57 protein-coding genes (1 of these 57 running past the window's edge) are annotated in these 55,292 nt (G+C 62.2%); 22 read left to right on the forward strand and 35 right to left on the reverse strand.

The genetic code is table 11. The features are described from left to right. The 6 genes from ABEA12_RS00920 to ABEA12_RS00945 all read right to left on the reverse strand — a co-directional run. The coding region (locus ABEA12_RS00920; protein ID WP_345465836.1) for a hypothetical protein at positions 1 to 271 on the reverse strand (271 nt) is incomplete at its 3' end. A gap of 206 nt (positions 272 to 477) precedes the next feature. Next, entirely contained in the window at positions 478 to 1,059 is a 582-nt protein-coding gene (gene purN, locus ABEA12_RS00925) for a phosphoribosylglycinamide formyltransferase (RefSeq protein ID WP_210101790.1), read from the reverse strand. A gap of 118 nt (positions 1,060 to 1,177) precedes the next feature. Next, complete coding sequence (locus tag ABEA12_RS00930) at positions 1,178 to 1,864, reverse strand: ATP-binding cassette domain-containing protein (protein ID WP_345465842.1); 687 nt, start codon at positions 1,862 to 1,864, stop codon at positions 1,178 to 1,180. Then, positions 1,861 to 2,511 (reverse strand): ABC transporter ATP-binding protein, encoded by a 651-nt coding sequence (locus ABEA12_RS00935; RefSeq protein ID WP_210101791.1) that lies wholly within the window; start codon positions 2,509 to 2,511, stop codon positions 1,861 to 1,863. Before ABEA12_RS00935 ends, ABEA12_RS00930 begins: the two co-directional genes overlap by 4 nt. Beyond that, positions 2,427 to 2,840, reverse strand: coding sequence for an ABC transporter permease family protein (locus tag ABEA12_RS00940; protein WP_210101792.1), 414 nt, complete (start codon positions 2,838 to 2,840; stop codon positions 2,427 to 2,429). The genes ABEA12_RS00935 and ABEA12_RS00940 overlap by 85 nt, the downstream gene beginning before the upstream one ends. Positions 2,841 to 2,976: 136 nt before the next feature. Next, positions 2,977 to 4,503: an ABC transporter substrate-binding protein gene (locus ABEA12_RS00945; RefSeq protein WP_210101793.1), complete on the reverse strand. Its 1,527-nt coding sequence runs from the start codon at positions 4,501 to 4,503 to the stop codon at positions 2,977 to 2,979. A 147-nt stretch (positions 4,504 to 4,650) separates the two neighbouring features. On the opposite strand from ABEA12_RS00945, the gene ABEA12_RS00950 reads away from it, so the two are divergent. Then, positions 4,651 to 5,058, forward strand: coding sequence for a hypothetical protein (locus ABEA12_RS00950; protein WP_210101794.1), 408 nt, complete (start codon positions 4,651 to 4,653; stop codon positions 5,056 to 5,058). Next, a complete protein-coding gene (locus ABEA12_RS00955) occupies positions 5,055 to 5,591 on the forward strand; it encodes a DinB family protein (protein WP_210101795.1) in 537 nt (178 codons plus the stop codon). Before ABEA12_RS00950 ends, ABEA12_RS00955 begins: the two co-directional genes overlap by 4 nt. Here the strand turns inward: ABEA12_RS00955 and ABEA12_RS00960 are convergent. From ABEA12_RS00960 to ABEA12_RS00990, 7 genes are all read right to left on the reverse strand, one after another. After that, entirely contained in the window at positions 5,588 to 6,916 is a 1,329-nt protein-coding gene (locus ABEA12_RS00960; protein WP_210101796.1) for a cell division protein PerM, read from the reverse strand. The two genes, ABEA12_RS00955 and ABEA12_RS00960, sit on opposite strands and share 4 nt — an antisense overlap. A 65-nt stretch (positions 6,917 to 6,981) precedes the next feature. Beyond that, positions 6,982 to 7,728 (reverse strand): TSUP family transporter, encoded by a 747-nt coding sequence (locus ABEA12_RS00965; protein WP_210101797.1) that lies wholly within the window; start codon positions 7,726 to 7,728, stop codon positions 6,982 to 6,984. Between the two features lie 54 nt (positions 7,729 to 7,782). After that, positions 7,783 to 8,598: an aldolase/citrate lyase family protein gene (locus tag ABEA12_RS00970; protein WP_210101798.1), complete on the reverse strand. Its 816-nt coding sequence runs from the start codon at positions 8,596 to 8,598 to the stop codon at positions 7,783 to 7,785. Next, positions 8,583 to 9,368 (reverse strand): 2-oxo-hept-4-ene-1,7-dioate hydratase, encoded by a 786-nt coding sequence (gene hpaH / locus ABEA12_RS00975; RefSeq protein ID WP_210101799.1) that lies wholly within the window; start codon positions 9,366 to 9,368, stop codon positions 8,583 to 8,585. Before hpaH ends, ABEA12_RS00970 begins: the two co-directional genes overlap by 16 nt. 119 nt (positions 9,369 to 9,487) lie before the next feature. Further along, positions 9,488 to 10,252 carry a copper homeostasis protein CutC gene (locus tag ABEA12_RS00980; protein ID WP_210101800.1) on the reverse strand — a complete coding sequence of 255 codons (765 nt, stop codon included), beginning with the start codon at positions 10,250 to 10,252 and terminating at the stop codon, positions 9,488 to 9,490. Between the two features lie 10 nt (positions 10,253 to 10,262). Next, complete coding sequence (locus ABEA12_RS00985; protein WP_210101801.1) at positions 10,263 to 11,795, reverse strand: M81 family metallopeptidase; 1,533 nt, start codon at positions 11,793 to 11,795, stop codon at positions 10,263 to 10,265. 56 nt (positions 11,796 to 11,851) lie between these two features. Continuing rightward, complete coding sequence (locus ABEA12_RS00990; RefSeq protein ID WP_210101802.1) at positions 11,852 to 13,009, reverse strand: ROK family transcriptional regulator; 1,158 nt, start codon at positions 13,007 to 13,009, stop codon at positions 11,852 to 11,854. Positions 13,010 to 13,235: 226 nt separating this feature from the next. Between ABEA12_RS00990 and ABEA12_RS00995 the strand changes: the two genes are divergently transcribed. From ABEA12_RS00995 to ABEA12_RS01015, 5 genes are read left to right on the forward strand one after another with little or no spacing between them, the layout of a single operon-like run. Further along, complete coding sequence (locus tag ABEA12_RS00995) at positions 13,236 to 15,077, forward strand: peptide ABC transporter substrate-binding protein (RefSeq protein WP_210101803.1); 1,842 nt, start codon at positions 13,236 to 13,238, stop codon at positions 15,075 to 15,077. Between the two features lie 38 nt (positions 15,078 to 15,115). Then, positions 15,116 to 16,117 carry an ABC transporter permease gene (locus ABEA12_RS01000; protein WP_210101804.1) on the forward strand — a complete coding sequence of 334 codons (1,002 nt, stop codon included), beginning with the start codon at positions 15,116 to 15,118 and terminating at the stop codon, positions 16,115 to 16,117. After that, positions 16,114 to 16,995, forward strand: a complete 882-nt coding sequence (locus tag ABEA12_RS01005) for an ABC transporter permease (protein WP_210101805.1) — start codon at positions 16,114 to 16,116, stop codon at positions 16,993 to 16,995. The genes ABEA12_RS01000 and ABEA12_RS01005 overlap by 4 nt, the downstream gene beginning before the upstream one ends. Beyond that, entirely contained in the window at positions 16,992 to 18,719 is a 1,728-nt protein-coding gene (locus ABEA12_RS01010; RefSeq protein ID WP_210101806.1) for an ABC transporter ATP-binding protein, read from the forward strand. Before ABEA12_RS01005 ends, ABEA12_RS01010 begins: the two co-directional genes overlap by 4 nt. Positions 18,720 to 18,721: 2 nt before the next feature. Then, complete coding sequence (locus ABEA12_RS01015; RefSeq protein WP_210101807.1) at positions 18,722 to 19,639, forward strand: ROK family protein; 918 nt, start codon at positions 18,722 to 18,724, stop codon at positions 19,637 to 19,639. 18 nt (positions 19,640 to 19,657) lie between these two features. On the opposite strand, the gene ABEA12_RS01020 is transcribed toward ABEA12_RS01015, so the two are convergent. Next, positions 19,658 to 20,158, reverse strand: coding sequence for a DUF6328 family protein (locus ABEA12_RS01020; RefSeq protein ID WP_210101808.1), 501 nt, complete (start codon positions 20,156 to 20,158; stop codon positions 19,658 to 19,660). Between the two features lie 176 nt (positions 20,159 to 20,334). Between ABEA12_RS01020 and ABEA12_RS01025 the strand changes: the two genes are divergently transcribed. Then, a complete protein-coding gene (locus tag ABEA12_RS01025) occupies positions 20,335 to 21,540 on the forward strand; it encodes a MalY/PatB family protein (protein ID WP_210101809.1) in 1,206 nt (401 codons plus the stop codon). An 18-nt stretch (positions 21,541 to 21,558) separates the two neighbouring features. On the opposite strand, the gene ABEA12_RS01030 is transcribed toward ABEA12_RS01025, so the two are convergent. The 8 genes from ABEA12_RS01030 to ABEA12_RS01065 all read right to left on the reverse strand — a co-directional run bounded on the left by ABEA12_RS01030 (position 21,559) and on the right by ABEA12_RS01065 (position 27,440). Beyond that, positions 21,559 to 21,861, reverse strand: coding sequence for an NADPH-dependent FMN reductase family protein (locus ABEA12_RS01030; RefSeq protein ID WP_345465866.1), 303 nt, complete (start codon positions 21,859 to 21,861; stop codon positions 21,559 to 21,561). Positions 21,862 to 21,864: 3 nt separating this feature from the next. Continuing rightward, the gene (locus ABEA12_RS01035; protein ID WP_345465869.1) at positions 21,865 to 22,251 is read right to left on the reverse strand and encodes an NAD(P)H-dependent oxidoreductase; all 387 of its coding nucleotides are present in this window, start codon (positions 22,249 to 22,251) and stop codon (positions 21,865 to 21,867) included. Between the two features lie 62 nt (positions 22,252 to 22,313). After that, a complete protein-coding gene (locus ABEA12_RS01040; RefSeq protein WP_210101810.1) occupies positions 22,314 to 22,532 on the reverse strand; it encodes a hypothetical protein in 219 nt (72 codons plus the stop codon). An 85-nt stretch (positions 22,533 to 22,617) separates the two neighbouring features. After that, positions 22,618 to 23,283, reverse strand: coding sequence for a Pr6Pr family membrane protein (locus tag ABEA12_RS01045; RefSeq protein ID WP_210101811.1), 666 nt, complete (start codon positions 23,281 to 23,283; stop codon positions 22,618 to 22,620). A gap of 225 nt (positions 23,284 to 23,508) precedes the next feature. Continuing rightward, positions 23,509 to 25,068, reverse strand: a complete 1,560-nt coding sequence (locus tag ABEA12_RS01050; RefSeq protein ID WP_210101812.1) for a molybdopterin-dependent oxidoreductase — start codon at positions 25,066 to 25,068, stop codon at positions 23,509 to 23,511. 123 nt (positions 25,069 to 25,191) lie between these two features. Continuing rightward, positions 25,192 to 26,040, reverse strand: a complete 849-nt coding sequence (locus ABEA12_RS01055) for an anti-sigma factor (RefSeq protein ID WP_210101813.1) — start codon at positions 26,038 to 26,040, stop codon at positions 25,192 to 25,194. Beyond that, entirely contained in the window at positions 26,040 to 26,642 is a 603-nt protein-coding gene (sigK, locus tag ABEA12_RS01060) for an ECF RNA polymerase sigma factor SigK (RefSeq protein WP_210101814.1), read from the reverse strand. The genes ABEA12_RS01055 and sigK overlap by 1 nt, the downstream gene beginning before the upstream one ends. A 171-nt stretch (positions 26,643 to 26,813) precedes the next feature. Further along, complete coding sequence (locus ABEA12_RS01065; RefSeq protein WP_345465992.1) at positions 26,814 to 27,440, reverse strand: fasciclin domain-containing protein; 627 nt, start codon at positions 27,438 to 27,440, stop codon at positions 26,814 to 26,816. Between ABEA12_RS01065 and ABEA12_RS01070 the strand changes: the two genes are divergently transcribed. From ABEA12_RS01070 to ABEA12_RS01085, 4 genes are all read left to right on the forward strand, one after another. Beyond that, the gene (locus ABEA12_RS01070) at positions 27,322 to 27,597 is read left to right on the forward strand and encodes a hypothetical protein (RefSeq protein WP_345465995.1); all 276 of its coding nucleotides are present in this window, start codon (positions 27,322 to 27,324) and stop codon (positions 27,595 to 27,597) included. The genes ABEA12_RS01065 and ABEA12_RS01070 overlap by 119 nt on opposite strands. Before the next feature lie 445 nt (positions 27,598 to 28,042). Next, positions 28,043 to 29,182 carry a type III polyketide synthase gene (locus ABEA12_RS01075; protein WP_210101816.1) on the forward strand — a complete coding sequence of 380 codons (1,140 nt, stop codon included), beginning with the start codon at positions 28,043 to 28,045 and terminating at the stop codon, positions 29,180 to 29,182. 9 nt (positions 29,183 to 29,191) lie between these two features. Beyond that, positions 29,192 to 29,902, forward strand: coding sequence for a methyltransferase domain-containing protein (locus ABEA12_RS01080; RefSeq protein ID WP_210101817.1), 711 nt, complete (start codon positions 29,192 to 29,194; stop codon positions 29,900 to 29,902). Beyond that, positions 29,899 to 31,089: an FAD-dependent oxidoreductase gene (locus tag ABEA12_RS01085; RefSeq protein ID WP_210101818.1), complete on the forward strand. Its 1,191-nt coding sequence runs from the start codon at positions 29,899 to 29,901 to the stop codon at positions 31,087 to 31,089. Before ABEA12_RS01080 ends, ABEA12_RS01085 begins: the two co-directional genes overlap by 4 nt. Before the next feature lie 112 nt (positions 31,090 to 31,201). Here the strand turns inward: ABEA12_RS01085 and ABEA12_RS01090 are convergent, their stop codons facing one another. Next, a complete protein-coding gene (locus tag ABEA12_RS01090; protein ID WP_210101819.1) occupies positions 31,202 to 32,194 on the reverse strand; it encodes an HNH endonuclease family protein in 993 nt (330 codons plus the stop codon). 109 nt (positions 32,195 to 32,303) lie between these two features. After that, positions 32,304 to 32,903 carry a sunset domain-containing protein gene (locus ABEA12_RS01095; protein WP_210101820.1) on the reverse strand — a complete coding sequence of 200 codons (600 nt, stop codon included), beginning with the start codon at positions 32,901 to 32,903 and terminating at the stop codon, positions 32,304 to 32,306. Between the two features lie 248 nt (positions 32,904 to 33,151). On the opposite strand from ABEA12_RS01095, the gene kynA reads away from it, so the two are divergent. Both kynA and ABEA12_RS01105 read left to right on the forward strand, forming a co-directional pair. After that, positions 33,152 to 34,021: a tryptophan 2,3-dioxygenase gene (kynA, locus tag ABEA12_RS01100; RefSeq protein ID WP_210101821.1), complete on the forward strand. Its 870-nt coding sequence runs from the start codon at positions 33,152 to 33,154 to the stop codon at positions 34,019 to 34,021. 9 nt (positions 34,022 to 34,030) lie between these two features. Further along, positions 34,031 to 34,864: a PaaX family transcriptional regulator gene (locus ABEA12_RS01105; protein ID WP_345465882.1), complete on the forward strand. Its 834-nt coding sequence runs from the start codon at positions 34,031 to 34,033 to the stop codon at positions 34,862 to 34,864. A 37-nt stretch (positions 34,865 to 34,901) separates the two neighbouring features. Here ABEA12_RS01105 and ABEA12_RS01110 read toward each other — a convergent pair whose 3' ends face one another. The 6 genes from ABEA12_RS01110 to ABEA12_RS01135 form a co-directional block, all read right to left on the reverse strand. Then, complete coding sequence (locus ABEA12_RS01110; protein ID WP_210102657.1) at positions 34,902 to 35,783, reverse strand: formylglycine-generating enzyme family protein; 882 nt, start codon at positions 35,781 to 35,783, stop codon at positions 34,902 to 34,904. A 106-nt stretch (positions 35,784 to 35,889) separates the two neighbouring features. Further along, complete coding sequence (locus ABEA12_RS01115; protein WP_210101822.1) at positions 35,890 to 37,347, reverse strand: sulfatase family protein; 1,458 nt, start codon at positions 37,345 to 37,347, stop codon at positions 35,890 to 35,892. Positions 37,348 to 37,455: 108 nt separating this feature from the next. After that, the gene (locus ABEA12_RS01120; RefSeq protein ID WP_210101823.1) at positions 37,456 to 38,460 is read right to left on the reverse strand and encodes an aliphatic sulfonate ABC transporter substrate-binding protein; all 1,005 of its coding nucleotides are present in this window, start codon (positions 38,458 to 38,460) and stop codon (positions 37,456 to 37,458) included. Between the two features lie 18 nt (positions 38,461 to 38,478). Further along, on the reverse strand, positions 38,479 to 39,306 hold the full coding sequence (locus tag ABEA12_RS01125) for an ABC transporter ATP-binding protein (protein ID WP_210101824.1): 828 nt from the start codon (positions 39,304 to 39,306) through the stop codon (positions 38,479 to 38,481). Beyond that, on the reverse strand, positions 39,303 to 40,109 hold the full coding sequence (locus ABEA12_RS01130; protein WP_345465892.1) for an ABC transporter permease: 807 nt from the start codon (positions 40,107 to 40,109) through the stop codon (positions 39,303 to 39,305). Before ABEA12_RS01130 ends, ABEA12_RS01125 begins: the two co-directional genes overlap by 4 nt. 86 nt (positions 40,110 to 40,195) lie before the next feature. Continuing rightward, on the reverse strand, positions 40,196 to 41,401 hold the full coding sequence (locus tag ABEA12_RS01135) for an ROK family transcriptional regulator (RefSeq protein WP_210101825.1): 1,206 nt from the start codon (positions 41,399 to 41,401) through the stop codon (positions 40,196 to 40,198). 724 nt (positions 41,402 to 42,125) lie between these two features. Between ABEA12_RS01135 and ABEA12_RS01140 the strand changes: the two genes are divergently transcribed. Beyond that, complete coding sequence (locus ABEA12_RS01140; RefSeq protein WP_210101826.1) at positions 42,126 to 43,535, forward strand: NAD(P)-binding domain-containing protein; 1,410 nt, start codon at positions 42,126 to 42,128, stop codon at positions 43,533 to 43,535. A gap of 518 nt (positions 43,536 to 44,053) precedes the next feature. Here the strand turns inward: ABEA12_RS01140 and ABEA12_RS01145 are convergent. The 3 genes from ABEA12_RS01145 to ABEA12_RS01155 form a co-directional block, all read right to left on the reverse strand. Continuing rightward, the gene (locus tag ABEA12_RS01145) at positions 44,054 to 44,809 is read right to left on the reverse strand and encodes a transglycosylase family protein (protein ID WP_210101827.1); all 756 of its coding nucleotides are present in this window, start codon (positions 44,807 to 44,809) and stop codon (positions 44,054 to 44,056) included. Positions 44,810 to 45,128: 319 nt separating this feature from the next. Further along, complete coding sequence (locus ABEA12_RS01150) at positions 45,129 to 45,818, reverse strand: phosphonatase-like hydrolase (protein WP_210101828.1); 690 nt, start codon at positions 45,816 to 45,818, stop codon at positions 45,129 to 45,131. After that, positions 45,811 to 46,632 (reverse strand): GntR family transcriptional regulator, encoded by an 822-nt coding sequence (locus ABEA12_RS01155; protein WP_210101829.1) that lies wholly within the window; start codon positions 46,630 to 46,632, stop codon positions 45,811 to 45,813. Before ABEA12_RS01155 ends, ABEA12_RS01150 begins: the two co-directional genes overlap by 8 nt. Positions 46,633 to 46,786: 154 nt before the next feature. Between ABEA12_RS01155 and ABEA12_RS01160 the strand changes: the two genes are divergently transcribed. The 6 genes from ABEA12_RS01160 to ABEA12_RS01185 all read left to right on the forward strand — a co-directional run bounded on the left by ABEA12_RS01160 (position 46,787) and on the right by ABEA12_RS01185 (position 52,658). After that, positions 46,787 to 47,989: a TIGR03364 family FAD-dependent oxidoreductase gene (locus tag ABEA12_RS01160; protein ID WP_210101830.1), complete on the forward strand. Its 1,203-nt coding sequence runs from the start codon at positions 46,787 to 46,789 to the stop codon at positions 47,987 to 47,989. 14 nt (positions 47,990 to 48,003) lie between these two features. Then, positions 48,004 to 48,912, forward strand: coding sequence for a phosphate/phosphite/phosphonate ABC transporter substrate-binding protein (locus ABEA12_RS01165; protein ID WP_210101831.1), 909 nt, complete (start codon positions 48,004 to 48,006; stop codon positions 48,910 to 48,912). Beyond that, positions 48,912 to 49,721, forward strand: coding sequence for a phosphonate ABC transporter ATP-binding protein (locus tag ABEA12_RS01170; protein ID WP_345465903.1), 810 nt, complete (start codon positions 48,912 to 48,914; stop codon positions 49,719 to 49,721). Before ABEA12_RS01165 ends, ABEA12_RS01170 begins: the two co-directional genes overlap by 1 nt. Beyond that, positions 49,718 to 50,536, forward strand: a complete 819-nt coding sequence (gene phnE / locus ABEA12_RS01175; protein WP_210101832.1) for a phosphonate ABC transporter, permease protein PhnE — start codon at positions 49,718 to 49,720, stop codon at positions 50,534 to 50,536. Before ABEA12_RS01170 ends, phnE begins: the two co-directional genes overlap by 4 nt. A gap of 69 nt (positions 50,537 to 50,605) precedes the next feature. Further along, complete coding sequence (rarD, locus tag ABEA12_RS01180) at positions 50,606 to 51,481, forward strand: EamA family transporter RarD (protein ID WP_210101833.1); 876 nt, start codon at positions 50,606 to 50,608, stop codon at positions 51,479 to 51,481. A 64-nt stretch (positions 51,482 to 51,545) separates the two neighbouring features. After that, on the forward strand, positions 51,546 to 52,658 hold the full coding sequence (locus ABEA12_RS01185; RefSeq protein ID WP_210101834.1) for a YihY/virulence factor BrkB family protein: 1,113 nt from the start codon (positions 51,546 to 51,548) through the stop codon (positions 52,656 to 52,658). Between the two features lie 13 nt (positions 52,659 to 52,671). Here the strand turns inward: ABEA12_RS01185 and ABEA12_RS01190 are convergent, their stop codons facing one another. Beyond that, positions 52,672 to 54,162: a TIGR01777 family oxidoreductase gene (locus tag ABEA12_RS01190; protein WP_210101835.1), complete on the reverse strand. Its 1,491-nt coding sequence runs from the start codon at positions 54,160 to 54,162 to the stop codon at positions 52,672 to 52,674. 174 nt (positions 54,163 to 54,336) lie between these two features. Here ABEA12_RS01190 and ABEA12_RS01195 point away from each other — a divergent pair, with 174 nt between their 5' ends. Further along, a complete protein-coding gene (locus tag ABEA12_RS01195; RefSeq protein WP_210101836.1) occupies positions 54,337 to 54,570 on the forward strand; it encodes a hypothetical protein in 234 nt (77 codons plus the stop codon). Here ABEA12_RS01195 and ABEA12_RS01200 read toward each other — a convergent pair. Beyond that, a protein-coding gene (locus ABEA12_RS01200) for a hypothetical protein (protein WP_210101837.1) crosses the window boundary here: on the reverse strand, positions 54,558 to 55,292 show its end. It continues 1,011 nt past the right edge of the window; the window shows 735 of its 1,746 coding nt (coding positions 1,012–1,746); the start codon falls outside the window, past its right edge; the stop codon is at positions 54,558 to 54,560. The genes ABEA12_RS01195 and ABEA12_RS01200 overlap by 13 nt on opposite strands.

Genomic DNA, 55,292 nt, shown 5'->3' on the forward strand with positions numbered 1-55,292 from the left:
CGAGCATGGTTGCGGACATGACTTGGGCGCCACTGGCGGCGCCCTTGATTTCCTCGGTCAACGCGATCTTCTCGTGGTGTTCCTTGGCGGTGCCGCTCATGTCCAGGGCGGCGAGTCCGTCGCGGACAAATACGAGGAAGGCGAGGTCTTCCGCGTGGTTGGCCCCGGCCACCGGCCACCGCGGGTCCGGAGGCGGCGTGCCGGCTGCGGATCCGACCTCTTCGTCGGAATCTTCACCTAAGTGGGGTTGATTGATGTGTTCATCGAACATATCTCCATTCTACTCTTCGGCACCGTCGAATTGAAGAGCGGAAATTATGCTTGTTCGTACTGTATGGCCATGTCAGATATTGGTTGTGGTTATCCACATGCCGCCCTAGACACCTTGACACAGGAGTGCGCACACGGGCTGTCGCCGACGGTTGTTGGAGTGCAGGTGAAGCAAAAACCACCCAACCAACGAAGAGGGATTCTTTCCTAGAAAAGTCGCTGCTGCTTGGCCGCGAGGTCGGCGAGGGTGTCAATAAGCAGGCGGCGTTCAACGACCTTGATGCGCTCATGCAGCGTTTCCTCGGTGTCATCGTCCTCGATGGCCACTGCTTCCTGGCGCAGGATAGGCCCGGTGTCCACACCGGCATCGGCGATGTGGACGGTGCAGCCGGTGACCTTGACTCCGTAGGCCATCGCGTCACGGACCCCGTGCGCCCCGGGGAAGGAGGGAAGCAGCGCCGGATGGGTATTGATGTAGGTGCCGTCGAACGCGTTGATGAATTCCTCACCGACGATCCGCATGAATCCCGAGGACACCACGAAGTCGGGCTTGTAGGAAAGGCATTTTTCGGTCAAAGCGTGGTTCCAGTCGGAGCGTTCGCCGAAATCCTTGAAGTTCACCACGAAGGCCTCGATGCCGGCGGCGGAGGAACGCTCGATGCCGAAGGTGCCGTGCTTGTCTGCTCCAACCGCCGCGATGTCAACGTTCATGAGCGACCCCTCGGCCACGGCGTCGATGACTGACTGGAGGTTGGACCCGGTGCCGGAGACAAGAACTACGATGCGCATGGGTTCAAGTTTAGAGCGTATCTGGCCCCGGTCGCGCTCCCGGCACGGCCGGGGGCTCTACTGGTTGGAGGCGCGCTGCCGGGCCAGGTCCAGCGAACTGGCAATGAGTTCGGCAGTATCAGGGATGCGCGGGATGGTTGTAGACCTGTTTGGTGTCTCCGGACTCGACGATGCGCTCATCTCTCACCACGATGACCCGGTCGCAGGGATGGCGCACCACCGAAAAGTCGCGGGACACCATCAGCAGCGTCAACGAGTACTCCCGGACCTTCTCCGCAAGCAGGTTCAACACCCGCGCGCGCACCGAGACATCCAGTGCCGAGAGCGGCTCGTCCGCGAGCAGGATGCTCGGACGGTTCACCAAGGCCCATGGGATCGAGACGCGTTGGCGCTGCCCGCCGGAGAACTGGTGCGGATAGCGCCCGGCTGAGTCCGCTTCCATGCCCACCAGGGAGAGCATCGCCTCCACCGCCGCGGCGCGTTCGCGCGCACCCATGCCTGGGCTCGGCACCGGCATGAGTTCGGCGACGATATCGTCGCCGATGTCGGCGATCTTCATCCTCGGATCCAGAGAACCCATCGGGTCCTGGAAAACGATCTGCAGGTCCCTGCGCAGGGAAACCAGGTCCGCCGCCTTGGCCCCGGCGATCGGGGAGCCGGCAACGACGGCGTCGCCAGTGCTCGGCTGGTCGAGCCCGGCCAGGATCCGCAGCAGCGCGGACTTGCCCGACCCGGACTCCCCCACGATTCCCACCGGCTCCCCTGCCAAGACGCTGAAGTCCACATCGATGAGCGCGTTGATCACCGGGCGCGTTGGTAGGTTCGGCCCAGCGAGGTGGCAGTGATCAGCGGCTCCCCGGAGCGCCGCGCAACTGGTGCGGCCTCGGATGCGGGGGCGGCGGGCGCGGGTTCGGGACGCAACCCGGCGCGAACATAGCCTGCTGCGGTGTCCACCATGAACAAGCGGCCCTGCCCATCGGTCGCCGTGAGGTTGCTGGCGGCAAGAAGCGCCCTTGCATAGGGATAATCCGGATCGGTGATGAGCCGATCGATGTCCCCGGATTCCCCCAGGGGGCCCTTGTCCAGCACCAGTACCCGGGTGCACATGTTCACCACCACGGTCAGTCCGTGGGTGATGAACAAAAATCCGGTGCCGCGTTCGCTCACCTGGGCGGAGATCAGCTCGAGAACCTTGGACTGCACCGTGACATCCAGTGCGGTGGTGGGTTCGGCGCACAACAGCAGCTGCGGGTCATTCGCCAAGGCCATCGCGATCATGACGCGCTTCTTCGCCGCGGCGCGCCCCGGCACCGTGCTGTGGACTTCCATCACCTCTGTGACATGCGCACCTACCCTCACCAGCGGATTCAACGCGGAGAGCGGCTCCTTGGCCCCTGCGGAGCGCACGTAGCACGCCAGGATCGCTGACGGCACCCCGGCCAGGGCCACCACGGATAGCACCAGGCGCGAAACGAAGGCACTGAAGTCCTCCCCCCGGGGGAGACCCAGCCGTTGGCCGGCAGCCAACCCGGGCGCAAGGCGAAGAAGGAGACCAGCACGATGCCCAGCGGGAACCCGGGAACCACGACGCCCAGCTGGCTCGCGGCGGGGACGGCGATGGCCAGGGTGACCAGGGTGACCAGGGTGACCAGGGTGACCAGGATCAGCGAAACCTGCACCTCGTCGGCCACCAGCGCGCAGATGTCCGTGCGCGAGAGGCAGGAAACCCCGAAGTCCCCGGGCCAGAGCCTGGAGAACCAGTCCCAGTACTGGATCACCACGGGCCTGTCGGTGCCAAATTGGCGGTCCAGCGAGTTGACGACCTCGTCGGTCGCGTTTTCCCCGGCGGCGATGATGGAGAGAACGAAGCGAGCAAGGTTGCCGGTGATGCGCGCAAGCAGGTGCAGCTACACGTTCCTAGGACCAGGCAAGGGGCGCCAGGGACAGGGCCTCGGTGAGAGAGTTGGCGTCCAGGCCGCTGATGCCGGCCTTGGCCACGGAGATGTTCGGGAAGATGAACAGCGTGTCAACGGCTGCGTCATCCACGATGGTGCGCACCACGGACTTCATGCCCGCAACGTAGTTCGCCTCGTCTGCGGCGTCCGCGGCGGCGGCCTCGGCCTTGATCTTCGTGTTGTCGTAGCCGATGTAGTAGTTCGGGTCGTCGAACATGGTCAGCACGTCGCGGGCCTCGACGGCCAGCACCACAGAGAGTTGGTAGTCGTGCCGCTTGAAGACGGTATCCAGCCACACGGCCGGGAACTCGGCGCTGCGGATCTTCGCATTGATGCCCACATCGCGCAGCTGCGACTGGACAATCTTGGAGACCGCGGTGGCGTATGGACGGGTCGGAACGGTGAAGGTGATCTTCAAGTCTTCGGCGCCCGCTTCCTTCAGCAATGCCTTGGCCTTGGCGGGGTCGAAGGGATAGATCTCGGTCAGGTCCTCGTAGTATGGGTCGGTGGGCGGCACGGGTCCGCCGACCAGCGTTCCCAGTCCGTTCCACGCGGTGTCGCGCACGGCCTTGTTGTCGATGGCGTGGAGCACTGCCTGACGCACGCGCTTGTCGTTGAAGGGCTTGGCCTTGTTGTTCATTGAGAGGATGACTTCGCCGTTGGAGGTGCCCTCGATGACTTGGTAGTCCGGGTTGGCCTCGAAGGAGGAGAGCAGCTCGGGGGCCTGCATGTTGTAGATGACATCGACGTCGCCGGAGGACAGGGCGTTGGTGGTGGCGAACGCGTCGGAGAAGTAGCGCAGGGTCACCTCCGGGATACCGGGGGCCGCCCCCCAGTAGTTATCCCGCGCGGTGAGCGAAATCGATTCCCCGCGTGCCCAGCCCGCCAGCGCGTAGGGGCCGGTTCCCACCGGATTGTTGGCAAGGTCCTCGATCCCGGATTCATCGAACATCGCCCCGACGAGCGTGGTCATAGAATACAGCCAGGCCTGGGAGGGCCGCGCGAGGTTCACCGTGACCGAGGTCGGCGAATTAACAACCACGTCATCGACGACGTCCATCTTGGACTTCAGCCCGTTGAGCCAGGCGTCGGACTTCACCCGTTCGATGGAGAACTTCACGTCGTCGGCGTCGAAGGGAGCCCCGTTGGAGAAAGTGGCGCCCTCGACGAGGGTGAAGGTGTAGGACTTGTTGTCGTTGCCGGTTTCCCAGCTTGTGGCCAGCAAGGGACGGATGGACCCGGTCTGGTCCAGGGCCACCAGGCCCTGGTACACGTTGGACATCATCGCCTGCGGGATCGCGGCCCCGGCGGTGGTGGTGAAGTCCAGGTTCACCGGTTCGCCGGTCAACGCGACAACCAGCTTGTCCTCGTCCTGGCCGCCGCCGATGGTGGATCCGGCGCTACAGGAAACGAGCATCAGCGCAGCGGCCAGCACCGCACAAAGGCGTGCGCCCGCAACGTGGCGTCGTGCCTTGTATGTTCCCTGCATCGAACCATCACTCCTTTAATACATGGGGGCATGGGTGCCGGCGACGCTGCGGCGTGCAGCCTCGAGCAATCATTATCGTACGCAAGTCGCACCCGGCGTGAACCGGAGGCATTCAACGACGGGGTTTTCGGGTCTAATGTGGAAGACATGGGCAGCAACACCAGAAGTGCTCCACCTAATCCCGCACGTCCCCTCCTTCGCCCGGTGGCAGTGACCATCGCGGCGATGGCCGGCGCCTTTACGTTCTGGTTCCTGCCCCTGCCTTGGAAGTTTGCCGGTCTGCCCTTCGCGGTTGCCGGTTTCATCACCGGGACACTGACCTCGGTGATGGCCTTCAGGAACCCCGGCGCGGGCATGCTGCGCTTCGGCGCCCCGCTGGCAACCCTTGCCTGCGGGCTTTTTGTGCTGCCGCTGGCGGGGCAGCTGGCCTTCTACGGGCCCTCTCTTGAATACCAGCAATGCCGAGCCGATGCCTTGACTCTGCGTTCGCTCGCCGCCTGCACCCAAGACTTCAAGAACCAGCTGGACCCACGCGAATCGAGGAACCTGCCATGAGTGAGAACCCAACCCCGGACACCAAGGACTGGACAGTGGTGTTGGAAACCACGTGCGATGAATGCGGCATTGATGTCCGCGCGTTGAGCCCGGGACAGATCGCGGTGCTGGTGCGCGAGTCCGCGACGCACTTTTCGCGCGTGCTCACCGCCCCCGGTGCACGTTCCCGCCCCGAATCCACGGTGTGGAGCGCCCACGAGTATTGCGCGCACGTGGCGGAGATGTACACGGTGATGAATGACCGCCTGGCACTGATGCTGGCCAGGACGGCCCCGGTCTTCGAGGACTGGGACCAGGATGCCGCCGCGGCGCAGAACGACTACGTCGCGATGCCTGGACAAGAGGTCGCCGCGATGCTCAATGATTCCGCAGCCGGCTTTGCCGACGCGCTGGAGGCCTTGCGCGATGAGCAGTTGCCGAGGATGGGCACACGGTCCAACGGGGCGGTGTTCACCACCACCACGTTGGCCCAGTACGCCTGGCACGACGCGGCACACCACCTGCACCACGATCTGGGTGTCGGGGGTTCCTAGCGGTCAAGCACCGGGTCGTGCTCCAGCAGCGGGGAGACCAGGTAGCCGATGGCCGTTCCGACGGCGACCTCCGCGGCCAGCAGCAGCGCCGTCATCAGCACCTCCGGCCCCATCTCGGTGAACCTACCGATGCCCAGCGATCCGCCCGAGAGCCAGGAACCGATCAGCGACAGCGCCCCGGCGACTATCCCAACGAACACGCCCAGGGCCACGGTCGAGAGGCCAAGGGAGAGCCAGCGGGTCGTGACACGCTTGGAGACCCAGTCATCGAGGTGGTTCTCCCCCACCCGAAGGAAGTACCAGCCGGCCAGGAACCCGGCGAGCACCGGCAGCGCCATGAACGCCCAAGCGTAAGCCAGCTCCCCGGAGGGCAGCGCGGCGAACACCGGCACCGCCGGAAGCGGGCCGACGGTGGTTTGAAGGGTGGACAGCGTGCTGCCGACCCCCAGGGTGAATCCGCCGCCGGTAATCCACGCCAGCGTCCAGAGCACCAGGTTGGGCATGATGCCCAGCTGGGCCAGGGTCAGCACCGAAGATCCGACGGGCCCGGGGCGCAGCTGCTGGTAGACGTTGGATATATCGACCCAGTGCACAGCAAGGTTGATCGAGAGCAGTGCAGAGGCCAGGCCGAAGACCAGCGTGTAGGCCAGGGTCCCCCCGCACAGCACCGCCCACACGTAGGAACCGGCCCAGCGAGAGTGCTGGGAGGCCTTGGAGATCCATGCGGCGGCGTCAAAACCGATCAGCCGGCCCCAGGAGCCGGCCTCGCGGCGGGCCCCGATGACCACGCCGGCACCGGCGGGGATCGCCGGGATCAAGGTGGCGGCCAACAGCGAGACGGAGACTTCCTCGTTGCCCACCAGGAACCCGGTGAACAGCCCGCAGAGCAGGTAGACGCCCAGCGCCCCGAGGATTCCCTGCCACAGCTGGTCGGTGTAGGAGGCCCGGGCGATGCGCCGTCCGGCCCGCCAGCACAGGAAGAACGGGATCAGGGTTAATCCCAGCGGGATGACGTTAAGCACGCCGGTGCCCGCCGACGGGTCCGCACCGGTGCCCACTTGCAGCAGGCGCAACGGGACGGCGTGGATCAGCAACCAGACCTGTCCGCCCATCTTGAGCACCGATTCGATGCTTCGTTCGGCAAAGCCGCCACTGAACCAGACTGCAAACCAGGGGATGACCACCAAAAACGCCGAAAACAGGGCAGCCTGGAGGAACTCGAAGGCCCCTTGCAGGAACAACGGCATGGGCCAGCCGGTACTCAGCCGCTGGCGTGCCGCGTGCAATGCCGCAGCTGCGGGCGGCTGTTTTTTCTTCTCACTCATTGGTTCCCATGGTGCCATCGATGCGCCGCCGCGACGCTGATTGACGCGTTTTCACGCACCAGTGCTCACAGTGCGCGCAGCCCGGAAACCAAGGCGGTGATCGCCCCGAAGAAGGCAAAGCAGAGCACGAAGAAACGTGCGTGCCTGTCGGTGACCACGCGTTGGACCTGCTCACCGATGAGCACCCCTGCCCAGATGAACACCGCCACCGCGATCCAGGCCCACAGCGGCAGCGGTGGCACTTGGTCGGGGGTGGTAATGAACTTCATCGCCACAGTGACGACGCCGGTGACCACGAAGAAGGGCTGCAAGGTGGCGGCGAAGGGTCGTTGCTGCCACCTTGCAAGCACCGCGTACGCGCTGACCGCAGGCCCGCCTACCCCGGCTAGGGCGTTGGTCAGCCCGGAAAGGAAGCCGGCACTGCCCTTGGGGAACTGCCCGCTGAGCGTGACGTCGGCCCGCACCAGGATCAACGAGAGCAGCAATGCGGCAAGCACCACGGCGCCGACGATGATGGACAGCGGGGCCTGGGGCAGCGAACCGGCCAGCAGCGCCCCGGCGACGGAGCCAAAGACGCTGAAGGCGGCCAGCCAGCGGAACATCGACCAGTCGATGTCTTTCCAGACCCGCGGCATGATGATCGCAGAGGACACCACACCGCAGATGTTCACCAAGAACACGCCCTGGTGCGCGCCGAGGGCGATCACCAGGAACGGGGAGATGAGCATCGCGAAGCCGAGCCCCGCAACGCGCTGCGCGATGGCACCAAGGACAACCATGCCAAGCACGAGCGCAATGAGGGGAAGCTCCATTCAACCGAGCTTATCCCTAACGGGCGCCCCCCGTTGGCCCTCCTGAGTGCTGGCCTAGTAGCTGTCGGGGGTGCCCACCGGATTGGTGGCGGTGGGGAGGAACTTAGCGGCAAGTGCCTCGGAGCCGCGGGCCAGCAGCGAGACATCGGCACCGACTCCCACGTAATGGGCACCGAGTTCGATGTAGCGCTTGGCTGCATCCTCGGAGAAGGCATTGACCCCGACGTATTTTCCCGCGGCACGTCCGGCGGCAATGGCCTTCTCCACGGCGGCGACGACGTCGGGGTGGTTCTGCTGCCCGATCACGCCCATGGAGGCGGCCATGTCCGAGGGACCGATGAAGATGCCGTCGACACCTTCGGTGCCCACGATCTCCTCGACGTTGGAAACGGCCTCGGCCGATTCGATCTGCACCATCAGGGTCAAGGTCTCCCCGGCACGCGTGAGGTAGTCGGGGACGCGGTTCCAGCGCGCCGAGCGGGCCAGGGCGGAACCGACGCCACGCACGCCCAATGGCGGGTAGTGGCACGCGGCAACGGCCGCGCGGGCGTCGGCTGCGTTGTTGACCATCGGGATGATCAGCGACTGCACACCGAGGTCGAGGTACTGCTTGATGACCACGGTGTCGTTCACCGGCGGGCGGACCACCGGGATCACAGGGTAGCCGCGCACCGACTGCAGCTGCACCAAGATGGATTCGAGTCCGTTGGGCGAGTGCTCCGCATCGATGAAGATCCAGTCGAATCCCGCTCCGGCGCAGATCTCGGCAACAAGAGGGGATCCGGAACATACCCAGATGCCGGCGAGCGCGTGGTCCGCGTGGTCAAGTGCGTCCTTGAAGGACGGGTCTGGCTCTATGAGAAAAGGCATGTCACGGTCCCCATTCGTCCGTAGTCGGCAAAAACGGTGTCTCCCTTGGCTACCCACATCGGGCGGGTGAAGGAGCCTGCCAAGATGATCTCCCCGGCATTGAGCTTGTCCCCGTGCGGGGCAATCTTGTTGGCCAGCCAGTGCACGCCGGCGGCCGGGTGGTTCAAGACGCCGGCGGCGACGCCGGTTTCCTCCACGACCTGGTTCTTGTACAGGATCCCGGCGACCCAGCGCAGGTCGATCTCCGATGGCTTCATCGGGTTCCCGCCAATGACCATGGCACCCATGGCCGCGTTGTCGGAGATCGTGTCCACGATGGTCCGGCCCTCCATCTCGATGCGCGAGTCAAGGATCTCCAGGGCGGGGATCACGTACTCGGTGGCGTTGAGCACGTCGAAGATGTTCGCGCCCGGGCCTTCGACGTCCTTGTTGAGCTTGAACGCAAGCTCCATCTCGACGCGCGGGTGGGTGTATTTATCCCATTCGACGCTGCATCCGGATTCTAGGACCATGTCATCGAAGATGATCCCGTAGTCCGGTTCGGTGATTCCCGTGGCCATTTGCATGGCGCGGGAGGTCAGCCCGATCTTGCGTCCGGCCAGCAGGCGGCCGTTGGCCTCGGAGCGTTGGCGCCAGAGGTTCTGGACCTTGTAGGAGTCCTCGACGGTCATCTGGGGATATCGGGCGGTCAGGCGCTTGACCGGGACACGGTCGTGCCCCGCCTGCACGAGTTCATCGGCGATCCGGGTGATGGTCTCATCATTGAGCATGCTGGCTTGGGCCCCTTCTGGAGTTCTTGCTGGGCGTGACGTGCTTGGTCCGTGCATTGCGGCTCCGGACAAGGGGTCACTCCCTGAACATGTTAGCCAATGCGTGACCCGCTGGACACTCACCCGGGGATTGTGTCCGGGTGCGCTTCCTGCTCTCCGGCGGATTCCAGGGCCACGGCAGCAGCTGCGACCAGCTCGGCGCTGGTGGCATCGAAGCCCGATTCCCCTCCGCCGGGACCCGAGGCGCCGTGCACCGTGCGGGTGCGTGCCGAAAGGTGGACCCCGTCAAGGCCGGCCAATCCCGCGATGTCCCCGAGCTTCACCCCGCCGCCTGCCTGGATTTGCGGGTTGCCCGAGGAAGCCGCATGCATTCGGCGCAAGGCCTCGATGCCGGCGCCCGATGCCGGGGCACCGCCGGAAGTCAGGACGCGGTGGGCTCCGGCCGAACGCAATTGTTCGATGAGTTCCTTGATCGCCATGCCTTTTTCCAACAGCACGTCCACGCAGCGGTGCACGGTCACTTCGATCCCCGCGTCCACCGCGTGCGCCGCGGCCGCCAGGGTCAGCAGCACCGGGATATCCAGGGCTTCGTCGTTTTCGGTCAGTGCGCCGATGACGATTCCGGCCACCCCTGCCCGGGCTGCTTGGGTGATCTCGACGACCATGAGATCGACTTCCTCTGGCGAGTAGATGTAGCCGCCACCACGCGGGCGGACCAGCACGTGCACGCCGATCCCGACCGCCACGACCTGTTCGGTGGTTGCCAGGGTCGGCGTCAACCCGCCCATGCCCAGTGCGCTGCACAGTTCGATGCGATCGGCCCCGTTTTCCTTGGCGATCCGGGCGCCTGCAGCGTCCTGCACGGCGATTTCGAGCTTGGTCATGGTGCGGGGCCTATGCTTTCTTGGCGGGGAACACCGTTGCCCGGAGGTCCGGGGTCGGCATGTCTGTGTCGAACGGGAACATCGGTCGATCGATGTTCTTGTGGCCCAGGCGAATCAGGTCCTGGTCCACACCGCCCGGGGTGAGCATCAGCATCCAGTCAGCGGCAAGCCCAAAGAGCTCGGGTTCCAGGTATCCGATCTTCACCACGACTATATCGGCATTGGTGACATCCAGACCTGCGGCGGCGAAGTCGGAGATCTGGTGGTAGGGCTTGCGGCGTTCGGTGATGATGGCCTCGAGCGAACCGACACGCACGACAGCGACGCGGCCGGATGTCCCATCGCCCTGGGTCAGTTGCGCCACCGTGCCGTCGATCACCGCCGGCCCTGAATGCACATGATCCACCCGCGCTCCTGCCGAAACCACGATCCGGGATCCCTGCCCGGCGGCAAAGCATGCCGCCACCGCGTCGGAATCGAAGACCGAGGCGACAACCGTGCGTGGCCCGCCGTGGCCAAAGCGCGGATCGTTGAGAAGCCGGTCCAGCGTCCAGGTGACATCGCCCGAGCCCCCGGCCGTTGGATTGTCACCCGAGTCCGAGAGCACGTAGGGACGTTTGGCGTCCGGGGCCAGGGCAGCGTCCACACAGGTGTCCAGGTCCGCGGCCGGAGCGACGAAGGCGAAGTCCGCGCGGGCATCCCAGTAACTGGTGGCCAGCTCGGTGGCCTTGGTTGCGGCGAGGGCTGCGTCATCGCCGGTGACCACCACGGAGGCATAGCAGCGTGGTTCGTCGGCCCAGGCGTAGCCGACCCAGATGGACGCGTCAACGATGCCTGCCGAAGCCTCGATGGGCAGAATCGCGTCGTAGATCCCCTTGGCCGGCTCCAGCCGGGTGGAGGTCTTCTCACCGGGAAGCAACACCGGGATACGCACGTAGGCCTTGGCCGGGGCCCCGGTCCCCTCCACGAGGCGGGTGAGCAGGTTGGCCATGGCGCGGGTCTTGGTTTCCTGCTCGTCCTCGTGCGGGGCCATCCGGTAGCAGGTGATCAGATCACAGTTCTCCACCAACTCGGCAGAGACGTTTCCGTGCAGGTCCATGGTGGCGGAGACCAATGTGCGTGGCGTGCCGGCCTTGGCGCTCTCCTGATCCAGAGCGACACGCACCGCGCCGGCCAGGTCCGCCTCCGCGTCCCGGCGCCCCACCACGGTCATCGCCCCGTGGATATCCAGGAAGAATCCGTCGAAAGGTCCCTGTGCGTGGATCATCTCGATCAGCTCGGACTTCAACGCATCGTAGACCGCAGGTTCAACCATGCCCCCGGGCAATGATCGGGCATGCACCAACGGCACCCACTCGGCGCCGTCGGCCACCGCCGGGTCGTGGTTTGCATGTTCGGGGTCAAGGACCGTGTAGCGCGAGAGGAGCACCGCGTCCTTGGTGAAGTTGAAGGCCTCGAAGCCCGAGCGGTGCGGGGAAAAGTTGGAGGCTTCGATGGACATGCCGCCTGTGCCGATACGGGGACGGAAGGGTGCTTCGCGCATGAGGGGTTGGGGCTCCTTGTTCTTGAGGGGGAAAAATGGTTGAAGAGGTTTTCGGGTCAGTTGCCTGAATCGGAGAAACGCGCCGGCAGCGATGGCTGGTTCAGTAGGTGGAGGATTGCCAGCTCGGCGGCTCCCAGCAGTCCTGCATCGTTTCCGGCCTGCGCTGCTTCCACGCGCAGGCCGGCGGTGACCAGCGGCAGGCATCGCTCGTAGAGCTGGGAACGGACCGCTGCCACGTACACGCTTGCGCCCGAGAGCGCACCGGTGAGGTATACGTCCCCGGGGTTGAAAAAGTTGACGACGGTGCTCAGGGCCAGGCCCAGCTGCCGCCCAGCCTCCCGCACCACGCCATTTGCCGCGGGGTCCCCGTCGCGAACCATCGCCAGGACTTCGATGATGTCCTGGGCCGTGATGCCGCTCGTGGCCAGGTCGCCCACGATGGCAGCACCCGAGGCGATGGTTTCCAGGCATCCGCGGTTGCCACAGGAACACATGCGCTCTGCGGCAGCTTCCACCTTGGTATGCGTGATGTCACCGGAGGCATAGGTGGACCCGCGGTAAAGTTCGCCGTCGACGATGATGCCCGTGCCGATGCCGGTTCCTGCCAATACCGTGATCGAGTTGGCTGCGGCGTCCGAGCGGGAAAGGTATTCACCTAGTGCTGCGAGGTTCGCGTCATTGTCAGTGATGGCGGGGACGCCCAGTGCCGCCTCCAAGAGTGCGCCCACATCTTGGTTGTGCCAGCCCGGCATCCGCGATGGCGCAATGACTACGCGTCGCTCTATGTCCACCGGTCCGGGAATGCAGATACCCACCGAGAGGAGTTCGCCCCCCTCGCGAGCCAAGAGGGAACGGACCTCAGCGGCAATAAGCTCCACTGTGGCTTCGGGACCCTGCGCGACGTCGATGGCGATGGACGAGTCGATGTGGATCGTGCGCGCCAGGTCGGCGAGCGCCACGTTGGCATGCTTGGCGCCCATGGAAATCACGGCGACACGGCCCGTGCGATAGGTAATCGACAACAGTCGGCCGGGGCGCCCTCCGCGGGAAGGCGCTGCTCCGCGTTCCTCGACGAGTCCCGCAGCCATAAGGTCATTGATCTTCGCCGAGATTGTTGATGGGGCCAGGCCCATCTCCTTGGCGAGGGCAGAGCGGGTAACGGACTGCGCTGCTATGCGGCGCAGCAGTCCTACCGCTAGATTCCCGGTACTCATTGGCATATTCCTTTGAATTTCATACCTCCGACCATGACGTGTCAATTGCTTGCTTTCCGACCCGCGATACGAATCGTTACATGTTCGAGATGCGAAGCACGTCACTTTTGATCTGTATTACACATAGTTCATTCACCATAGAAGATACTTCGTTCGATGTCGAACCAACTGTTTTCGGACTTTACCTTTCGTCACCCACACCTCTAGCTTCAGGAGAGATCACCCAATGTCCAACGATCGCCAACGTTTGAAGGTCGGGCTTGCCGCTGGCATGACCGCTTTCGCATTGCTGCTCACCGGTTGCGCCGGTGGCGGTACCGCCAACGAGCCAGGTGCTCCCGGCAGCGCCGCCGCCGTTCCCGCAGGCGTAGACACCGAAGCAGTGAACTACGCACTGCCCCCGAACGCCACACCGAACTGGATCCTGCCCATCGGCATTGCCGGCAAAATGGCCACCCACAACTCCTCGATCGCCCAGTCACTATGGTCACCGATGATGACCTTCGACGGCTCCAAGGGCGAAATGAAGCTGGACCTGGAGACCGGTCTTGCCGACAAGATGGACTACGCGGCTGACGGCAAGTCAGTGACGTTCCACATGCGCGACATGCATTGGTCCGACGGAGAGCCCATCACCACCCGTGACGTTGAATTCTGGTTCAATCTCATCAAGGCAAACAAGGACGCCTGGGGCGGGTACAAGGAAGGACGTCTTCCGGACAACATCACCAACATCGACTACACCGATGAGAAGACCTTCACGTTGACCTTCGACAAGGTCTACAACCAGGACTGGATGTCTTCCACCCAGCTCACATCCATCAAGCCCCTTCCGCACCACGCCTGGGCAAAAACCAGCGATGCGGCGAAGACCGGGGACGAAGACCGAACCGACGCCGGTGCCAAGAAAATCTTCGCCTACCTGGTCAAGTCCTCCGAAGATATGGCGTCCTACGCCACGAGCCCGCTGTGGCAGGTTGTCTCCGGGCCCTTCACACTTGGCGCTTTCGACAACTCGGGCAAGGTCTCCCTCGAGAAGAATGAGAAGTACGACGGGATGGACGCCGCTCACGTATCCACGGTGAACCTGCTGCCGTTCACCTCGGCCGACGCCGAGGTGAACCTGCTGCGCTCCAAGGGCATCGACTACGGCTACATCCCGACCTCGTTGATGGACCAGAAGTCCCAGTTCGAGTCCAACAACTACCAGATTGATCCTTGGGAAGGTTGGGCGGTGACCTACATGCCGTACAACTTCAACAACCCGAAGATGGGCAGCACCTTTAAGCAGCTCTACGTCCGCCAAGCCCTGCAGTCGGCAATCGACCAGCCCACCATCTCCAAGGTCGTTTGGAAGGACGGAGCAAATCCGGTCTACGGCCCGGTCCCCCAGGACATCCCGTCGCCGTACCTGTCCGAGACCCAGAAGAACAACCCGTATCCCTTCGATATCGAGAAGTCCAAGTCGCTCTTTGCAGACCATGGCTGGAAAGCCGGCTCCGATGGCATCCTCGCCTGCGAGGATGCGGGAACCGCCGATGACCAGTGCGGCGAGGGCGTTGAGGCCGGAACCAAGATGGACCTGACCATGATGGTCCAGTCCGGCTCAGACGAGGCTGACAAGCAATTCGCCGCAATCCAGTCTTCATTCCGCGATGCCGGCGTGGCTGTCACCTTCGACCGGGCACCGTTGAACACCGTGCTGAACCGCACCGCTCCGTGCGAGTCCGACTCCGCCGATTGCAAGTGGGAGTTCTCCTACTTCGGGGCCGCCGGCTCATGGTACTTCCCGGCCTACCCCACGGGTGAGCGGATCTTCGCCACCGATGCCTCGGTGAACTTCGGCAACTACTCCAACAAGGAGGCCGACAAACTCATGGACGACGCGTTGACCACCAACGACCCGAAGACCATGCAGGAGTACTCCGCACTGTTGGCGGAGCAGCTTCCGGTGATGTGGCTGCCGAACCCGGTCTACCAGGTATCGGTCATCCGTGACGGCATGACCGGCACCACACAGGACCCAACCGCCAATTTCTTCCCCCAGCGCTGGGGTTGGAACAAGTAATTCGAGCTTTCTAGCTCGCCAAGAAAGGAGAATCGTCGATGTCGACCACCACCACCGCCATTCGCGATAGCACAGGGATTCGGCTGTTCATTTGGTTCATGGCCAAGAGACTTGTGCAGGCGGCGGTCGTCATCGCGATCGTCTCAGTCGTAGTGTTCCTGCTGCTCCAGGCCCTGCCCGGCGGTCCTGCCCGCGGTATCCTGGGCCAGCAGGCCACCGAGGCGCAGATTACCGCGTTCAACCACGAACAAGGCTTCGATCTGCCCCTGATCCAACAGTATTTCAATTACGTGGGCCAGTGGTTGCGCGGCGATCTTGGACGTTCATTCGTCATGAACACCGACGTTTCCTCAATCATCGTCCAACGCCTGCCCAAGACCTTGATCCTGGCGCTTGCAGCGGTCGGCGGCGCATTACTGGTGTCCGTGCCCTTGGGCATGGCCCAGGCGTTGCGCCGCAACAAGGCGTTCGACTACGTGATGACGGCCCTGAACTTCATCGTATATTCGACACCGAGCTTCTTCCTTGGCCTGTTGTTGATCATGTTTTTCACCCAGTTGCTGGGATGGCTTCCAGCCAGCGCCCCGCAGGGCAACACCGTGGCGGAGATCCTTTCCCAACCCAAGGAAATGATCCTTCCGGTGCTGACCAGCGGACTGGCCGGCGTGGCCACCTTCTCCCGATACATGCGCTCGTCAACAATCGATAACCTGCACGAGGACTACGTTCGAACCGCGCGCGCCAAAGGTACGCCGATGAACAAGGTCATCTCCCGCCACGTTTTGCGCAACTCCCTGACCCCGGTGGTCACCATGCTCGGTTACTACCTGCCGGTCATGTTCGGTGGAGCACTCGTCGTGGAACAGCTCTTCAACTACCCGGGAATGGGCCTGCTCTTCTGGAATGCCGCCCAGACAACCGACTTCCCGGTCCTCCTGGGTTGCGTCCTGGTCATTTCCGTCGCTACCGTGATCGGCTCACTGCTTGCCGACATCGTCCAGTTCATTCTCGATCCCCGCGCCCGTAGAGGTGTTAAGTGAGTACCGCAGTCCTGAGCCGCCAAACGGCCCCAAAATCCCCCACTGCCCGCGCAGTAGGCCAGTTCTTCTCCAACAAACTTGCAATCATCGGTGTCATTATCGTTGTTGCCCTGATGATCTTCAGCTTCATCGGACCACTGGTCTACCAAACGGAGCAGATCTCCACCAACCTGATGCAGGCCGACCTCAAGCCCGGCGAATCCGGCCACCCGCTGGGTACCGATGGCCTGGGCTATGACGTACTCGGCCGCCTGATGATTGCGGGCCGCACTTCCATACTGGTGGGTCTTGCCGCCGGAGTGCTCGCCACCCTACTGGGGACCTTGTGGGGCTCGGTCGCCGGATACCTCGGCGGCTGGGTCGATGCCACCATGATGCGCATCGTGGATGCAGGGATCGCCATCCCGGGCATTTTCCTGCTGCTGGTCATCTCCGCCATTGTCCGTCCAAGCGTATGGATGATGGTGCTGATCATCGGCGCCGTGTCTTGGCTGGTTCCCGCCCGCCTGACCCGTGCCGAAGCACTGTCGCTGAAGAGCCGAGACTATGTACTGGCGATCAAGGCCACCGGTGGCAGCAACTCCCGGGCCATCTTGCGGCACATCATCCCGAACACCATTGGCACGGTCGTGGTCAACGCGACATTCCAGGTCGCCGATGCCATCTTGCTCGTTGCCTACGTGAGTTTTCTGGGCATGGGGCTCCAACCGCCGGCCACCGACTGGGGAGCCATGCTCACCGATGGAATTTCGTCGGTGTATTCCGGAGCCTGGTGGCTCATTTTCCCAGCGGGCATAGCCATTGTTTTGATCGTCAGCGCCTTCAATTTCATTGGTGACGGCCTGCGCGACATGTTTGATGTACGAGGCCAGTCATGATCAGCACCACCCCGACCCCACTACGGGTTTCTGCGCTCAACGTCGAGAACCTCGTAGTCGACTTCATCACCAAAAACGGAATAGTCCATGCCGTGCGTGGTGTCTCCTTCAGCGTCGCCCCGGGTGAGGTCCTGGCCATCGTGGGCGAGTCCGGAAGCGGAAAAACAATCACCTCCCTGGCTGCCATGGGGCTGTTGCCCACCACTTCCCGGACCTCCGGCACCGTCGATGTCGATGGCATGGACGTGTTGAAGGCAACCGAGACAGAGATGAACGCCACCAGGGGCAACGTGGTTTCCATGGTCTTCCAGGAGCCAATGACCGCGTTGAACCCGTCCATGAAGGTGGGAAAGCAGGTTGCCGAGGCAATCCTGAACCACCGCGGTGTATCCAAGGCCGAGGCGCACAAGCGCGCGGTGGCGCTTTTGGAACGGGTCGGGATCCCGGACGCTGCGGTAAAGGCCAAGAGCTTCCCCCACCAGATGTCCGGTGGACAGCGCCAACGCGTGGTCATCGCCATTGCCTTGGCGTGCGAACCGAAGCTGATCATCGCCGATGAGCCGACCACTGCTTTGGATGTCACCGTCCAGGCCGAAATCCTTGAACTGCTCCGTACCCTCGTCAAGGAAACCAACACGGCGTTGTTGCTGATCACGCACAACATGGGTGTCGTTGCCGACCTATCGGACCGGGTGGCCGTCATGAATGCCGGCCGGATCGTGGAAACCGGCACAACGGTCCAGGTTCTGACTGCTCCGAAGGAGACCTATACCCAGACGCTCCTGGCCGCGGTCCCCACGCTGCCCGAGGCTAAGTGGGATGCCGTTATCGCCGAGGAGCGAGCGCAGCTTAACCTGGCCGAGGCCAATGAGGTACCCGTTGTTGACCCGGTGTTGGACATGCGGGGCATCTGCGTCGACTACTCCGGTGGAGGCCGCAAATTGCGCGCCGTCAACAATGCAGACCTGCTGATCAATCGCGGCGAGATCGTCGGGCTTGTCGGCGAATCTGGCTCGGGCAAGTCGACCCTGGGTCGAGCCCCGCTGGGACTGGTGCCTGTCACCGGCGGGTCCATCTCCTTGTTTGGTGGAGACGTACTCAAGACATCGACCCGTGAAATCCGCGCATTGCGCTCACGTATCGGCATCATCTTCCAGGATCCGGGTGGCTCGCTCGATCCCCGGATGACCGTGGGCGATTCTATTTCCGAACCGTTGGTGATGCACGGAATCAACGGCAAGCGGCCCAGCCGGGCGGTACGCGATTCCCGGGTCGCCGAACTGCTGGAAGCCGTACGACTTCCCGCGACCAACGCCCAGCGATACCCGCATGAGCTTTCCGGCGGCCAGCGTCAGCGCATTGGTTTGGCCCGTGCATTGGCGCTGGCGCCCGAACTGTTGATCGCCGATGAACCAACCAGCGCATTGGACGTTTCCGTGCAAGATGAAGTCCTTACCCTGCTGCTGGAGCTGCAACGGGAACATGGTTTCGGTTGCCTGTTCATTAGCCATGATCTGGCTGTTGTCCATTCGGTGTCCCAACGCGTAACGGTGATGCAGCATGGAAACGTGATTGAGAGCGGGCAAACCAGCACCGTGCTCCAACACCCCGGGGCTTCCTACACCCGACAACTGTTGGCGTCGGTTCCTTCCCCGAATCCCATTATGCAAAAACAGCGCCGCGAAGCCCGCTTCGCCCTGCTGGCATCCAGCAAGGAATCCTAACGGTGTACCCGAGACTTGGAATCGATATCGGCGGAACAGGGATTTCCGCCATCGTATTGGACAGCAGTGGAACCGTTACGGGCCGTGCTTCGACTGATACCCCTGCCGGGCACGGCGGAGACGCCATGGTGGCGGCCTGCCTCCAAGTGGCCTCCCGGGCGAGCGAACAGGCAGGTGTTGATCCGCGCATCGCAGGTGTCGGTGCCGCCGGCATCATCGATGCCGACGGTGTGGTCCTTGCCGCCAGCGACTCCTTCACTGGTTGGGAAGGATACGCCCTGGGCCAAAAGCTTAGTGAAGCATTGGACATGCCCGTTAACGTCGGAAACGACGTTGCTGCATTCGTGTTGGGGGAACAACGTTTCGGAGCAGGACGGGGCGTGGAGAACTTCTTCGGAATCACCTTGGGAACCGGGGTCGGTGGCGGGTTGGTGCTCAACTCGGTCCTGCATACCGGTGAGCACGGCGCGGCGGCCGAGATTGGCCATGTTCCCGGTTTCGGCAAACGCCTTTGCACGTGCGGACGCACCGGGCATTTGGAGACGATTGCTGCCGGACGATCCATTTCCTCTCTCTACACCCAGAAAACCGGCAGTCCATGCAGCGCCAAGGAAGTGGCACAGCTTGCTCGCGAGGGCGACGAAATCGCCGTGGAACTCTACGAACGCGCCGGAGCCGGATTGGCCAAGGCGGCTCTCATGATCTCGGGCATCCTGGATATTTCCGCGATAGTCATCGGCGGCGGAGTTGCCAGTGCTTGGGATCTTTTGCATCCGGCAATGCAAAGGGCATTACGCGCCTGCCCCCCAATCTCCGGGAATCGAATTGTGGTCTTGCGCAGCGAGCTGGGTGCCGACGCCGTGGCGATCGGTGCCACGCAGTTCGCTAATCAGTTCCAAGGAGTCCCTGCTCGTCCCTGACTTTTACGTCGCCCGACCCTACTCGGCTCCTCTGGTGGGCAGGATCGGGACCGAGGATCTTGGTTTGATGACCCGGGGCAGGATAACCAGCAGGAACACCACGACGAGCATCATTGGCGCGCCAATGAAGGCGCCCATCCACGTCCCGTAGAGGACCTGGACAACGAACCACACGCTCCCGGCAACCAGGATCCCCACGCCCAAGACCACCATTTTGGAAATGACGTGGCCCATATGCACCGTGGTGATCTTGACTCGTTGGCCGAAGAAGTGTCGGTGAACCGCAACAGGTGTGATCAGCAGGACGATGAGAAGGGCGGAAAACACCAGCAGGACCAGGTAGAAGGTACGCTCGGCATGGTCCAGGGACGTGAACCCGGTTTGGAAGGGAAGGACCACCAGGAATGCAGCGAGGATCTGTGCCCCGGTCTGCATGACGCGCAGCTCCTGCATGAGCTCGTTCCAGTTTCGGTCCAAGCGCTCCTCGACACTTTCATTGCGTTCATGGTGCACGCTCATCGCGCTCCTTTCCGCCGGCCGGCGATCGCCGGTGGCATGGACCGGACCTCGGCAAATAGGTCGGATCCTGCTTTAGCCATGCTGACTACCCAACCTACCGAAGAAGCCTTGCCTTGGGCAGAAGTAAAAGCAGAACAGCAGGAGCAATCGATGGCGAACGCGTCTAAGCTGGCTAAATGAGCGCCCACCCCTTCGACTTGCTGACCGTGGAGCAACTGCGTCGCTCCGGATCGCTGAAATGGTCCGAATACAGGGGAACCCTGGGCGCATGGGTAGCAGAAATGGATTTTGGAACCGCCCCGGGCGTTATTGTCGCCGCGCAGGAAACGCTGGCCAACGGACTTATCGGCTACGCTCCCACACAGTTGGTCAACGACATGCAGCAAGCCACCGCCGCCTGGCTGGACAACAGGTTTGAGTGGAAGCTCGAACCGGGACAGGTGCGGCCGCTGAACTCCGTGGCAGTTGCCCTTGACGCCGCGATCATGCATTTTTCCCCCCAGCACCACCCCGACGCCCCGGTGGTCCTGCTAACCCCGGCCTACATGCCTTTTCTTGCCGCGGCTTCACGCTTCGGGCGGGGCACCATCCAGGTCGCCATGCTTCCAACGGAAACCGGATGGGACATCGACTGGCCGGCACTTAAGCATGCGTTGGCCGGCGGTTCCCTGCTGGTGCTGGTGAACCCGCACAATCCCATCGGCAAGGTCTATTCGCGTGAAGAGCTCCTGGCGATTTCCGAGCTCGTGGAGGCCACCGGGTCCCGGGTGTTCGTCGATGAGATCCATTCGCCGCTTGTTTTCGACGGCGCTTCGCACATCCCCTACGCCACGGTTTCCCACGCCGCCGCTGCACACTCCATCACGGCCGTCGCCGCCACCAAGGCATTCAACCTGCCTGGCCTGAAGTGCGCCCAGTTGGTGCTGACCAACGATGCCGACCGCAGGCTTTGGGCTGGCGTGGGTGATACTTTCGAGCATGGTGCCGCGAACGTGGGACTCGCTGCAACAACCGCCGCCTATCGCACCGGCACGGGGTGGCTCGACGGAGTGATAGCCTATCTGGATGAATCCCGGATGCTGCTGGCCGACCTGATCACCGAACATTTGCCCCATGTGCGCTATCGTCCCCCGCACGGCACCTATTTGGCTTGGTTGGATGTCTCCCGTCTTTCCCTGGATCCGAGTCCTGCCCGTTTCTTCCTCAAGGAAGCACAGGTCGCCTTGATCAACGGAAGCGATTGCGGTGCCGGGGCCCAGGGATTCGTTCGCTTGAACTTTGCCACCCCTCGACCTGTCCTGGGCGGAATGATCCATCGCATGGGGGCCGCGGTGGATGGATGCGACAACAAGGACATGACGGATCCCGAGTTCGCGCAGTAGTTCCTTGCCCTATGGCGACTAGCTTGCCCGGATGTTGGCCAGCAGCTGTTCGGACGGCAGCGAGGTCATATCATCGCGCGGGTTTGCTGTCTCGCTCACGCGCGGTGAGACGGAGCGGGTCTCATCCAGGCTCCGGGTCAGGACGACTGACCCGTGTTCTCTGGCAATTACCCGAGCCAGTTCGACCCCGGCATGGCGCTCGCGTTCGCGTTCACGTTCGGCGAGGGTCCCCTGACCTTGGTCGTCACCCCAGTCCTGGGGCGAGGCAAAGACCGCGGTGGGCATGACCCGGGCGCGCAGGTACGAGAAGATCGGGCGCATCGCTTAGTCGATAACCATGCTGTGGCGTGGGCTTCCGCCGGTGGCCGCAAGAACCATCGGTTTGTCTTCGAGCAAAGCCGGGTCCAGGATGTCGATGAAGGTTTTGAAGAGGCCAGAAACCGAGGCCGTGAAAACCGGTGACACCACGACCAGGCCGGCGGCGTCCGCCACTGTTTCAATGACCTGGGCCAGTCGCTGCGGTGCGTGGCCTGTGAGCAGGTTGCTGGTGATGTCGTTGGCGTAGTCACGGAGCTCGACCACCCTGAGTTCCGCTTGGACACCCCTGGAAGCCAGTTCCCTGACGGCGGATTCTCCAAGCTGTCGCGCCAGCAGGCTGGAGGTCGACGGCGTGCCCAGTCCGCCGGTACTAACGACGATGTCTTGGCTCATGATGCGTAGGCCCCCACCTTCGAATACATGTGCTTGCATGTAAAGAAACGAAAGCCACCAAATCATTCCCGGCGGTCCTCCATGGCCGTCGGCTCCGGTTCGGCAATCATGGGTGGCATCGAGCAAACGTCGCCGAAGCATCTTCCGCGAATGGCGGCCACCGCGCAATACACGGCTGCCGCACCCGCCCCCAGTGCGGCGACGAACGCGTCGGACCACAGCGAAACGGACACGGCTGCCAACACCAACGCTACGGCCAGCCAAATCGCCCGATCCCTCAAGAGCCCACTCCCCTGCTACCTCGAATTGTTATCGCGGAATCCTGCGGGCATACCCCCGAGGGTATCCCATCTTCTTTGCCGGGCACTAGGCGGTTCGGCGGCGCAGGCGGCTGACCCATAAGACCCCGGCACCTGCAACGCCAATGACCATCGCAATCATCGCCACGTAGAACCCGACGGAGTAGTACCCGTTCGCGCTCGTGTTCGGGTCGAGGAAGGGGTAGGGATACCAGGGGTTCCCGGTGCGCGGGTCCAGGACCATTGCGCCCCGGGCCAGGGTATAGCCTGCCCACAGCACCGGCATCGCAACGATCCCCCAAAGCGCCTTGGCGCCCAATGGCCGCCGCCCCGGGGCAATGAGCCAGTCTAGCGCCACAACGGCCGGGGCAATGACGTGAAGTATTTCGTTGGACCATGGCACTGTGGCCCCTTGGGGCAGTTCCACCCCTCGCAACAGCAGGTTGTAAACCACCCCCGTGGTGGCCATGTAGGTGGTTGTTGCCGCCCGGACCATGCTCCACCCGCGGGGCTCCGCTCGCTTGGACAAGGTGAAGATGCCAACGAACAAAACCACCCCAGCCAGGATGTTGGACTCGATGGTGAAAAATGAGAAGAAGTTCTGGATGACAAAGTCGACTTCACCCTGCCCCGATACCTCGTTTTTGATGCTGCGTTGCAACTGCACGAACACGGCGGCGATGATGGCGATACTTCCACCAATCCGCAACAGGTAGGCCAAGACGCGTCTCATATCAGGTGCTGATCCCTTTCTAGGTACTGCACCAAAGCCTAAACGGTTCGGGCCGACACCGCTCGGAAGACACTTTGGTTTCCGATCAATCTCGCATTCGCGCCTGCCGGACGCGACCGGCGGGGCCCGTTCCATGCCATGCTTTGGAGTCCTGCGGAGTAACCGGCGCCCACCCTGATGACGCCGGCCCCGCTGGCGACCTCATAGAAGGCGGCGGTGCTGGGATTACTCGACGGAGAACTGCACGCGCTGCCAACCGCTTGCCCCGTTGGGCACAGGATCCGCCTTGTCGCTGGTTTGCACGTTGCCCTCTCTATCAACCGCCCGTACGGTGACCGTGTGATTTCCCGAGGATCCGCCCTCCCAGTCGTAACGCCACTGCCTCCAAGTGTCCAAGGAAGCCTCGGTGGCAAGCTCCGCGTCCTTCCAGTCCTCGTCATCGATCTGCACCTGGACCTTTGATATCCCCTTGGTCTGCGCCCAAGCGGTTCCGCCCAACGTGACCTTGCCAGCGGGAACGCTGGCGAACGAGCGGGGAACATCAACGCGCGAAGACAGCTTGATTGGACCGTGGTCCGACCATCCGCGCGTGGTCCAGTAGCCCATCTTGTCCTCGAAGCGGGTCACTTCCAGATCCACGACCCATTTGGTGGCCGAAACGTAGCCGTAGAGACCCGGCACCACCATGCGAACCGGGAAGCCGTGTTCCAAGGGCAGGGGTTCCCCGTTCATGCCAACCGCCAGCAGTGCCATGCGGTCGTCCATGAGGACCTCGATCGGCGTAGAGGCGCTGAAACCGTCTTCCGAAGTCGAAAGGACCATGTCTGCCTCGGCCTGGGGCACGGCCCTTTCCAACAGCTTGCGCAATGGATAACCCAACCATTTGGCGTTGCCCACAAGTTGGCCACCAACAGGGTTGGAGACGCAGGTCAGTGTCAGGTAGGTTTCCAGGAGATCTTCGGCCAGCAACTCATCGAAGCTGATGGTGAATTCCTTCTCGACCATTCCGTGGACACGCAGGGACCATTCGGAGGGGTTGATCCGCGGCACCGAAAGGGCCGTATCGATCCTGTAAAAGTCCTTGTTGGGCGTCACGAACTTGGGCATGCCTGACAGCTCGATCTGGGCACCGGCCGGCGGTGGGTCCGCCAGCACCTTGGCGACGGGCAGGCCCAGGGCCGAACGCGCGGAATCCGCTACGTTCCTGACAGTGGCCAGTGATCTTCCCACCCCGGTTGCCACTGCGGAACCAACCAGTGCAAGCGTCGCGCCAAGCAGGAAATTCCTGCGCGACGAGCCCGGCTTCTCCGACTGTTCCTGACCGGGCGCTCTGGTCCTGGAGGCAAGCTTCGTCAACCATTTCAAGGTGCCCAGGCTCGCCACAGTGCCCAGGATCACAGGGGTCAGATCCACTAGGCCGGTGGCGGGCCGGGAAAGGACCGCAGCTCCGATAACGACTGCAAGCAGCAAGATGATTGGTGCAGCCAGGGCAAAGTGGCGCCTAGCAAGGATCCCGATGAGCACCGAAGCGATGGAAACGACAACACCGATGGAGATGAACAGCGCTAGTTTGTCGTTGGTTCCAAACGTGGCAATGGCGAAGTCCTTGAGCCATGGAGGCGTGAGGTCGATGAATACCGCCCCCATGGCCACCAGCGGCGCCGAAGCTGTCGCAAAGAATGCCGACATCAACTGCGCCACGGAAAAGAGCACTGCTGCCGCTGCGAAACCCGAGAGCCCAAAGACTCCCAGGTCGCGCAGCCTCGTTGCTGGTTTCTTGTTCATGAGGTCACCTACCCGTACGTTGTATGGCTTCCTCCCCGCCGTGCGCGGGGAGCTGCCTTTCACTTCGTATTCGGAACGATACCTTCGACGGATTGGATGGCAACCGTTTTTCCCTGGTCGTTCTCAGAGTGCTTGGACCAGGATCGGTTCGGTGGTTGGCTCCGGGGAACCGGAGGCCGGCTCGACGGTAATGCCGAAGTGCGTAACTCCGTCCATCGACCCTGAAACCAAGACCATTCCGTCAGCTTGGCCGCCATCGACCATTCCTGCCGGAACTGCCCCGTCACCGGAGATCAGCCAGAGTTCATACCCCTTGTCGCTTGGCAAGGCAGGCATCCCCGCGGTGGTCACAGCCATCATGCCTTCGGCGGCAGAGTAGGCCAGCGTCACACGGGCGCCGTCACCCATTTTTTGTGTCTTGGACTGGACATCGGCGGCTGTCAAAATGCGTGTCAGCTCGGCTTGCTTGGTGTTCAGCGCCGCGAGTTGCTCCTCTAGTTCCTGCTGCTGTGAGTGTTGATTGATGACCACACCGCCCAAGGCGCCAGCGGCAACCAGCAGTACACCGGCGGCCAGGGCAAACATCCGTCGTTGTGGTTTGGCGGGAACCGACATGATTTCGCTAGGCTCAGCGGCCGAAACGGCACCGCCAGAAAGAGCATCCGGTGAATCGATGTCTGATCCAGGGAGCTGATGTTCGGTCGGGCCGTTATCCTCAGCAGCTTGTTCCGTTTCAAGCGGTGGTAGTTGCGGAGTGTTTCGGATTGCCGCCATGATGTTTCTCTTAACGCTGGCGGGCGGCTGCACAGGAGCAGTCGTCAGGCCAAGGAGTGCTGCAGTTTCCCGCATAGCCTCGATCTCCTCACGGACCCCGGGCGAGCTTTCAGCCTGGCGCAGCAGTTCCTCACGTTCGGCATCATCAATCGCGTTCAGGGCGAAACTGCCGGTTAGCTCGTTTTCGTGCTTCTCCATTACGCCACCCCCATCAGGTCTCGAAGTTTTGTCATGCCATCGCGTATACGTGTTTTTGCCGTACCCACCGGGATCTTGAGCAACTCCGCCACCTCCAGGTGCGTGTAGCCGCCGAAGTAGGCGAGCCTGATGGCATCGCGTTGGTTGTCGCTTAGTCGCTCCAAGGCGCGCGTCACACGGCGGCTTTCGTCGAGTTGGATGGCTGTTTCCTCGACGTCGTCGTAGCTGGCTTGGAATTCCTTGATGCCTTGGGTCAGGTCCCGATCCTTGCTGGCTTGGCTGGCCCGCACGCGGTCAACGGCTCGGCGGTGGGCCATGGTCAACAACCATGTGATGGCCTTGCCCTTGGTCGCGTCGTACCGCGCTGCATGTTGCCAGGCTTCGACGAAGACCTCTTGAGCCACTTCCTCGCTTTGTGCTTCATCCCTGAGCACTCGCCGGATCAGGCCGTAGACCTGGGCGGACAGTCGATCGTAGAGGAGCTCGAATGCGCTCTCATCTCCCTTGGCGATCTGAACCATCAGGTCTTCGGGGGTTGGAACGGAGAGCTGCTCCGTTTCACCAATTCGATTTGGGCTCATAAGCTCAAGCGTCTCACGCATTGGAGCCACCTCCCGCCACATTGGCTGGCGCGCCGAGCAGTTGCAATCTTGCAACACACGCCATTGTCTCTATGTCCCTGATGCATTCAGAGGGCAAGTGCTTGAGGTCGAAAACCCCTCAAGCACCAGCCCCCTGGTCAGTTAGTTCGATTCGAGCACTGCTCGCGGCAATTACTTCTTGGCCGGGGGCATCAGGACCGAGTCGATCAGGTAGACAGTCGCGTTGGCGGTCTGGACGCCACCGCAGATCACCTTGGCGTCATTGACAGTCAGGTCATCGCCGCTGCCGGCAACCTTCAGGTCTTGGCCTTCGACGGTCGTGTGCGTTCCGTCAATCTCGTCGGGCGCGATCTGGCCCGGCACCACATGGTAAGTCAGGACGCTGCTGAGCGTGTCAGCGTCCTTCACCACGGCGTCAAGGTCTGCCTTGGGGATGGCCGCAAATGCGTCATCAACCGGCGCGAAGACCGTGAACTCACCGCCGTTGAGGGTGTCAACCAAGTCAACGTCCTTGTTCAGCTCGCCGGACACTGCTGCGGTCAAGGTGGTCAGCAGCGGGTTGTTGGAGGCTGCCACTGCCACGGGGTCCTTGGCCATGCCTGCAACCGAACCTTCACCGCTGGGTACGGCCTCGGCGTAGGCTGCACAGCCTGAACCAACGAGGTTGGCGGCCGGGTCCATGGCAGAATCGCTGGCCATTGCCGAGCTGCTTGGAGCAGCCGAGGTGCTGGACTGGGACATCGAAGAGGAAGGAGCCATTGACTCACTGGAGTCGGTGCCCGAGGAACAAGCGGTCAATCCGACGGTGGCTACTGCCATCAGTCCGAGAGCTGCAGCAAATTTCCGGTTCATGCGCTTCATGTCATTCTCCTTAGCTGGCGGAAACCCCTGGGTCTCCGCGTTTGCCCTACCCTTGTTGGTGCGGGCTGTCATGAAGCATTCGGTGCCGCGGTGAAAACGGATTGGAAACTATCCAAAAAACTTTTCATCCGCCAAAACGCACCGATTTTTACATCCTTCCTCATTCCCCTGGCTTAGAAGAAGCGGAGAAGGTGTCTGTTTCTTCTCAGCCACGATTGAAGCGATCTTCAATCAAAGAATCGCCCAGAGTTTATTGGCGTAGGTTACGTTCTCGCTGCCTGAAGCCGGTTTGTTCCCTGGACGCTTCGCTGCGCCTCACGCCTTGGTTGACCTCTTCGAGAGGCTTATTGTTTTCGTGCGGCAATTTTCCTGGGATTCGTTTCCCCTTCATATTGGTGCCATCAGCATTCGGGACCGCTCTTGGTCTCCCATGGGTGGCGGTACTCCTGCGCCAGCTCCGCATCCAGCACTTTTCAGCATCACGGCGCCACGCCCGTGTCCTCTTTACCGCAGACCCGCTTGGCCATAGGCTCGGCAGTATGCCGGTAATGATGAGAACCATCCAAACTTCCGTCCCACCTACGATTCTGTACCAAGACAAGACTCGAGATGTATTCGCAGCGCAACCCAATTTGACGCGCTTGGGCCAGCGCCTGATTTCCACGTCTTTCGACTCGGCCCAGATATCAACGCGGCACACAGCGGTCACGGAATTTACCACGGAATCTGTGGCGGAAGACCCCTTATTCTTCAATGCAGAATCCGGACTCCTTTTGCGTCCCAGCACCAAGGAGCGAAACGAGGTATTTGCCGCCACAGCCCCCGGCCTGTACATAGACTCAGCAAAAAAGGCACTGGATGCATGTCCGGATCTGGATCCTTCGGACGTCACCCACGTGATCACGGTTTCCTGCACCGGGTTCTACAACCCAGGGCCGGATTACCAACTGGTCAGGGCATTGGACCTTAGCCCGGCAACACAGCGCTACCACTTGGGGTTCATGGGATGCTACGCAGCATTTCCCGCCATGCGCGCGGCCAAGAGCTTTTGCGACGCGGATCCCGACGCCGTGGTCTTGGTGGCCTGCGCGGAGCTTTGTTCGATCCATGTTCGAAGCTCAAACGACCCGGACACCATCATGGGCTCAGCATTATTCGCCGACGGTGCAGCGGCCGCCATCATCACGGCTCGCCCGTTTACCGGGACCGGGATCCAGCTCGATCACTTCGAAACGGTCCTTACCCCTGTGGGTGAGGAATCCATGGCCTGGAACATCGGGGATGAAGGGTTTGAGATGGTTCTGGGAACATACGTACCCCATATCATCGACGAACACATCGTGGGCGCCTTGGAACCGCTGCTGGCCAGGGATGAAACAGTTGGCGAGGACTATGCCGCTATCGAACACTGGGGTATCCACCCCGGAGGCCGGGCGATTCTTGACCGCGTGCAAAGGCGCCTGGGGTTGAAAGACGAACAGCTTGTCCCTGCGCGGAGGGTTCTCAACGATTATGGCAACATGTCCAGCTCAACGGTGCTGTTCGTCCTCAAGGACATCATGGACGAGCACGTGGCCAGGGACTCCGCTCACGGTGAGCGCATCTGTTCCATGGCGTTCGGTCCCGGCCTCACCGTGGAAACTGCGTTGATGACTCTGTCAACCGGGGACCAGGCCTAAACGACGCACATGCAACGGGATATTGCTGCCATCGAGAAAATGGACAAGCCGGATTGCGATCCAACCATGCTGGAGCGCACCTACGCCCAGTTTCCGCTGGTGAACCGTTTTGTTTCCGGGTGGAGGTCCGTGTACCTGAAATTGGTGCGGCCAGCCTTGCCCCACGGCCGTACCGGCACGATCCTTGATATCGGGTGCGGTGGCGGGGACATCGCCATGAACATGGTGAGGTGGGCCCGGGCTGACGGCTACAACGTGAAGGTGTTGGGAATCGATCCTGACCCCCGGGCACACGACTTCGCCTCCCGCGCCGCAGCTGCTGCCGGAATCGGACCCGAGAACTTGGAATTCCGCCAGGCGACGAGCTCCGATCTGGTCACCGAGGGGTCTATCTTCGATGTGGTGTTCTCAAACCACGTGCTGCACCACTTGAACCAGAGCCAGCTGGCAGGAATATTGGCTGACACCCAGTCGCTGACCCAGGGAATTGCCATCCACAGCGACATCCGGCGTCGGCGCTCCGCACTGGTTTTCTTTGGCCTCGCAACACTTCCACTGGCACGCTCTTCCTTCATCAGGTGCGACGGACTCACCTCCATTCGGCGCAGCTTCACACCTTCGGAGCTTGGCAGGGTTCTTCCCCGGGGTTGGGAAGCCCATACGGCTGGGGCGTACCGGAACCTGGCGATCTGGCGGGCAACGCCTCGGACGCGGCCATGATCGATGTCCTTGTCATAGGCGGCGGACCAAGTGGGCTTACGCTGGCAATCCTGCTCATCGAGGCTGGTTGCAATGTCAAGGTGCTCGAGTCCCGCACGGTCGTTGGAGAGCATTCACGGGCGATCGGTATCCATCCACCGGGCCTGGACGTTCTTCACAGGGCAGGAATCGGAGACGCCGCACTGGCCAACGGGGTGCGGATCTGCCGTGGGATCGGGATCTCCCGGGGACGGATCGTTGCGGAACTTGAATTCGGGTCCATCCCCTCATCGCATCGTTTTGTGCTTTCGCTCCCACAAAACCGAACGGTTGAACTCTTGCGGCAACGCCTGCATGGACTTGATCCCACGGCATTGATGCTGGGCACGGAATTTCTTTCCCTTGCGACGCACAAAGAATTCATCACCGCGCAGGCAGTTGGTCCTAATGGTGTCGTGAAGACCTTCGACTGCCATTTCCTCATCGGTGCCGACGGGACTCGTTCAAGCGTTCGCGAGGAAGCGTTAGTTCCCTTTCAGGGCTCGGAACTTTCCGATCGCTACATCATGGGTGATTATCCCGACGGCACAGATTTCGGGGCCGTCGCGGCCCTCTTCCTGCACACCCAAGGGATCACCGAGTCTTTTCCCTTGCCAAGGAACAAACGGCGTTGGGTATGCTGGGTCGGCACAAGGGAGACAGCGTCGCTTCCCGAGCTGGTGGCCCGTCGAACGGGGCACCAGGTTAACGCCGAAGAAAACACCATGCTCAGCCGTTTCACGACCCAGGAATTCTCCGTTGGTGCCATGGCCCATGGAAATGTGGTCCTGATCGGAGATGCCGCCCATGAGATCAGCCCCATCGGCGGGCAGGGCATGACCCTGGGCTTGGTCGATGCAGCGGAACTCGCGCCACTGCTCGTCGCCGCCCTCAATGGCGCCGGCCCCCGACGCCGCCTTGATGACCAATTCAGCCGGTTCTCCGCTTTGCGCTTGGCTGCTGCCCGGCGCGCGGCGCGGCAAGCCCGGCTGAACATGAGGCTGGGCCGTCCACTCTGGGGTCCCTCCATTGGTCTGCGCGATGCCCTGGCACGGGCAGTCTTTTCCTCGAAGCCGGTAACTGCCTGGGTAGCTTCCACCTTCACGATGACGCGCGACCAATCCAAGTACCGCCATCAAGCCCGCGTCGACGGATCAGACGCCCCTTGATTTGAAACCGGATGATTCACGGAAACGGTGTTGCGACTCAATCCAGGGATTCCCGCGGTCCAGGCACGTTCCGCTTACGGCAGTGACCAGGCAACGGGCATCCGAGCTGGCACTAGCGCCAGCGCAGGCGCGTATCGGTGCTGCTGGTCTTGCAGGTGTAGCTCTTGCCGTTCTTCTTCCCGATGCCCTGTGACCCTTTGTCTGCCTTCGCGCAATACGCGCCCGGCGAGACCGCCTTGGGCTTTGTGGCGTTTACCGAGGGCTTCTTGGTGGGTGCGGCATGGCCTTTGGGTGCAACGCGTGGAGCCTTGGTCGCAACCAGCTTGATCGGAGTCACCTTCGCCGCTTTTTGCTTGGGGCACGTATTCAGGACCCGCCTCATGGCCTCGGATTCCGGACGCGTCACCGCAAGGGCGTACTTCTTCTTGACACTGATCTGGATGGCCACGTACCGACAGCGGAAAGACTTGTAGCTCGGCAGCCATTCGGCCGCATTCGCGTCCCCCTTGGAGCGGTTCGCCGAGGCTTGTGAGGCCATCAGGTTCAACGGGTCGTTGGCAACGGCGAGCCGTTGGTCCTGGGACAGTTGTTGGCCTCCGGATATCCACACATTCTTCAGGGCAACCATGTGGTCGATGTCAACGGATCCACTGTTCACTTTCCACTTGATCGTGGTTCCCGTGTAGGAATCGTCAAGGACGCCCGAGGCTAGCTGGCACTGCTTTGCGTCCTTGTACTTCACCTTGGACATGTCACGCTTGAGCGTGTCCTGGCGTTCGTCGCATTTATTGCCGTTGAAGTCCTTCCAGCCGTTGCCAAACTTCCCGTTCCGGTTGTATCCGGTCGCCGGAGCCTTGCCCTTGACCTTGAGGGTGTTCAGCGTCGCGAGTGCTCCGGGGCCCTCGAGCTTCGGGCCGGGCAGGACCTTCGCCCCTCCGGGCGAAGCCGGGGTCTTCTTCCGTGCCGCTGAAGAGCCGACCGAAGCCGGGGCACTGCTGGTGGTTGCGGGCTTGTCGGGCGCGGCCCGCTCCAGCAATGCCGGGTCAGCCACCATGGTTCCGGTCAGGACCAGGATGGCAAGGATAAAGGAGATCAGGTGTTTCAAATTGCTCTTTCACGAAGACTCAAGGCGGCATGACGCCCAAAACATGACCACGCAGCCGTGGCCCACGAATTGCCTGCGGGCCACGGACAGCTGGAACCTCAGTGCCGATCTAGCGCTTTGAAGCGCGGTATCCGGCCTTGCTGGCATCAGAGGTTGTTTTGAAGCACTGCTCGGGTACGGTGCGGTCGTAGTACTGGCCACCACGAACGTGGTACTTCCATTCCTTGTTGCTGCCGGTCTGGTTCCCCTTGACCGGGAAGCCTGCCGGACAGCTCTTCCCCTTGGGCTTCGACCACGACTTCTTGGCTGCGACCTTTTTGACGATTAGGGTCTGCGCCTTGGAGATGGAGCGCTTTTTCTTGCCGATCTTGTATTTCACCGTGGTCGTCACCTTGTAGGTGCCTGCCTTCAGGGAAACTGACGTCTTGTTCTTGACGAGGGTCTTCTTTCCCCTCTTGACCGTCAGCAGCTTCGAGGTGATCTTGGTTCCCTTGGATGCCTTGACCAAAGGCTTAATGGTGGCCTTCGCCGAGCCCTTGACCGACTTGTTCGGGATCTTCTTGATCGTGACTGCCGGCGCTTTCTTGGCGGCAACGACGCTAATGGACTGTGCCGGCGCCACCGGTGCTGCCGTTGCCACGGCGGCACCGGAAAAAGCGATTGAAATCGAGGCCGCGACTGCCACAAGTGTGCGAGTGAAAATCTTCATTTATCCCCCAGGATTTATATAAGCGGACTGCGCATCCGCTCGGTACCAAGCCAGTACAGGGGTTAATCAAACCATGTCACACCGCACTGGGGGAGATCGACACGAATCAGGGAGCTGGCCGCCCACGGACCACGCCAACGCCGTCCCCCGTTGTCCCTCTCCGGCCATGGGCTGCACACTGCCAGGCCAGCCCGAAACCAATCATTTCATTTGATTGACGCACGTCGAGATACTGATATGCTTTTTCCATGGCCTGCCCACATGCACAGACACCCCAGGGTGCACGCGAAATCGAAGACACCGTCCGCACCGACTTCCACAACTCCATGTCCTACGGGAGCTACCTGGACCTTGAACGCGTACTTTCCGCCCAGCATCCGGTCAGCGTTCCGGAGCACCACGACGAAATGCTGTTCATCATCCAGCACCAGACCAGCGAACTCTGGCTCAAGCTGATGCTGCACGAACTCATGGAATCACGCAGGCTGATGGATACCGACGAGATCGGCAAGGCCCTGAAATGCCTGGCCCGCGTCAAACACATCCAAAAGACCCTCACCGAGCAATGGTCGGTGCTGGCCACTCTCACCCCGCGTGAATACGCGCAGTTCCGTGGCTTCCTCGGTTCATCCTCCGGCTTCCAATCCTTCCAGTACCGGGCCGTCGAGTTCATCCTGGGCAACAAACACGAAGGCATGCTGAAGGTCTTCGAATCCGATCCCGCAGCACACGAACTTCTTGCCAAGATCCTGCACGAACCGACAGTCTACGATGCGTTCCTGCACGCGCTCTTCCGCTCCGGGTACGCCGTTCCCGAAGCCATCCTCAACCGCGACGTCACCCAGCCCTGGGTCTTCCAAGAGGCACTGGTTCCCATCTACAAGGATATCTACGAATCCGATGACACCACGTGGAGCCTCTACCAGGCCTGCGAGGACCTCGTCGACCTTGAGGACAATTTCCAGGCATGGCGCTTCCGCCACATGCGGGTCGTCCAGCGCACCATCGGCTTCAAGAAGGGCACCGGGGGTTCCTCCGGCGTTGACTTCCTGCGGCGCGCACTGGATCTCACGTTCTTCCCCGAGCTGTACGCCGTGCGCACCGAGATCGGCAAGTAGCCGGTCCCGATGCTTTCGGAACTCGATGACTTGGATGCCCGTCCGGGAAGCACGACATCACTGGTCCGCACCATCGTGGGCCTTTACCTGCGCGCCCTGGGCGGCTGGATTTCATCAGCCCACCTGATCGCGCTGATGTCCACCGTGGGAACCACCCCACAGGTGACCCGCACGGCGATCTTCCGCCTGAAATCCAAGGGGATCCTGGAACAACTGGACCGGGACGGAGTCCCAGGGTTCGGGCTCAGCCCCACCGGGGAGCGCATCGTGGCCCGTGGGGATCGGCGCATTTTCACCCCGCGCTCCATGGGACCCACGGATCAGTGGTGCTTGGCTTCCTATTCGATCCCGGAAGCCGAACGCGAACGCCGGCACCAGCTGCGCAAGTACCTACAAGGCATCGGCGGCGGGCAGATGGCCCCGGGCCTGTGGATCTTCCCCGACTACCTGCGCGCCGAGGTGTGGCAGGTCCTGCGTGTCCTGAAGCTTCAGGACCATGCGACGCTCATTGTTTCCCAGGCGCTGGAGTTCACCGGGACCCCGCAGGAGGCAGCCGCCTCATGGTGGGACCTGGAGTCTTTGGCGTCACTGCACCACCGTTTCCTCGAGCTGAACGATACGATGGCCGATGCCCAGGAGCATGACCCCGGCGCGAGTTTCGCCGCCTACGTGCGGGCCATCGACTCGTGGCGGACCATCCCATACCTCGATCCAGGCCTGCCGGACAAATACCTTCCCGAGGACTGGCCCGGGCACCGAAGCACCGAGCTGTTCCTGGGGATCCAGGCCAGCCATGCAGCAGCGGCGGGCAATTACGTGGCGTTGCCAAGCCAACAGGGCTGAAGCCTGCAGGCGGAAAGGTCGCCTTGTCCGCTTGGCGCTACTTTACGCAGCGAAAGCCAATATGGGTGGTTGCGGAATCCGCTGTTTGGGGCGAGCGCGCCGCCGGGCGGTACCTGTGGCAGTATTCGGGGGCGCACAGGTGTGATCCGCCTTTGAGCACCAATCGGGTCTCCGCTCCGGCACCCGGTGATTCGCCGGGCCCGCAGCTGCAGCCCTCCGGGCTCGTGGCCACCGAGCCGCCATGGTCCGCGGTAAACCTCGAGGTCGTCCATTCCCAGACGTTTCCGGTCATGTCGTAGAGCCCGTAGCCGTTGGCCGCAAAGTTGCCCACCGCCGAGGTCCCGGCAAAACCCTTGGCGCCTGTGTTGCAATAGGGGAAGTTTCCTTGCCACGTATTGGCCGGCAGTTCCTGCGGATCGGGTTCCGCGTCTCCCCAGGAGTAGTTGGCTCCGTCCAGTCCCCCGCGGGCGGCGTACTCGAACTCGATCTCGGTGGGAAGCCTCTTGCCCGCCCAGACGGCGTAGGCTTGGGCATCCTCGAAGGACACCTGGACCACGGGATGCTGTGCCAAGGACTCAATCGTGGATCCAGGGCCACTGGGCCGGCGCCACGACGCACCGGGCTGCCAGCGCCACCAAGCACGCCAGTTGCCCAGGTCCACAGGTCCCTCGGTGGGGGTGAAGACCAATGAACCGGCGGTCCTCTCGGCGTCTGAAAGTTGCGGGAATTCCTTGCCGTCCAGGTCCCGTTCGGCAACGCATACGTATCCGGTGGCCTCCACGAAGACGTTGAATTGCGCATTGGTCACCGGGTGGACATCGATTTCGAAGCCATCCACGGTGGCCGTGTGCACCGGTGCTTCCTCGGGATAGAAGTTCTCCGAGCCCATCAGGAAGTTACCGCCGGGCAGGGCAACCATGGCGGTGGGTTCTGGTACTGAGTCAGACACGGGTGCTTCCTTCGAATTCTTGATGACCGGCTGGCTGCTTCGGCGAGGAATGCGGCCAGCCGGCCCATGGTGGTTCCTAGACGGAGGAACCTTCCAGCGGCTTGTGCATCAGGTTCGCCGGTACCGGCTGTGAATGATGGGGCTCGTCGCCGAGTTCTTCCTGCAGCATCCAGAGCTGCACCTTCAGGTCCTCACGGACCAAGAGATAGCTCGCATCATGGTAAACGTTGAGCAGCTCGTCGGGATCAAGAAGCATGTCATACATTTCCCATTCGGGTGCGTAGAGATGCTCGGAGGTCCCGGGCAGCCCCATTCCATCATTGTAGAAGTAGATCAGCTTGTACCGCTCGGTGCGGATCCCGTAGTGCGCCAGTACATGGTGATTCTCATCGTCGTTCTCGTAGTAGCGGTAGTACACGCCCTCGCGCGTCGGCGCGGCCGGGTCGGTGGTGAGCTGCGGGAAGAAGCTGACCCCCTGCATGCGATCGTGCGGCTGAACTCCGGCTGCCTGCAGAATGGTCTGGGCGAAGTCGACGTTGGTGACCATCTGTTCCAGCGGCTCGCCGGGGGCGATGGCATCCGGGTAGGACAGCACCAGCGGCATCCGGATGGATTCCTCATACATGAAGCGCTTGTCGAACCAGCCGTGGTCGCCCAGGAAAAAGCCTTGGTCCGAGGTGTACATCAACAGCGTGTTGTCGAATTCCCCGCGCTCCTTGAGCCAGTCGATGACCCGCCCGACGTTCTCGTCCACCGAGGCCACGCACGCCAGGTAGTCCTCCATGTAGCGCTGGTACTTCCACAGCGCCAGCGCCTCGGGGTCCAGGTCCGCGGGAGGGTCGACCTTGAGGTCGCTGAGGGTGAGGCTGTCGGCAATGCGCATGGCGGCATGCTTGGCGGCCGAGGACCGTCCAGCGTAGTCATCATTGAAGGTATCGGGCACCGCGATGGGCTCGGCGTACATTCCCTCGTGCTTGGGGTTCGGCTGCCAGTTGCGGTGCGGGGCCTTGTGGTGGATGAGCAGGCAGTAGGGGTCATCGCCTTCAAGGCCCTCGGCCCAGTCCAGAGACAGGTCGGTGATGATGTCGGTGGCGTAGCCCTCTTCGATGCGCACGCCGTCCTTGGTGAGGATCTGCGGATCGAAGTACTCGCCTTGGTCGCGCAGCACCGCCCAGTAGTCAAAGGCCTGGGGGTTGTGGGCTTCGCCCTCGCCCATGTGCCATTTCCCCACGATGCCGGTCTTGTAGCCGGCATCCTTGAGCAAGGAGACGAAGGTCGGCTGGCTCGCATCGATCGGGGTGACCAGGGTGGTCACGCCGTTGATGTGCGAATGGGTGCCGGTGAGGATCGACGCACGGCTGGGGGTGCACAACGAGTTGGTGCAGTAGCAGTGGTCGACGCGGCGACCTGCTTCGGCGATCTCGTCGATGCGCGGGGTTTGGTTCACTACCGATCCATAGGCACTGATGGCGTGCGCTGCGTGGTCATCGGTAAGGATCAAAACGATATTGGGCCGTTTGCTGGTTCTACTCATGGTTTCTTCGTTCTCCAGGAATGTGGTGGGAGTGAATCCGACCGGTTCCACCCTCTGCGGTGGCCACCTGACAACGGGGCCACCGCGGGGGCGGAAGTGATGATGGTGTTACTTGCCTGCTCCGACGAACAGGTCGGAAGTGAAGTATTCCTTCGGGCTTTCCGGGTCGGTGACCTTGTCGGCGCTGACGAAGTAATCGTTCATGCCCGTCAACCAGGAGTCGACGGTTCCGTCGGCGATCTTCTGATCGAGTTCCTCGGCGGTGTAGTAGGTGACGTTGGAGGCATCAACCTTGACGGTGTCAACGTCAAGCTTCATCAGCTTGGCGGTGAGCTCGATGGTCTCGTCCAGGTTCTCGGCGCGGTAGTCCAATGCTTCACGGACAACCTGCAGCACCTTCTTGGTCGTCTCCGGGTTTTCCTCGACGAACTTGTTGGCGCCGACGAAGCCCGAGGCGAAGGCGACCTCGTTTTCGAAGTCCTCGTTCGAGGAGAGGATCTCCAGGTCGGGGACCTGCTTTTCCACGGTGGAGATTAGCGGGTACCAAAGGCCTGCTGCGTCAATCTGCTTTGAGGCCATTGCCGCAACGATGGTGCCCGGGTCCATGGCTACCTTGTCCACGTCGTCAAGGCTCATCCCGGCCTTCTTCAGCGCAAGGTTCAGGATCATGTCGCCACTGGTGCCTTCGGCCACGGCGACCTTCTTGCCCTTGAGGTCCTCGATCGAGTTGATGCCTGCCTGGGCAATGACGCGGTCGCCGTTGCCCGTGGCGTTGACCGAGACGACCTTGGCATCGCCCTTGGCCGGCATCCACATGGCGCCTGGGCCGATGTAGCCGAAGTCCAGGTCCTCGGTTCCCAGCGCCTGGATCTGCAGCGGGCCGTTGGTGAAGACCGGGGTGTCGGCGTCAAGGCCGTATTTCTCCCAGAGGTTCAGTTCCTGGGCAACGGCGTGAACCGAAGCGCCGTTGAAGTCGGCGATGTAGCCGAAGGTGACTTTGTCCTTTGCTGCACCATCCGCGTTGGCATCCCCGGAGGCGGAGCAACCGGTCAGCGCAAGGGCTGCAACGGCGGCAACAGCCACTGCTGCTCGTTTAAAGAATCTTGACTTCATGTCTTTTGTCCTTACGGGTTAAGCCGTCGTAGCCGACGGTTCTGACACGGAGTTCTCTCCGCTTGTTTGGTGGTACACGGCGTTCCACACACGATTGCGCAGCGCAGTGAATTCGGGGCTCAAACGCATCTCTTCGGTGCGGATGGCGGGCAGGTCGACCTCGATGATTTCGTGGATGCGACCCGGGCGGGCTGCCATGACAATGACCCGGTTGGCCAGGAACACCGCTTCGTCCACATCGTGGGTGATGAACACGACGGTGCGCTGCTCCTTGCTCCAGGTCTCGCGCAGCTGTTCCTGCAGGTTCACGCGGGTCAAGGCGTCGAGGGCACCGAACGGCTCGTCCATGAGCAGGATCGAGGGGTTCACTGCGTAGGCGCGGGCAATCGCACAGCGCTGGCGCATGCCGCCGGAAAGCATCTTGGGCAGTGCGTCGGCGAATTGTTCCAACCCGACCAGCTCGATGAAGTGGTCCGCGATCCGCCGGCGCTCGGCTTTGGGCATCTTCGCCGTCTTAAGGCCGAATTCGACGTTGTCGCGCACGGTCAGCCACGGGAAGAGCGCGTACTGCTGGAAAATGACGCCGCGCTCGGGACCGGGCCCGTCCACGGCAACCCCGTCAACCAGTGCCTGGCCGCCGGATACCGTTTCAAGACCCGCCAGGATGTTCATCATGGTCGACTTGCCGCAGCCCGAGGGTCCGACGACGGTGATGAATTCATTGTCGCCAACGTCCAGGGAGACATTGTCCAATGCCTTGAACTCGGTGTTACCCAGCGGGTAGACCTTGCTCACGCCCTGGATGGAAATCTTCGGGTTCGCCAAAGTGCTGGTCATCGTGCTCATCGTCGTTCCTGCCATGAGGTGAGTTTGGTTTCGGTAAAGAGAAGAATCCGGTCCATCAAGAGGCCCAGGATGCCGATGACGATCAGGTTCACGAAGATCGTTGGCAGGTCGTAGTACAGCTGGGCCTGCTGCATGCGGTAACCCAGGCCGTCCTGTGCGGCGATCAGTTCGGCTGCGACCACGGTCGCCCAGGCGGCGCCCAGGCCAACACGCATGCCGACGAGGATGAACGGGGTGGATGCGGGAATCACGACGCGCGCGAAAATGCCGGCATCCTTGGAGCCCAGCACACGTGCCGCATTGATCAGCGTCTTGTCCACGTTCACCACGCCTTGGTAGGTGGAGATGACGCAGGAGAGGAAGGCCGCCAAGAAGATCACGAAGATCTTGGGCTGCTCCCCGATGCCCATGAGCACCATGACCAGCGGGATGATGGCCAGCGGAGGGATGGTGCGGAAGAACTGGATCCAGGGCTCCATGATGCCCCTGGCAACGGCGTACCAGCCCATGAGGAAGCCGACGGGGATAGCCAACAGGGTGCCCAACGCGAAGCCGATGAGCACTCGGGTCAGCGAGGCAGCGAGGTCGGTGAACAACGTGCCATCGGCCATCAGCTGGCCGGCACGCTCCACCACCTGGGGCGGTGTTGGCAAGCTGAACCCGGAGGCCGAGAGCACCCACCAAAGTGCGATGCCACCAACGACGGAAACGATGTTCAGCGTGAGCATCTTGCGCTTGGTGCGGCGCTTCTTCTCTGCCGGGGTGGCGATAGCGCGGGGTTTCGTGGCAGTTAGGGTACTCATCTGCGTGATCTTTCCTCGCGGGTTCTTTGGCTCATGGTGGTCTTGCTCCTTTGCAACTGACAAATTCTGGAGAGGCTGCTTGATGCTCATGCTTGCACCGCATACCTTTCAAGAAGGCTGGATCTTCGCAGAACTGCCGCGATTGCCCCGCGGGCCCCGGCATCATCGCCCAATACGGCGGCCCTCACCACCGGGTTGGCCTCGGGGATGGGAAGAAGTTGGTACCGGATAGCCACCTTGGCGAAGTCCAGGATCTGCGGGGCCACCGTCATCAGGGCACCGCCTATGACGATCTCGGAGGGGTCCACCACCACGGCCAGGCCTCCAAGGACACGGCCAACAGCGTCGCCGACCTCGTGAAGCACCGTGCCCAGGATCGGGTCCCCGGTGGCGGCCGCGTGTTCGATTCCCTCAAGGCCATCGAGCTCCAGGCCTCGCTCCGCACAGGCATCCAGCACCGCCGGAACCGACGCGATCGTTTCCAGGCAGCCGCGTTTTCCGCAGCGGCAGGGCCTGCTGTTGTGATGAAGTGCCGCCGAATGGCCGATTTCCCCCGCATAGCCGAACGCCCCGGTCGCCAGGGATCCATCTACCACCAGTGCACCGCCGACGCCTTGGTCGAGCCTGACGTAGAGCAAGTGTTTGGGAGCCCCTCCCTCGGAACCCCAGATGGCCTCGCCAAGACCGGCCAGCCGCGCATTGTTGTCGATGGTCACCGGCGCATCAAAGCGTGCCCGGAACAACGCCAGCAGTTCACTGGCACCTTCCACCGCCGTGGTGTCCTTTTGGTCGCGCCCAAGTGCGAGCCGGGAACCCTTTTCCGAGAATGGCCCCGGAAAGCCGATGCCAATGGCATTGAGCGAGTCGTAATGGACCCCTGTCTTTTCCTGCAGTGATTCAAGCAGCGTGAAGGCGATCTTCGCTCGATCGGCCCAGGTCGTATTCGTTGGGTATTCCTGCTTGCCGTTGGCCACGATCTCGTGGCTGGCATCTGCAACGGCGATCCGCACCTGGCCGTGGCGGAAGTCGATCCCGATGGCCAGCCCGGCCTCCGGGTCGATGGCCAAACGCTCCGCAGGGCGTCCGCGGCCGGTCGTCTCGCTCTGGCGAACCGCGACGATCGCACGTCGTTCAAGCAGGTCCGAAGTGATCTCGGAAGTCGTGGTCCGAGAGAGCTTTACGCGTTCGCAGATTTCCGCGCGGCTCAGGGCCCCGTGCTCACGCAGCGCCCTCATGATGCGCTCTTCGTGTGAGCGCCTCACCAACGAGTGCGCCCCAAGTTGTTGGGTCATAGTCGTCAACTTTAGGGAGCCGTAATTTTTCCGTCAACTCTCCGGCATAATTCATTTATCGTTCTGTCAATCCATGGCAAATCGTTGCGACCGGGCCTCTTGGACCTCACGGCCTCCGGCGTTTGGAGCCGGTGCGGGGTCCGATCCGACCCCGCTATCCGGGCCGGCCCGGCAGCCCTCCTGGAGCGGGCCACCGACCCTCGGATTTTCGGCCGAGCACCGGAAACCCGCGAACCGAGAACCCGATTAGCATCAAACCCGCTAATGTCAATGTTGAAACCGTGACCTTGCTCGTTCTCCGCCCAACATACGGCGACCGCTCTCCGCCACTGCGCATGTTCCCCGTGGCGAGGCACCCAAGGTAACGATTTGGCACCATCGTTCCGGGGTTGCTCCAACGGGAGGAGATTTGACTGTTTGCCCCGGCCCTGCTGTTATGGGAATAGAACCAGTCCACCCATGAGGGGCCGAGCACTGGTTCGTTCGGAACCGCAACGACCGCTATCTGGCGGTCTTATTCTATTATTGCGATGACTCTCCCTTGACAGGGATTGAGGCCCGGGAGCAGTTGAACTTGCGGTGTTTGGAGAGTCTGGCCCTGAAATCCAGGAGCATCACGACCTCCACCTAGGAATGCACCTCCCGTCGTCGCCGCTTGTTGGCGCGGTCCCGAACTACTCTTGCCACGGGTATGTGAATCGGTCCTGGAGATGAGGAGAAAAGCATGAGCTTGCGAGTCGGAATCATTGGAGCCGGACCCAGCGGAATGGCCCAGTTGCGGGCATTCGAAGCCGCACGCGCAAAGGGCGCCGACATGCCCGAAATCGTTTGCTTTGAGAAGCAGTCCGACTGGGGCGGCCAGTGGAACTACACCTGGCACACCGGAATCGACGGTTCCGGTGAGTCCGCGCATTCATCGATGTACCGCCACTTGTGGTCCAACGGACCCAAGGAATGCCTCGAGTTCTCCGACTACACTTTCGATGAGCACTTCGGCCGGCCGATTTCATCGTTTCCGCCACGCGCGGTCCTCTTCGACTACATCTCCGGACGCGTCGAAAAATCCGACGTCCGCAAGTACATCCAGTTCAACACCGCAGTCCGCTGGGTCAACTACGACGAGTCAACCGAGGAGTTCACACTCTTTAGCCAAGACGTAAAGACCGGCGAGTCCACGTCCTATGTCTTTGACAAGCTGGTGGTCTCCACTGGCCACTTCTCCACCCCGAACATCCCAGAATTCGAAGGAATCAACACGTTCCCCGGCGAGGTCCTCCATGCCCATGATTTCCGCGGCGCCGAGCGCTTTGCCGGCAAGCACCTGCTGATGATCGGCTCCTCATACTCCGCCGAAGACATCGGCATGCAGGCCCACAAGATGGGTGCCGCTTCCATTACGCTGAGCTACCGCAGCGCACCCATGGGCTTCGATTGGCCCTCCAGCACCGTTGAGCGCCCGCTGGTCACCAGCTTCGAGGGTTCCACCGCACACTTCTCAGACGGCACCAGCGACGATTTCGACGCCGTCATCATGTGCACCGGCTATCTGCACAAGTACCCGTTCCTGTCCTCCGAACTAGCGGTGAACTCCCCCAACGTGCTTTACCCGGGGAACCTCTACAAGGGTGTCGTATGGCAGCAGAACACCAACCTGTTCTACCTCGGTGCACAGGACCAGTACTACACGTTCAACATGTTCGACGCACAAGCGTGGTTTGCGCGCGACGTGATGACGGGCAAGATCGCTCTTCCCTCAGAAGCGGAACGCGCCGCTGACATCCAGAGCTGGCTCGATGCCCAGGCAGCCATTCCGGACCACGACGGAGAAGCCGACTTCCAGACCGACTACGTTCGGAACTTGATCCAGGCGACCGACTACCCGGAATTCGACCTGGACGCCGTCGGCACGCTCTTCAAGGACTGGATGCGCCACAAGTCCGAAGACATCCTGGGCTATCGCGACAAGGCGCATCGTTCGGTGATCACCGGCACCATGGCCGAGACGCACCACACCCGCTGGATCAACGCCATGGACGATTCCCTTGAGCGCTTCCTCAACGGTCCGTCACAGAACATGAATACCCATGCGATGGCCACCTTGGATGCAGACGAAATCCTGAGCAAGGGCAAGTAGGCACCGGGAAAAAACTCGCACACCAAAAGTACGGGTCTCGTTCATCCTCCCATCCGGGAGCGGGAGCGGGACCCGTGCTGCTTCATCCCTGTCCGGCATCTTGAACCCAGCTACCCAGGTCTATCCACGCCGTTGGGCACCGAGACTGGTCCAGGCATGAAGAAATCCCTCGTAGCGGCAAAAGCGGTGTGCCGCCCTCATGGAGGGCCGGCTCCGGGTCTGCGCTTTCCGACGCAACCAGGCTGCAGCACTGCGCCTTCAACAACAAGCCGGGCGTGAGCTGGCTGGTGTTCGGGCCTGGAAACCAGTCGCCAGATCTTACGCCTTCGTTTGGCAAGACCGGGATTCGGTCACACCCCAGTCCCACCGCGGGCATAATCGCTGCCGCTGCTCCATGGTGCGGTGGTCGCGACAGTGCCCAGGGATGAAAAAGCAAGAGGGCTGTTCCATGGCCACCTTGGGGGGTTGACCATGAAACAGCCCTCTTGGCCGTTCGTCCGCTCTTGGGAGGGACCGGATTACTTGGTAGGCAGGCTCAGCGTCTGTCCAACGAAGATAACGTTGGCGTTAGGAACGACGTTCTGGTTCAGGGAGTACAGGCTCTGCCAGCTGCTCAGGCCCTGGGCCTGGGCAATCTTGAACATGGTGTCCCCTGACTTGACGGTGTAGTTCTTGCCCGAGTCCTTGACGTTCACGTTGATGGTCGGTGCCTTGGTTACCGGGGCAGCTGCGCGCTTGCCGCTGGAGGTGTAGCTCTTGGCCGGGACCGACTTGGTCTTGTACGTCTTGGCCGAGTTCGACTTGTAGGTCGAGGGCTTGTAGCTCGAGGACTTGTAGCTCGAGGACTTCGTCTTCTGCGGGGTAGCAGACTTCGTCGTCTTGGGAACGGGCTTGTAGCTCTTGGCCACCGATCCCTTGCCTCCGGAGAGCCCCAACTTGGAGGAGCATGCGGGCCATGCGCCCCAGCCCTGGCCAGCCTTGACGCGCTCGGCGACACGGATCTGCTCTGACTTGGAAGCGTTGGCGGCGCTTCCGCTACCGCCGAATGCCTTCCAGGTCGAGTTCGTAAACTGCAACCCGCCCTTGAAGCCGTTTCCGGTGTTGATGCCCCAGTTGCCGCCCGATTCGCACTGTGCCAGTGCGTCCCAAGTGCTCGTGTTGGCTGCCGATGCCGGTGCTACCGACATGGCCATGGCTCCCCCAGCCAAGGCGATGGCTGCAACGGTAGCCGCACCGAGGCGAATGCTTTTGTTCTTGGTGTTCTGCTGGATCATGTTTCTCCAGTGCCATCCTCCGCATAAGTCGTCCAGGACCATCGTAGCGGCGTCGTCCGGCGTCGCAATCGACGTTCGAGTGGCTACCGCCGTAATGGACAACGCTGGATATCCGGTGGTAGTTGTGACGTGTTCCGTAACCTGCTGTTATAGAAACGTTACTTGATGACCGTACGACACTACCCCGGGTCCAAGTCAAGCCGAACAAACAAACAATTTACATTGTCCCAAGTCAGACTTTGAAATAAAATTTTTCACGTATAAAACCGACCAAGGTCTCGAAATTCGACCACGAGGCGTCGTTACCAAAAAGAGACTCCTATTGGCTGACTAGTGTCAATCCAAGGACCTTGGGAAGGTCCTTGACGCCCTCGAGTACCCAGCTGTGTGGATGCTGTTCGAGAGCTTCGCGGCCAAGCGCCCCGGTGAGGACGCCTAACTCTTGGACGCCGGCGTTGTTGGCGGCTTTGAGGTCCACTACCGTATCTCCGCCAGCGATGACGTTGCGCACATCATGGACTCCGGTGGCTTCCATGACCCGGTGAATCATGTACGGAGCGGGCCTACCGGCTGCCACTTCATCACTGGTGACCACGGCATCGAGCAATTGCCCTTTACCGATCCCCCACCCTAGGGTTTCCAGGATCGGCGTCGCAACCCCACGTGAGAATCCAGTCGTTAGACCAACCTTGATGCCCCGGGACTTGAGAACCCGCAAGGCCTCCTCTGCTCCCGGCAAGGCAACGGGCGGATTTGCCTCATAGCGCAGGGCCAACAGTTGGCGAAAAATATCGAATTGCTTCGCCACAATCCTTGGATCCGACCTGATCCCCCCGAGCTCCATCAAGGCGGCGATGGCCTCGGCCTTGTCAGCGCCCATCCAGGCTTGCAGGTCCGCCCGATCAACACTGGCACCGGTCGCGGTGACCGCGTCCTCCAGAGCACGGTACACATCCCCGTGTTCGTCGACGGTGGTTCCTGCCATGTCCAAAACGACAAGTTCAATCATTGTTTTCTGCCTTACGTTGGTTGTTCTCATTCGGGTGACACAAGGGATCCGGACATGGGACGCGCACGAGGGCGGCCCCGGACTCTCGGGTGTTTTCGATGACGAAGTTCGCCAGCCGCGGCAGGTATCTGTCATCAGAGCATTCAAGGATGCGACCTCCCGCCCTGTAGGTCAGCCGGCACTCACGCAACAGCGATGAGCCCGCCGGCACTCCCAGAAGTCGGGCATCGGTGTCATCGGCGCCAACGGCATCGATCACATGCTTCCCCCTGGACAACTCGATGCCCAAGGATGACAAGTGGCCAAAGATCGAGCCGCTGTCAGTATCAAAATCAAATAGTGCATCACCTGCTTCCGCAATGAAATTGCTACGTTCGACCATGATCGGGGTTCCATCCAGCAGGCGCAGCCTCAAAACCTGGACGACCGGGGCCCCTGGTTCGATACGCATTTTTGCCGCCAGTTCCACACCGGCAGTGCGTCGCGCGATCTCCCAGGTTCGTTGTCCCGGCACTCGCTCCAGGGAATGGGCCCACTCCGAAAAGGACATGAAGGTAGCAAACGGTTGGGAAGGAACCGGGCGGGCCACCACCGGGGGCTTGCCACGCTTGCCCGCAATCAGTCCTTCGCTGCGCAGGCTGGCCAATGCCTGGCGCACCGTTCCCCTCGATACCCCGTTCTCGGTACACAACTGCGCTTCACTGGGCAGCGCCCTGCCCTCGGTCCATTCTCCCTGGGAGATCCTTTGGCGGAACAGGCAGCTCAGGCGCTGGTGGATGGGTTCACGGGTTATTGACGGCACGTACTTGAGCATACAAGTGGAAACATTGGCATTCCGGGGAATTTGGTGAACTGCAAATGAACAGGTCAACAACGGTTTATCGACAAAATGAACCGTTGATGAACTTGTCTGAACAAGTGCCGTTCCGGCTTGCGCCACTGGCTTCGAGACGGCAAGTATCAATGCCGTGAACATCTTCAAGACGAACCCCGAAGCCACCGAAGAACCGGTGGCAAGTACCGATGTCCTGGTTGTCGGCGCGGGCATCATCGGCCTGGCCCACGCAGCACTAGCCCAGCAGAGAGGCCTGAGCGTCACCGTCATCGACCGCGACCACCGTGCGGTGGGCGCCTCGGTGCGAAACTTCGGCCATGCCTGTATCACCGCCCAGCATGGTGAGCTCCACGACATGGCGCAGGCCGGCAGGAAGCACTGGCTCGCCTTCGCCGCCAAGGCCGGGTTCTGGGCCATTGAGTCCGGCGCCCTGGTGGTCGCCGCGACCGAGACCGAACTGCAATTGCTGCGCGAATTCTCCGCGTCCCGCCCAGCCGGACAAATCATGGTGTTGGATGCCGAGGCTGTCAGGGCCAAGCTCGGCCGCAGAAGCACCAAGGGCATCCTTGGCGGCGCATTCATGGCGGATGACCTGCGCGTGGACCCGCGCTCCACCGTCGGCAGCCTTGCCGCCTGGTTGAACACCCAAGGGAACGCCCAGGTGTCCTTCAATACAGCGGCGCTGGGCTTTGAACAGGACGGCGCGGGCAGCACCAAGGTACGCACCACCCGCGGCACCTTTATCGCGCAGCACGTATTCATCTGTGTCGGCCACGACGTGGACTACCTGTTCCCTGCATTGGCTGCCGAGCACCGGATCAAGCGTTGCGCCCTGCAGATGACGGCTGCTCCCGCGGCTGAGGGCAGCACCATCATCCCTGCCGTGCTCAGCGCAACTTCGATGCTGCGCTACGACGCCTTCACCCACCTGCCTTCGGCGAGCGCATTGCGTGCCCAACTGACCGAAGCCCGCCCCGACCTGCTAGAGATCGACGCAAACGTGATGTTCACCCAGCGCCCTGACGGCACCTTGCTGCTCGGCGACTCCCACTCCCACGACCTCACCCAGGACCCGTTCCTCGCCGAGCCGACGACGCAGTTGCTGTTGGGGGCCGCTGCCCAACTGCTCGATGTGGAGGGTTTCGCGACCTCAGAACGGTGGCAGGGCATCTATGCCTCCTCCGATGTCGCCCCGCTGCTAGTCAGTGACATCAGCGACTCGATCACGCTGGTCACGGTGACCAGCGGGATCGGCATGACCATCTCCTTCGGCCTGGCCGAGGCAAACCTCAACGCAATGCCCATCTCCCTACCCCACGCCACCCCCGCACGTTAAGGACCATCCACAGCATGAAACCCTCACGCACCCTCGCCCTGTCCGTGGCCGCCATTGCCGCGCTCTCCCTGACTGCTTGTTCGTCCCCCCAGGCCCCGGCACACGCCAACGGCTTCTGTCCCACCGGTGAATTGAAGTTCGGCATCGAACCCTTCGAAGACCCGTCCAAGCTCGAACCGGCCTATCAGGTCCTGGCCTCCGCCTTGGGTGAGGAACTTGACTGCTCCATCGAGGTCCAGGTCGTAGAGGACTATGCGGCCGAGGTGCTGTCCATGCGCAACGGCAAACTCGATCTGGGGCAGTTCGGCCCGATGGGCTACGTCTTCGCATCCACGAAGGCCAACGCAGAGCCGCTGGTGTCCTTCGGAACCGCAGATGGAAAAATCTCCTCCTACACCGCAGGCATCTGGGTACCGGTGCATTCCGGCATCCGATCCATCGGGGATCTTCACGGCAAGGACCTTGCCCTTGGCTCGGTCGGTTCCACCAGCGGGGATGTGCTGCCCCGATATGGGCTGAAGGAGGCGGGGATCTCCGAGGACGAGTTGAGCATGAACTACGCAGGCGGGCACCCCGAGGCGCTCCTGGCCCTGGCCAACGGTACTGTCGATGCAGCCCAGATCAACTCCCAGACCTTGGCCAGCGCCCAGGAATCCGGTCACTTCGACAAGTCCGGCTTCCGACAGATCTGGCAGAGCGAATCCATCCCCAATGACCCGATCACGGTCTCGGCCGATGCCGCCCCGGAGTTCAAGGCAGCGGTGAAGGACGCCTTGCTGAACCTGGCCCCGGGCGACATCGAGGCCGTCGGCAAGTTCCTTGACGTCACACCGGCCGGCCCGCTGATCGAAGTCAGCAAGGACACCTACGCCCCGCTCTTCGACCTCGCCCACACCATGGGCCTGACGGAAAAGGACATCTAATGAGCACCATGCACCTTCCGCTGCCCCGATTGGTCCCTGCCCACGGTTCCGGGAAGCCGATCCTTCAGGTGGAAAACCTCACCAAGTCCTTTGCCGGGCGCACCGTGCTCGATGGGGTCGGCTTCACCCTGGCACGCGGTTCCGTCGTTGCCTTCCTGGGTGCGAACGGCTCGGGCAAATCCACGACCCTGAAGTGCGTCATGGGACTGGAGTCCCCCGACGCCGGATCCATCAGGTTGGACGGGACCGAGCTGACCGCCTTGCGCGGTTCCGGGTTGGCTCGGGCACGGGCCCCAATGGCCATGGTGTTCCAGAAGATCCACCTGGTACCGCGTCGCACCGCGCTGGAAAACGTTTGCGCCGGAGCCCTTGGGCGATACGGCGGTGCCGCTTCGATCAGCCCGATGTTCTTCCCTCGCGAGCTGAAGGAGGAAGCGATGGCTGCCCTGGCCCGGGTCGGGATGTCGGACCGTGCCCACGAAAAGGCCGGCAGGCTCTCCGGCGGCCAGGCCCAACGCGTGGCGGTAGCCCGCGCCCTGTGCCAGCGCGCCAGCGTCCTGCTGGCCGACGAGCCAGTTTCTGCCCTTGACCCGCGGGCCGCCGAGGAAGTCATGGCACTGTTGGCCCAACTCGCCCACGAGGAAAACCTGGCGGTTGCCGCGGTGCTGCACCAGCCTGACCTGGCACTGCGCCACGCCGATGAGGTCATTGGGCTGGTCAATGGCCGCATCGAATACGCCGGGGACATCTCCGGGCTGGACACATCCATGCAGAGGCGCCTCTACACACCGAATCGAGCAGCTGCATGAACACGTCGGCCCCCACCCTCGTGGTCCCCAAGATCCCGAACTCCCGATGGCGGATCACTTCGATCGCCACCCCCATCGCGGTGTTCCTCATCCTGCACGTCTTCGCCTTCCGCGGCACCGAATTCGAACTCGGGGCGCTGGCATCCGGCGCCGAGGGCATGGCCGCCTTCCTCTCCGATGCCTTCCCACCGGATCTTCACTGGGACTCCGTGCTGTCCCCCGCTCTCGAAGCCACCATCGTGACGTTGTGGATCGGTTTGCTCGGCACCACGCTCTCGATCCCCAGCGCGCTGCTGCTGGCGGTGCTCGCCTCGCGCTCCACTACCCCGCACCGGATCACCTACCAGCTCTCGCGTGCCGTCCTGTCATTCTTCCGTGCGGTTCCCGACATTGTCTTCGCCCTGGTTTTCGTTACGGCCGTCGGGCTTGGTCCCTTTGCCGGGGTGCTCGCGTTGATTTGCCACAACACCGGTGTCATGGGCAAGCTGTGGGCCGAGTCGATGGAGGAAACCGACTCCGGTCCTCAGCAGGCGTTGGCCGCCTCCGGGGCATCACGCCTGCAACAGGTCACCCATGCCGCGTTGCCTATGGTGTTGGGCCAGTTCGTTGGTTTGCTGCTCTACCGCTTCGACGTGAACGTGCGCTCCTCGCTGGTGCTCGGGCTGGTCGGGGCAGGCGGCATCGGGTTGCTGATCAACCAGTCCATAAAGTCCTTCCAGTTCGATGCGATGCTCACCCAGATCATGGTGGTCCTGGTCCTGATCATCCTGGTCGATTGGCTTTCCTCCTTCGTGCGTCGCAGGCTCGAAGTCTGATGCGGACCCCGTTCCCGGCTCGACTAGACTAAAAATCCCAGTCAGTCGAGAAGAGCCGGAGCGTCATCGATGAATCGCGGCGTCCTTGCCTCGCTTATTGCCTCAGCACTGTTCGCCACCATTTTCCTTGTCTCCGGTTCCCTAAGCGGCATCGGGCACCCTGAAGTCTTCGGGTGGCGGGTGGTGTTGACGCTACTGATCGTCGCCCCGGTCTACGCCATCGTTCCGGCCCGCCGGGCTCAAATGATTTCGCTGCTTGGGCGCATCAAGGCCAGGCCTGGCCTGCTCTTCTACGGTGTCATCGCCAGTTTGCTGGTCGGTGTCCAACTCTGGCTGTTCATGTACGCACCGATGAACGGTTACGCCTTGGCGACATCCCTTGGCTATTTCCTGCTCCCGCTGTTCATGGTGGCGGTGGGGCGTATGGCATTTTCCGAGCGGCTCTCCCAAGGACAGAAGATCGCCGTGGGGCTGGCAGCGATCGGTGTCGGTCACCAGCTGATCTTTGCCGGCGGCCTAGCGTGGCCCACCCTAGTGATTTGCCTCGGGTATCCGCTCTACTTCGTTGCCAGACGCCGGGCTCGTTTTGAATCCAATGCCGCTTTCACCTTGGAAATCCTGTTCCTGGCCCCGTTGGCCGTCTACTTCATTCTCACCGGCGTGCAGCTTCCTGGCGGCGAAACGCCGGGAAGGCAGATACTGTCGATACTCGCCATCGGCGTATTGGGTGCGTTGGCCATGTTCCTTTACCTGGGGGCCGCATCGGTGCTTTCCCTCTCGGTTTTCGGATTGCTCAGCTACGTCGAACCGATCCTGCTGCTGGTTGCCGCGGTGATGATGGGGGAACATCTTTTTGCCAGGGACGCGTTCACCTACGTACCGATCATCCTGGCCCTTGTCCTGCTGGCCGCCGACGCGTTCCGGGCCTCACGTTCCTTGCGCTGAGTGTGCGGAGCCGTAAGGTAGAAAAGAACCGAGCCCCACTTGCAGAAAGAAGGTGACTTCCCTCGTGGAGAAGGCACAACACGGCGACTCAAAGCTACGCAAGGATTCACATCTTTATGCCCTGAAAAGAACGGTCCGTGAGTTTTTGCGCGACAAGGTCACCGACCTGGCCGCCACACTGACATACTACGCCGTGCTTTCGCTGGTCCCCGGACTGCTGGCCATACTCTCGATACTCTCGCTGATCAGTGCCGGGCCCGAGGCCAGGGAACTGATGGTGGACACCCTCACCCAGGTCGGCACCAAGGAACTCGGCGATACCGCCGAAGGCCTGTTGAAGCAACTCGGTGAGAGAACAGGCGCAGGATGGACGCTGGTGCTTGGCTTGCTCGGCGCCTTGTGGTCCGCATCGGCTTACGTGGGCGCGTTCGGCAGGGCGCAGAACCGCACCTATGCCATCGATGAAGGCCGCCCGATTTGGAAGCTGCGGCCACAGATGTACCTGCTGACGCTGGTCATCGTGTGCCTGGTGGTGCTGGCCATCGCAATCCTGGTGCTCTCCGGTCCCATCGCCAAGGGAATCGGGGACATCCTGGGGCTCGGCGATGCAACACTGCAGGTGTGGAACATTGCCAAGTGGCCGGTCCTGCTGCTGATCGCCGTGTTGGCCATCGCCTTGCTCTACCACTTCACCCCGAACATCCGCAAGCCGAAATTCCGCTGGATCTCGGCTGGGTCCCTGGGTGCCCTGGTGGTCCTGGGGCTGAGCACCGCGGGCTTCTTCTACTACGTCGCAAACTTCGGAAAATACCAAAGCGCCTACGGTGCCCTGGCCGGGGTCATCATCCTGCTGCTTTGGATCTGGCTGGCCAATATCTCCTTGCTGCTGGGAGCCGAACTCGATGCGGAGCTCGAGCGCGCCAGGGAACTGCGACAGGGACTGGCCGTGGAAGACACATTGGCCCTGCCTGCGCGGGACGAGAGCGGAATCGTCAAGGCCAAGATCTCACTGCTCGATGACCATGACGACGCCCGCGCACTGCGGGTGCGGGCCGGCGGGGACGCGCATCCGGACGTTGATCATACCGGTCCCGGTATCCCATGGGGCCTGCTGGCCGGCGCATTGGGCGCCATCGGAGCCTACGTGACCGGCAGACGGCACGGTTCCGGCAGCTAGCCCCGGCCGAGACCTAGCAGTGGCCCAGCACGTGGCGAAGAGCTGATTCCAGGTCCGCCTGGCGGAACCGGTAGCCGCTTTCTTCGATCTTCGTGCTAGAGACCCGTTGGTCGGCAAAGGCCAGTTCCTCGGCGCCCTGCTTGCCCAAAAGAAGCTTGGGCCCAAAAGCCGGGACCGGAAGAAGCGCGGGGCGGCGCACCACCTTGCCAAGCGTCTTGGCATACCCCTTGGCTTGCACCGGTGTTGGCGCCACGGCGTTCACCGCTCCAGCCAACGTGTCGGTGAACAACGCGTGTCCGTAGATCCCTACGACGTCGTCAATGCCGATCCAAGACTGCCAGGCCTCCGAGCCAAGCGGACCGCCCAGGCCAAGGGCGTAGAGCGGCAACATCTGCTGCAAGATGCCGCCGGCTGGGGACTGGACCAGTCCGGTGCGCACATTCACCACGCGCACACCGGCCTCGGCGGCCGGAGCGCAGGCATCCTCCCAGGCTTGGCAGACCCCGGCCAGGAAATCGGTTCCGGGTGCCGAGTCTTCCTCGAGGAGTGTCCCGTTGGCGGACCCGGACGGGTTCGCGCCGTAGATGCCGATCGCCGAGGCCACGATGTAGCTGCGCTTTTTTCCGTCTTCAGCCAGGGCTGCCAGTGTCCGGGCCAGCAATCCGGTGCCAAGCACCCGGGAAGAGAGGATCTTTTCCTTGGTGTCGTCGGTGAACCGTCCGCCAATGGTGTGCCCGGCAAGATTCACCACGGCGTCCACCCCACGCAGCTCCTCGGCATCAAGGACCCCGCGCCCCGGATCCCAGAAAACCATGTCTTGGCCGTTGGCCTGCTCGCGGTTGCGGACCAGCCGCTTGATCCGGTGGCCTCCGCCCCCCAGCAGCGCACAGAGCTGGGTGCCGATCATCCCCGAGGCCCCGGCCACGGCAATCGTCATTGCCCGACCCGGATACCCGGCATGGAATGCCAGGTCCGCCCGGATCATCCGTTCCCGGTAACGGAACACCTGGAGAAGCTGCTGTTTCAGGGCACGCTCCATTGCCTCGCGTGGTTGCTTCCATGGCAGTCGCTTGACCACCGGCAACTCAAATTCCACCACGTCACGCATGGTTGTTCCCGGGAGGTCCGCATTCGAATCGTCGGCGAAGAAATGCTGGTGCTCCCACCGTGCCAAGGGGCCCGATTCCATGATGTCGGTGAAGTCGTGTCCCGGGTTCAAGGAAATGTGCTTGGCATGCCAAGGGACTTCGGCCCGCACCCAACTCGGCAGCCCCACCGCGGCCGAGGCCGTTCCGACCGCAGCGGCCAGCCCGGTGCCCAGGGTCCCGGGCGCAGCGATCGACAAGACGGCGCGCGAGCCCACGGCCAGCCCGTCGTCCGGCTCCTGTGTGATGCTTCCGATGAAAGGCGCCGTGAGCCGGGTCAGCGCCCCGGGCCGGGCGAACCAGCGAAAAACGGTTTCACGTGGATAGGGCAGTTGTGTCGTGTATTCAAAGATAGCCATAGCTTGGCCTTTCTGGGCGTGCAATGCGGTCTCTGCCACCAACACTAGGCGAACCGGACTTTTTCGTGCGCGTCCGCCATCGTGCCGTTTCACGTGCCGGCGCCAAATCGTCTGGCCCGTGTAGTTCACTTGTCCTATCGCGCAAGGCAACAAGGCAGCAAGGAGGCGGGGACGGTGGGCAACATGACGCCGGCTTATCCAACACTCATGGAACTACGGACCGCAGGATGGACGCTTGCGGAAATCGCCCGCACCTACGGTGTCGACGAGCCGTCGATCCGCTCGGCCTTGGCCTGGCACTTCGTCTGCGGATCGGTGGCCGACCGGTTGCCTCCGCCGGTTGGCCCGGCGCCCCTGCAGAGCACACGCCAGGGCGGATCGAACAACGGCGTCGTTCACAGTTCATAGGTGTCGTGGGAGACGAGCTCGTGGAGTTCGACCCGGCCATCGGGCAGCTTCCAGTAATGCACCCGGCGGGCCGCAGCCACCCCGCTTTCCACACTCATCCTCCAACACGTGGCCCCGTCCTCCCGGATCGATTGCGGGTCTTCCCCTCCGGGGCCAGTGCGCTTGGGATGCACTTCGCGCGCGGCCATCCTCTCGGCCCGACCGGTCAGCAGCTGGATCAGTGCCTTCAGGGCCTTGCCGCGCAACGCCGGACCGTGGGTGTAGAACGAGGCAGCGAACTTCGGGCCAACGACAAAACCCGGGTTCCATGGATACACGGATTTCTCGTTTGCCGGGATTCGTTGGACCCATTCCAGATAGAGCTCATGGCGCAGGGCCTCATCGACGTGGGTGAATTTGTCCCTTGCGTCCTGTGACGGGGTGCCCTCGGTCGTTCGGGCCTTTTTGCGAGCGATGCGTTGGTTTTGGTTCAGCGCCTCGGACTTGTTGCGCAACAGGGTGCGCAGCTTGGTGTTTTCGGCACGATAGCGGTCCTTTTGCCCCATCGCCGAAGCCAGCTCGTTGGCGGTGGTTCCCGACTGCGCCTGGCGCAAGACCCTGGCCTCGGACTTAAGCGCATCGATCTGCAACAGCGCACTGCGCAGGGCCTCCCGTTGCTTTTCCGGGGAAGCGACCACCGGCAGGCCCGCGGGTGTGTTGATGGTCGGTGGATCCCCCGGTTC

The organism is Paeniglutamicibacter antarcticus (genome assembly GCF_039544305.1).
In the GTDB taxonomy this organism is placed as follows: domain Bacteria; phylum Actinomycetota; class Actinomycetes; order Actinomycetales; family Micrococcaceae; genus Paeniglutamicibacter; species Paeniglutamicibacter antarcticus_C.

Excerpts from the sequence above, each read along its gene's own strand:
- purN (WP_210101790.1), bottom strand. The coding sequence starts at position 1,059 with ATGCGCATCGTAGTTCTTGTCTCCGGCACCGGGTCCAACCTCCAGTCA.
- ABEA12_RS00945 (WP_210101793.1), bottom strand. The coding sequence starts at position 4,503 with ATGCAGGGAACATACAAGGCACGACGCCACGTTGCGGGCGCACGCCTT.
- ABEA12_RS00950 (WP_210101794.1), top strand. The coding sequence starts at position 4,651 with ATGGGCAGCAACACCAGAAGTGCTCCACCTAATCCCGCACGTCCCCTC.
- ABEA12_RS00955 (WP_210101795.1), top strand. The coding sequence starts at position 5,055 with ATGAGTGAGAACCCAACCCCGGACACCAAGGACTGGACAGTGGTGTTG.
- ABEA12_RS00960 (WP_210101796.1), bottom strand. The coding sequence starts at position 6,916 with ATGAGTGAGAAGAAAAAACAGCCGCCCGCAGCTGCGGCATTGCACGCG.
- ABEA12_RS00965 (WP_210101797.1), bottom strand. The coding sequence starts at position 7,728 with ATGGAGCTTCCCCTCATTGCGCTCGTGCTTGGCATGGTTGTCCTTGGT.
- ABEA12_RS00970 (WP_210101798.1), bottom strand. The coding sequence starts at position 8,598 with ATGCCTTTTCTCATAGAGCCAGACCCGTCCTTCAAGGACGCACTTGAC.
- hpaH (WP_210101799.1), bottom strand. The coding sequence starts at position 9,368 with ATGCTCAATGATGAGACCATCACCCGGATCGCCGATGAACTCGTGCAG.
- ABEA12_RS00980 (WP_210101800.1), bottom strand. The coding sequence starts at position 10,252 with ATGACCAAGCTCGAAATCGCCGTGCAGGACGCTGCAGGCGCCCGGATC.
- ABEA12_RS00985 (WP_210101801.1), bottom strand. The coding sequence starts at position 11,795 with ATGCGCGAAGCACCCTTCCGTCCCCGTATCGGCACAGGCGGCATGTCC.
- ABEA12_RS00990 (WP_210101802.1), bottom strand. The coding sequence starts at position 13,009 with ATGAGTACCGGGAATCTAGCGGTAGGACTGCTGCGCCGCATAGCAGCG.
- ABEA12_RS00995 (WP_210101803.1), top strand. The coding sequence starts at position 13,236 with ATGTCCAACGATCGCCAACGTTTGAAGGTCGGGCTTGCCGCTGGCATG.
- ABEA12_RS01000 (WP_210101804.1), top strand. The coding sequence starts at position 15,116 with ATGTCGACCACCACCACCGCCATTCGCGATAGCACAGGGATTCGGCTG.
- ABEA12_RS01010 (WP_210101806.1), top strand. The coding sequence starts at position 16,992 with ATGATCAGCACCACCCCGACCCCACTACGGGTTTCTGCGCTCAACGTC.
- ABEA12_RS01020 (WP_210101808.1), bottom strand. The coding sequence starts at position 20,158 with ATGAGCGTGCACCATGAACGCAATGAAAGTGTCGAGGAGCGCTTGGAC.
- ABEA12_RS01025 (WP_210101809.1), top strand. The coding sequence starts at position 20,335 with ATGAGCGCCCACCCCTTCGACTTGCTGACCGTGGAGCAACTGCGTCGC.
- ABEA12_RS01030 (WP_345465866.1), bottom strand. The coding sequence starts at position 21,861 with ATGCGCCCGATCTTCTCGTACCTGCGCGCCCGGGTCATGCCCACCGCG.
- ABEA12_RS01035 (WP_345465869.1), bottom strand. The coding sequence starts at position 22,251 with ATGAGCCAAGACATCGTCGTTAGTACCGGCGGACTGGGCACGCCGTCG.
- ABEA12_RS01045 (WP_210101811.1), bottom strand. The coding sequence starts at position 23,283 with ATGAGACGCGTCTTGGCCTACCTGTTGCGGATTGGTGGAAGTATCGCC.
- ABEA12_RS01050 (WP_210101812.1), bottom strand. The coding sequence starts at position 25,068 with ATGAACAAGAAACCAGCAACGAGGCTGCGCGACCTGGGAGTCTTTGGG.
- ABEA12_RS01055 (WP_210101813.1), bottom strand. The coding sequence starts at position 26,040 with ATGGAGAAGCACGAAAACGAGCTAACCGGCAGTTTCGCCCTGAACGCG.
- sigK (WP_210101814.1), bottom strand. The coding sequence starts at position 26,642 with ATGCGTGAGACGCTTGAGCTTATGAGCCCAAATCGAATTGGTGAAACG.
- ABEA12_RS01070 (WP_345465995.1), top strand. The coding sequence starts at position 27,322 with ATGGCAGAATCGCTGGCCATTGCCGAGCTGCTTGGAGCAGCCGAGGTG.
- ABEA12_RS01075 (WP_210101816.1), top strand. The coding sequence starts at position 28,043 with ATGCCGGTAATGATGAGAACCATCCAAACTTCCGTCCCACCTACGATT.
- ABEA12_RS01080 (WP_210101817.1), top strand. The coding sequence starts at position 29,192 with ATGCAACGGGATATTGCTGCCATCGAGAAAATGGACAAGCCGGATTGC.
- ABEA12_RS01085 (WP_210101818.1), top strand. The coding sequence starts at position 29,899 with ATGATCGATGTCCTTGTCATAGGCGGCGGACCAAGTGGGCTTACGCTG.
- ABEA12_RS01095 (WP_210101820.1), bottom strand. The coding sequence starts at position 32,903 with ATGAAGATTTTCACTCGCACACTTGTGGCAGTCGCGGCCTCGATTTCA.
- kynA (WP_210101821.1), top strand. The coding sequence starts at position 33,152 with ATGGCCTGCCCACATGCACAGACACCCCAGGGTGCACGCGAAATCGAA.
- ABEA12_RS01105 (WP_345465882.1), top strand. The coding sequence starts at position 34,031 with ATGCTTTCGGAACTCGATGACTTGGATGCCCGTCCGGGAAGCACGACA.
- ABEA12_RS01110 (WP_210102657.1), bottom strand. The coding sequence starts at position 35,783 with ATGGTTGCCCTGCCCGGCGGTAACTTCCTGATGGGCTCGGAGAACTTC.
- ABEA12_RS01115 (WP_210101822.1), bottom strand. The coding sequence starts at position 37,347 with ATGAGTAGAACCAGCAAACGGCCCAATATCGTTTTGATCCTTACCGAT.
- ABEA12_RS01120 (WP_210101823.1), bottom strand. The coding sequence starts at position 38,460 with ATGAAGTCAAGATTCTTTAAACGAGCAGCAGTGGCTGTTGCCGCCGTT.
- ABEA12_RS01125 (WP_210101824.1), bottom strand. The coding sequence starts at position 39,306 with ATGAGCACGATGACCAGCACTTTGGCGAACCCGAAGATTTCCATCCAG.
- ABEA12_RS01130 (WP_345465892.1), bottom strand. The coding sequence starts at position 40,109 with ATGAGTACCCTAACTGCCACGAAACCCCGCGCTATCGCCACCCCGGCA.
- ABEA12_RS01135 (WP_210101825.1), bottom strand. The coding sequence starts at position 41,401 with ATGACCCAACAACTTGGGGCGCACTCGTTGGTGAGGCGCTCACACGAA.
- ABEA12_RS01140 (WP_210101826.1), top strand. The coding sequence starts at position 42,126 with ATGAGCTTGCGAGTCGGAATCATTGGAGCCGGACCCAGCGGAATGGCC.
- ABEA12_RS01145 (WP_210101827.1), bottom strand. The coding sequence starts at position 44,809 with ATGATCCAGCAGAACACCAAGAACAAAAGCATTCGCCTCGGTGCGGCT.
- ABEA12_RS01150 (WP_210101828.1), bottom strand. The coding sequence starts at position 45,818 with ATGATTGAACTTGTCGTTTTGGACATGGCAGGAACCACCGTCGACGAA.
- ABEA12_RS01155 (WP_210101829.1), bottom strand. The coding sequence starts at position 46,632 with ATGCTCAAGTACGTGCCGTCAATAACCCGTGAACCCATCCACCAGCGC.
- ABEA12_RS01165 (WP_210101831.1), top strand. The coding sequence starts at position 48,004 with ATGAAACCCTCACGCACCCTCGCCCTGTCCGTGGCCGCCATTGCCGCG.
- ABEA12_RS01170 (WP_345465903.1), top strand. The coding sequence starts at position 48,912 with ATGAGCACCATGCACCTTCCGCTGCCCCGATTGGTCCCTGCCCACGGT.
- phnE (WP_210101832.1), top strand. The coding sequence starts at position 49,718 with ATGAACACGTCGGCCCCCACCCTCGTGGTCCCCAAGATCCCGAACTCC.
- rarD (WP_210101833.1), top strand. The coding sequence starts at position 50,606 with ATGAATCGCGGCGTCCTTGCCTCGCTTATTGCCTCAGCACTGTTCGCC.
- ABEA12_RS01190 (WP_210101835.1), bottom strand. The coding sequence starts at position 54,162 with ATGGCTATCTTTGAATACACGACACAACTGCCCTATCCACGTGAAACC.